The following is a 56,064-nucleotide window of genomic DNA, read 5'->3' on the forward strand; positions in this document are numbered from 1 at the left end:
GACGTTTCTCCGATATACCATTTTCGTCTAGGCTTATCTTTAACCTCAATGTGCTGGTCAGGCACAGGCTCCAATCTGAACGAATCTGTCTTCTTCTGAGGCAGCATCAGTTACTCCTCCTTTCCGGTTTTAAAGAACTTCATTTGCATGAGCGATAATGCAAGCGTAATGATTAACACGACAGTGGCAATCGCTGAGGCGTAGCCCATCATATCCTTTGTAAAGGCGCTTTTATATAAAAACGTGCTCAAGACTTCTGACGCGTTTCCCGGCCCGCCGCCTGTCAAAATGTACGGCTCATTAAAGACCGTAAAGGCCCCGGTCAGCGTCATGACCACCGCAACAAAAGACATCTCTTTCGTCTGGGAAACAGTAATATGAAAAAACTGCTGAATTTTACCCGCGCCGTCAAGCCGGGCCGCTTCATACAGTTCATCCGGTATTTTTTGAATCGACACGATGTACAGCATCGCAATATAACCGATAGATTGCCACTGGGACACAAAAATGACAGAAAGCATAGCTGTGCTGTCATCCCCGAGCCAGGCCCTCGTCAGCTGATCAAGACCGATGGCCTGAAGCAGCTGATTCAAAAGCCCTGTCTCCGGATTGTAAATAAAATCAAACAAAAGCGCGATCACCGTCATTGAGATGACAACCGGCAAAAAGAAAACGGTACGAAAAAACGGCGACCATTTTCTGACCAGCTTATCCTCAAGCACCGCCGCCAAAATCAAACCGCCAAATACCTGGCATACAATTGAGATCACTGCATAAAGCACATTATTGGTAAGTGCCTGATAGAAGACAGGATCATGAAATAATTCAACATAGTTTTTTAAGCCGATAAACGTTTTTTCCGGAGAAAATGAGCTCCACTGAAACAGGCTGAGGAATACATTCTCAAAAATCGGGATATAAACGAAAAGTAAAAAAACGAGAGCGGGCACCAAAAACAAATAGGGGATTATTTTATTCTGATTGACCAAGGGTATCTCATCTCCTTTATAAAAAGAAAAGGTGCGAAGCTTCACCTTTTCTTTGATTTATTCATCTGACGCCCTCACCTGCTTTGCTGCCTTTTGAACGGCTTTCATCACCTGCTGCGGTGTCATGTCGCCGCCAAGCATTTGCTGGACACCCGTTAGGTACGCATCTGCGACTTCAACATCGACATCCATATCAAACCATGGAACCATTGATTTGGCATCAACAATATGCTGAACGGCTTCACGCTGAATGGCTGTTGCATTTTCTTCAGTAGCCGTACCTTGCACTGCACTGTATTTCCCGACATCTTTCACGAGCTTTTCGCCCATTTTTTCCGACGTCAAGAACTGCAAAAATTCCATTGCTTCCTTCGGATGTTTTGTTCTTGAGGAAATCATGAATCCTTCCGGCGCTCCCGTTAACGCTTCTGAAGATCCTTTCTGCCCGCTGATTTCAGGAAATGGGAACATCCCGAGATTAACCGGTTCAACCAGCTTGATTTCCGCTGTTTCCGCATATATCATCGCTGACTTTCCGCTCTTAAATTGCTGTCTCACATATTCGTGGTCGACGGAGTTTACATGTTTATTAAAATAAGGCATCAGCTCCTGAAGCTTTTCAAGGGCTTTTACATAGCCTTCATCAGTAAATTCACCCGTTTTGGCGTTATAGTCCTTGTCTCGCGTTTTTTCATCGACCATCCGCTGATTAAGCGTGCCGATATAGTGCGAGATTGTCCAAGTCGCCTTTGTTCCGAAGCTGATCGGTGTGTAGCCATGTTCTTTCAGCTTTTTTGACACATCGATTAATTCATCCCACGTCTTCGGGGGATCAAGATTCAGCTTTTGGAAAATGTCTTTATTATAGAAGAATGATTTAGCGTCCATTTGCCACGGCACGCCATATTGCTTGTTTTCATAAGTAAATGGTGTAATTTGCGATTGAACGAGCTGTGATGACCAATCGGTGTCATTTTTGTAGTAGGACGAGAGATCAAGTGCTTTATTGCCTCTGATAAATTTAAAAGCAAACTCATCGCTCCAAGAGAAGTAAATGTCAGGAGGGCTGGTGGTTCCCAGCATGACCTTAATTTTATCTTTATAGGAGTCATTTAAAACGGCTTCAATTTGTATATCGATATCTGGGTGTTCTTTTTCAAATTCCTTAACAACCTCTTCAAAATAACTTTTTTCCGGCTCCTTCGGCCATCTGTGGAAAAATTTCAATGTCACCTTTCCGTCCGCTGAACTGCTTTGGCTCGAACAGCCTGCAATGGTGAACATACTGATAGCTGCAATGATCAAGAACAACAACATTTTCTTCAAAGGGTTGGCCTCCTCTGGACATTAGACTATAATGTTATATAACATTATAGTCTAATGCATAATGGTTCCTCATTTTCAGATCAATACTCAACTTTCCACATGTATCTTCTATGAGATAAAGGATGATTTCTCGCCTCTGCCAGCTCGTCTGCATAGCTTCTCAGCACACGATTGAGAACGAGCGGAGCAAGATAGCCTTTAACTGAATCGTCAATTGCAGTGAAGTCGTAAGATGCAGCATCAAGCACAGTGAGCTTTTTGCCATACTTTTTCGAGAAGGTAAGCGCCCGCTCTTCAAGAGGTCTTGTTTCATCTAAACCGAGCAGGATGATAAACGGCACGGATTCATCAATAATTTCAAACGGTCCGTGAAAATATTCTCCGGCATGAATGGCGTGGGAATGAATCCATTGCATTTCCATGAGAATGCAGATGCTGTAGGAGTAAGCGACACCGTAGTTTGCACCGCTTGCCATGGTATAAATAATGCTTTCTTTTTCATGGGCTTTTGCAAATTGCTTGGCGTTGTCAGCTTCCTGCTTAAGGGCTTTTTCATATACAGCCTGCAATTGATCTAAGCCTTCAATTGCTTGTTGGAATTTCGTATTGTTTTCTAATACTTGCAGGGTTCCAAAAACGATTTGATACAAAACGCCATAGTTTGTATTGATCGCAAGCGCCTCATCACCCCAATCGTACTGGGCAACATATTGCGCTTCCTGCGCTAAAGGAGACTCCGGTTTAAACGTCATCGCAATCGTAAGTGCGCCCTTGCCCCTTGCAAACGCAGCAGCTTTGACTGTCTCCGGGGTATTTCCCGAATGCGAGCACAAAATAACAAGAGACTTTTCACCAAGCTGAACAGGGTTGCGCTGAATAAATTCGTTGGCGCTGTAGAGGTCGGAGTTTATTGATTTTGACTCTCTGTCAAACACATACTTACTCGGATACATAATGGCAGAAGACCCTCCGCATGCGACAAAGAATACATGATCAATGGTTTTCCCTTTCAAATCCTGCAAGAAAGCTTGAACCTCACGATTTACTTTTGCTGTGGCCTGACTCAAATCCTTCACTCCCCGTTTTTATTATATAACGTTATATAACATTATATATTGTTATATTAAAGTCCGCGGGTAGGATTGTCAATATTATTTTCTGAAATTTCTCAATAATTTATTCGAATGACAGACAAAGGGTCTATATGCGAAAAAATGCCCAAATCAAAAGCCAGAACTTGACTTAAGCTCTGGCTTCGCTGTTCAATCCGCAGACTGACGTCTTATTTAAAAAATACCTTGTCTATATTGTACTTCGAGTGCTGTGTATTGATGATATATGTTTCGTAAATCTCTCTTTCCATTGGATCATCAACTACACATACCTCAATTTTATAAACTTCATCTCTGTGATGTTTGATCGGTGAAACAGTGTCTTCGAAATGCTTCTTAATTCTCTGTCTTAACTTTCTAGCTTTACCGACAAACAGCAGCTCGTCATGAATGTTGTAAAACATAAAAATGCCGCCTTTGTCCCTTGGGATCTGGTGAAAGTCGATGAATCCGTGAATCGGTTTTATCTTCGGCTCGTTATCATTAGCTGACTGCTGTCGTTCAGTGATGGTGACATTCGGTGCGGGTATATCAATTTTTATCAAAATCAGTTCACGTCCTCTTTTTCATTAAAGATAAATGCTAACACATACAGAAAAGAAAAGCCAGAACAGCTTTATACTATTTGTTTGTTAAGCCTTTATTTATTATGCAAGCGCTCCGGCTGGATCATACGGGCCAAGGTCGATTTCAGTCTGCTTTCCGAGAACGAGCTTTGCGAGCTCTGCACCCAAGAACGGCCCCATCGTCAGTCCAGAAGCACCCAAACCGTTTGCAGCATATAAGCCTTGAACATTCGGCACGGCCCCTACGACCGGCAGAAATCTCGGTGTAAACGGCCTGAAGCCCACTCTTGTTTCAACAGCAGCCGCATCAGCAAGACCCGGTGCAACGGCTAACGCTTTGCTCAATACTTCGTGCTGGCCTCCGGCTGTCACACGAAGATCATCAAGACCGGCATCGTTTTCGTGTGTGGCGCCAGCTACAATTCTGCCGTTATCAAACGAAAGAATGTACTGATCACTCGGCGGCATTACAACCGGCCACGATCCTGTATCTGCATCTGTCATTTCAAAATGCATAATCTGCGCTTTTTGAAATGACACTTGAAAATGAATGCCAAGAGGCTTCAATATCTCATTGGCCCATGCTCCCGCCGTCACAATGACCGCGTCAGCCGCAATCTGCTTTGTATCTGTTTGCACGCCGGTGACTGTTCCGTTTTCAAAAAGCAAAGATGCATTTCCTTTGATGACTGTTGCGCCGCGTTTCTCTGCAGCGCTTAAAAGCGACCGGCACAGCGCTCTTCCGTTCACACGGGCGGCACCGCTGATATGAACCGATTCATAGCCGTCAGCTAAAATCGGAAACAGCTTTTTCGTTTCACTGGCAGACAAGCGGGTAATGTCGCCGATCTCCGGCGCATCCTCCCGTCTCTTATACGCCCGCTCCTCCATCTTATCAAGCTTTGACGCATCAGTATGAATGCTGATCGCACCAACACGTTTATATCCTGTATCCGTTTCTCCGTCCTCTTCCAACTGATTGATTAAATCCGCATAGTATCGCGCCCCGCCCTTAGCAAGCTGATACCAATCCTGATTGCGGCGCTGAGAGAGCCAAGGACAGACGATCCCCGCCGCCGCATCAGTCGCTTGTCCCGGCTCTTTCCGATCAATGACAGTAACGCGAGCGCCTGATTTTGCGAGATGATAAGCCGTCGACGCGCCCAGAATCCCTGCGCCGACGATGATGTACGATTTCATATGCAAACACCTTTTCTATTATAATGTCTATTCATTTTACCAAATAGAATGCTTTCCTTCGACCTTTTGCCCTAATGTGGAAAAACCGCGAAGTTCGTCCAATCTCTTTACTCTCCTAACGAATATCCTGTCACTATCAATAGAGAAAGGATGATACCATGAGCGAAAATCGTCATGAAAATGAAGAAAACAGACGCGATGCGGCAGTCGCAAAAGTCCAAAACAGCGGTAATGCAAAAGTCGTGGTCAACGTGAATACAGATCAGGATCAGGCACAGGCGCAGTCACAAGACGGAGAAGACTAATGAACGAAAACATCATTCCTCTCAACAGACATACTCAAGAGATACCCACTACTGAATCTGTTATCAAAAACAGCGGCAACTCAGAGGTCCATATCGACATTCACATTGATACAATGCCAATTGCTTTTGCTATATTATGCTCTGCATTAGCCGCAAAGCAGATGACAAAAGAGGAATTCGATATGGCTTATACTCAATTGCGAGAGATGAACAGAGAAAATAACAGCAGATCATCTGTAAAGCAAATTATCAATCAGGAGACAGAAGAAGAGTAAAAAACCGCGGCCCCTCGGCCAGCGGTTTTTCTTCTGCATACAAAAAGGACGCGACTGAATCGGTTACTTCTGTACAATTTGAATAAGGTTACCGCATGTATCATCGAAGACAGCAATTGTGACTTCGCCCATTTTTGTCGGTTCCATCGTAAACGTCACGCCTTTTTCCTTTAATCGGTTGTACTCTTTTTGAATATCTGCAACGCCAAACATTGTGGCCGGGAAGCCTTCGGAGAATATCTTCTTTTGATACTCCTTGGCGGCAGGATGTTCATTCGGTTCGAGTAAAAGCTCGGTTCCGTCTTGATCATCTGGAGAAACAAGCGTTATCCACCTGAATTTCCCCATGGGAACATCCTCCTTTTTTACAAACCCCAGTTTTTCTGTATAGAACTTCAGTGCCTTGTCTTGATCTTGCACGAATATACTAGTCACAATGATTTTCATATTGTTGTTTCCTCCTTTGATATTTATGGTGTATGGTACTGTGCAAACAATCCGGCTTCAAGCAAAACAAACCAACATTTTACAGAAAGTCAGTACTGGTTTTATAAAATTACTCTATCCATCCTTTCAGCAAATTTTTAAGCGGTTCGTTGTTGAATATAAGTACTCGATATTTTCCCTTTCGTTTTGATGTTACGAGTCCTGCATCCTCCAGTACAGAAAGGTGTTTAGCTATCGCCTGTCGCGTAATAGAAAGGTCGTACTTTGTAATAAGACGTATCGTAAGTTCATACAACGTCAGCTCGTTGCGTTCAGATAATTCGTCTAATATAAGCCGCCGAGTCGAATCGCCGAGTGCTTTGAATATAGCGTCTTTGTTCCCATTCATATATTGAGTATAAGCAACTGTATGGTTGCGTGATATAGGAACTGAACCTATCCGGCGCAGGTCTGAAATGTTCTAATCGATAAGGACTTAAAACCATTAAAATAACAGTGGATATGTCTCTGAAAAATAAAAGAAGACGAACTTCAAAAGTTCGTCTTCTACAATCAAATTCGGCACGCCGGCCATTTTAAAAACTATCTCTAAACCCCTTGATAAACAAAGGAGTTTTCATCATTAACCGATAGAACCTTCCATTTCGAACTTAATCAAACGGTTCATTTCAACTGCGTATTCCATTGGAAGCTCTTTTGTGAATGGCTCGATGAAGCCCATTACGATCATTTCAGTTGCTTCTTCTTCAGAAATACCGCGGCTCATCAAGTAGAAGAGCTGCTCTTCAGATACTTTAGACACTTTCGCTTCGTGCTCCAATGAAATGTTATCATTTAAGATTTCATTGTAAGGAATTGTGTCTGAAGTTGATTTGTTATCCATAATGAGCGTATCGCACTCGATGTTAGAGCGGGCGCCTTCCGCTTTGCGTCCGAAGTGGACGATTCCGCGGTACGTTACTTTTCCGCCCTGTTTTGAAATCGATTTTGATACGATTGTAGATGATGTGTTTGGTGCAAGGTGAATCATTTTCGCACCTGCATCCTGATGCTGGCCTTTACCCGCAAGAGCGATAGAAAGCGTCATACCGCGCGCGCCTTCGCCTTTTAGGATACAAGCCGGATATTTCATTGTCAGCTTAGAACCGATGTTGCCGTCGATCCATTCCATTGTTGCGTTTTCTTCACAGACTGTACGCTTTGTTACAAGGTTGTAAACGTTGTTCGCCCAGTTTTGGATCGTTGTATAACGGCAGTAGCCGCCTTTTTTCACGATGATCTCAACGACCGCACTGTGAAGTGAGTTTGTTGTGTAAACAGGCGCAGTACAGCCTTCAACATAATGAACGCTTGCTTCTTCGTCAACAATGATCAGTGTACGTTCGAACTGACCCATGTTCTCAGAGTTGATACGGAAGTAAGCTTGAAGCGGTGTTTCAACCTTCACGCCTTTAGGCACGTAGATGAAAGATCCGCCGGACCAAACAGCTGAGTTAAGCGCCGCAAACTTGTTATCAGTCGGCGGGATTACTTTTGCCCAGTGCTCACGGAAAATATCTTCATTCTCTTTCAGCGCGCTGTCAGTGTCTTTAAAGACGATGCCTTGCGCTTCAAGATCTTCTTTCATGTTGTGGTATACAACCTCAGATTCGTACTGAGCAGAAACACCCGCAAGGTATTTTTGTTCAGCTTCAGGAATACCGAGCTTGTCGAATGTTTGCTTAATTTCTTCAGGAACTTCATCCCAAGAACGCTCTGAACGCTCAGACGGTTTTACGTAGTACGTAATTTCGTCAAAGTTCAGTGAGTTTAAATCTCCGCCCCATTGAGGCATCGGCATGTTGTAGAAATGCTCAAGAGATTTCAAGCGGAAGTCAAGCATCCATTGAGGCTCTTCTTTCATGCGAGAAATTTCTTCTACGATTTCTTTTGTCAATCCGCGCTCTGAACGGAAAATGGAAACGTCCTTGTCGTGAAAACCATACTTGTATTCACCAATATCAGGCATTTTTTTAGCCATCCATTTTCACTCCAATCCTTTTAATTGCCGCCTTCTTCTTTCGCGACTCCTTTTTCAAGTGCTTTCCATGACAGGGTTGCACATTTGATACGGGCCGGGAATTTTGAAACGCCTTGAAGGGCTTCAATATCCCCGAGATCTATAGAATCATCATACTCTTTCCCTTGCATCATATCCGAGAAAATCTTAGACATGGAAAGGGCAGTTTCAATATCTTTCCCTTTAATCGCCTGAGTCATCATCGAAGCGGATGCCATTGAAATGGAACAGCCTTCCCCTTCAAATTTCGCATCTTCCACGATGTCTCCGTCAAGCTTCATTGTCAGTCTGATGCGGTCGCCGCATGTCGGATTGTTCATATCCACGACGATGCTGTCATTCAAAACCCCTTTATTTCGCGGGTTTTTGTAATGATCCATAATCACCTGTCTGTACAATGTATCTAAGTTTGCATTAAAAGACATTTGTAAAATACTCCTTTGTCTTTTGAAGAGCTTCCACAAGCTTATCAATCTCTTCCTCTGTATTATACAGATAAAAGCTTGCTCTTGCAGTAGCAGTTACATCCAGCCATTTCATCAGCGGCTGCGCGCAATGGTGGCCGGCTCTGACTGCGATTCCCTCCGCATCAAGCACAGTCGCCACATCGTGCGGATGAACATCATCAAGGTTAAATGTAACAAGCCCGGCACGCTCTTCCGGCCCGTAAACCGTTACGCCGTCAAGCTGGCGGAAGCGTTCAAGCGCATAAGCTGCAAGCTTGTGCTCATGGCGGGAAATCTCATCAAGACCGATTTCTTCGAGAAAATCAATGGCGGCACCGAGGCCGATTGCTCCTGCAATAATCGGCGTACCCGCTTCGAATTTCCACGGAAGCTCTTTCCAAGTTGATTCATAAAGCCCGACAAAGTCGATCATTTCACCGCCGAATTCGGCAGGCTCCATGTTTTCCAGCAGGGCTTTCTTTCCGTACAGCACACCAACACCGGTAGGTCCGCACATTTTATGGGAAGAAAGCGCAAAGAAGTCGCAATCGAGATCCTGCACGTCAATTTTCATGTGAGGCGTGCTTTGTGCACCGTCCACCACAATGACAGCCCCATTGTCATGAGCGATTTTCGCCATTTCTTTAATCGGGTTGACCGTGCCGAGGACATTAGATACATGAGACACCGCAACAATTTTTGTGTTGCTTGTGACCGTTTCTCTGACGTCTTCTAAAGAAATCGTTCCGTCTTCCTGCAGCGGAATATATTTTAATGTGGCGCCAGTTGCTTTTACAGCCTGCTGCCACGGAATGATATTCGCATGATGCTCCATGTAGGTGATGACCACTTCATCACCAGGTTCCAGGTTGGCGCGTGCATAGCTTAACGCCACCATATTCAGTGATGTGGTCGTGCCTTTTGTGAAAATAATCTCAGCCATTGACTTCGCGTTAATAAACTTGCGGACTTTTTCACGCGCTCCTTCATAACCATCTGTCGCTCTGGTTCCAAGTGTATGGACGCCCCGGTGAACATTGGAATTGTATTGGTTATAATACTTATCCAGTGTTTCAATGACAGCACGCGGCTTCTGGGAAGTCGCCGCGCTGTCGAGATAAACGAGATCATGTCCGTTCACTTGCTGATGAAGGATCGGGAACTGTTCACGAATATCTGTGATATTCATTACTTCACTTTCCTTTCGATAACAGAAACTAATTGTTTCTTAACGCCTTCAATCGGAAGTTCATTTACTACCGGTGCAAGGAATCCGTAAATGACTAAGCGTTCTGCTTCTTCTTTCGGAATTCCGCGGCTCATCAGGTAGTAAAGCTGAATAGGGTCCACACGGCCGACAGATGCCGCATGTCCTGCAGTTACATCGTCTTCGTCAATTAAAAGAATAGGGTTTGCGTCTCCGCGTGCTTTTTCGCTAAGCATCAGCACGCGTGATTCTTGCTCCGCATTCGCTTTAGAAGCGCCATGTTCGATTTTGCCGATTCCGTTAAAGATAGAAGAAGCGGAATCCTTCATCACACCGTGCTTCAAGATATAGCCTTCAGAAGCTTTACCGAAATGGATGATTTGTGTTGTGAAGTTTTCTGTTTGCTCTCCTCTTCCGACAACAACCGTTTTCGTATCGCCGTATGTGCCGTCACCGTAAAGGTTTGTTGTATTTTCGGAAATCGTGTCGCCGTCGTTCATCAGGCCGAGAGCCCACTCGATTTTGCTGTCGCGTCCGCGCGCAGCACCGCGGCGGTTCACATAAGTTGTCACACCGCTTGACAGATTATCCACCGCACCGTATGTCACGCTGGCATTATCACCTGTGATGACCTCACTGATAATATTGAAGACAGCGTCTTTCGGGTTTACAGTGCTGATGTAGTTTTCTACATATGTTACAGAGCTGTGGTCTTCAGCCACAATCAGCACGTGGTTGAATAGAGCTGTATCATTGCTTTCGTGGACATAAACAGCCTGAACCGGCGTCTCCACCTGAACATTTTTCGGAACATAAAGGAATGCTCCTCCGTTAACAAGAGCCGCGTGAAGTGCAGTTAACTTATGTTCGTCAACCTTCACGCCGTCCTTCATAAAGTATTTCTCCACCAAGTCGCTGTGCTCGCGTGCAGCAGTCATAATATCAGTGAAGATGACGCCTTTGTCTTTCAATTCTTGAGAAAGAGAAAGATATGCCGGCGTCTGGTCACGCTGTACGTATAATGTTTTATCTTCGTTTTCAACGTCGATCAGCGCTTTTACTTCATCAGTCAAATCTTCTAATGAAGAAAGCGGTTCGTTATCCACTGTATGCTTCGCGAAATTCGTGAAGTTCCAGTTTGTGATTTTTGTTTTGTCAGGTTTCGGCATCGGCAGATCCTCAGCTTGTTCAAGAGCCTGTAAGCGCAGGTTCTTCAGCCAGGCAGGTTCTTGGTGCTTTTCGGAAAAGCTTTTGAGATACTCCTGATCTACGGATAGTTTTGTACCTAGTGTCATATTAATCCCCCTAACGCTTACGCTTCTTGGCCAACAGTTTCGTCTTCAATGCCAAGTTCTTGTTTGATCCAGTCATAACCTTCTGCTTCAAGACGCTGTGCAAGCTCTGCACCGCCGGATTTTACAACGCGGCCTTGCATCATAACGTGAACAACATCCGGAGTGATGTAGTTTAACAGGCGCTGATAGTGAGTGATCATCAAGCAGCCGAAGTTTTCGCTGCGCATTTTGTTGATTCCTTTAGATACAACTTTCAAAGCGTCAATATCAAGACCTGAGTCGATTTCATCAAGGATGGCGATTTTCGGTTCAATCATCATTAATTGAAGGATTTCGTTGCGTTTTTTCTCCCCGCCTGAGAATCCTTCGTTAAGGTAGCGCTGAGCCATTTCAGGGTCCATTTCAAGGAACTCCATGTTTTCGTCCATTTTGCGGATGAATTTCATAAGAGAAATTTCATCGCCTTCTTCTCTGCGCGCGTTGATTGCTGAGCGAAGGAAGTCGGCATTTGTCACACCGCTGATTTCACTTGGGTACTGCATCGCAAGGAATAAGCCTGCCTGCGCACGCTCGTCCACTTCCATCTCCAGTACATCTTTGCCGTCAAGCGTGATGCTGCCTTTTGTTACTTCATATTTAGGATGCCCCATAATAGCAGCTGATAAAGTGGATTTACCAGTTCCGTTCGGGCCCATTACTGCGTGGAATTCTCCACCTTTTATTTCAAGGTTTACACCCTTTAAGATCTCTTTCCCTTCGATTTCAACGTGAAGATCTTTGATCGTTAATGTTGAAGCAGCCATATCTATACCTCCAAAAATATATAATCATTATTCTCATTTTATTCTCATTCTAATTTTATAACAAATGAAAAGTAAATACAACTTTTTATCGTGCCTTGCACATTCCTCAAGTTTAACAAAGATCAGCACTTTATTAAAGCGATTGAAAAAGAAAAAGAGTGGATTCCCACCCTTTTTTAAAAGATTGATTTTCTCAATAAGCTCCCGCAGAAATCCGCTTGCTTTTTTCGTAATCAAGCTCTCTCTGCCGCTCTACTTTCATTCTTGTTTCCAGCCGGCGTCCATATTCCTCGTATCCAATTCCGTGTGACAGCTGCATCGCTTTTTCCATTTCTGACGTATAATCGAGGTTCAGTCTGTCCTGGCTGCTGCAAATAATGAATCAATCCCTTCATATATTTGCTTTTTATTGTACCAGTGCTGCGTTGGATGCCGCAAAAACGATTTGGCGTGAAATAGCGGCAGATGAGACGAAAGCATCCTTTCAGAACAAATGAGAATGGTTTTTCGGAATATTCCTTCTCTTAATGCGTGGTGTTTCCGAATTCCTCAATGCACTGTTGAACGACTGTCACGCCTTGGCTGAAAGCCGCGCCGCCTCCAAATGCCGCTGCCACACTGACGGCTTCGAGAATGTTTTCTTCTGTCGCTCCCTGATCGAGACAGCCTTTTGTATGATAGATCATGCAATATTCGTCCTGAGCATTGATGGCAATTCCGAGGGCGATCAGCTGTTTTTCTCTTTCAGTCAGAGAATTCCCGGCAAAGCACTGTTCAGTAAATTCGTTAAATTTTCTTCCCATCAGCGGCATCTTTTGTTCAAATGTGCCTAAACCATGTTTATATTGTTTTAACGCGTCCTGCATGCTTCCTCTGTCTTGATTCAAAGAAAATCCCTCCATCTGTTTAACATTCTTTTTTATTATGAACAGCTTTTAGGAAAATACGCGAAAAAAACCCCGGATTTCTCATCCGGGGTTTCAGTCTTATTCAGATACAGGAAGCACAGCTCCGTCGTATTTTTTCTCGATGAAGTCTTTGATCTTTTTAGAGTGAAGAACTTCCATCAGCGCTTTGATTTTTGCAGAATCTTCTTCGCCTTTTCTTACTGCGATGATGTTAGCGTATGGGTTGTTTTTCGTTGATTCTACTTCAATTGCATCTTTTTTAGGATTTAATTTATTTTGGATCGCATAGTTTACATTGATGAAGGCCGCGTCTCCTTCTTTGTTTTCATATGCTTTTGCCGTTAATTCAGGCGCTACTTTTTTGAATTCAAGGTTTTTCGGGTTTTTCTTAATGTCTTTCAATGTTGCGTCAACTGTTTCCACCTTAGAATCAAGAGTGATTAATCCAGCGTTTTCAAGCATTGCAAGCATACGGCCTTGTTCAGCAACGTTGTTTGTCAGAATGATTGTCGCACCGTCTGGAAGGTCTTTCAGTGATTTGTATGTTTTAGAGTAAATACCGAATGGCTCTAAGTGAACAGCGCCGGCATTCACAAGTTTGTAATCTGTGTTTTCTTTCATTTCTTGCTCAAGGTAAGGAATGTGCTGGAAGTAGTTCGCGTCCACTTCTTTATCAGCTAAAGCTTTATTGTACATTTTGTAATCACTAAGCACTTTCACTTTCAGCGTATAGCCTTTTTCTTTCAGCAATGGTTCAGCTTCTTTTAAAATTTCCGCATGCGGTGTTTTTGTTGCCGCAACGACAATTTCTTTCTTGCCGGATTCAGCGCCGTTATTCGAACCGCAGGCAGCCATAACTCCTGCAAATACAAGCAGTAATGCACCCAAAAATAGCTTTTTCAATGTAAATCCTCCCTTATCGTTTGTCTATAATATTTGTTATTAGATCACCGATGATTTGAATAATAAACACGATGATTAAAATAAACACAGTAGCAACGAAGGTAACATCAGCGTTATTAGACTGATATCCTTCTACGTACGCAAGGTTTCCAAGGCCTCCTGAACCAATGGCTCCGGCAATTGCCGTTGAGCCGATCAAAGCGATGGCAGTAACCGTAATGCCAGAAATAAGAGCAGGCATTGATTCCGGAATCAGCACTTTGAAAATAATCGTAGACGTTTTCGCGCCCATTGATTTAGCGGCTTCAATCACACCTTTATCCACCTCACGCAGCGCGATTTCAACAAGGCGCGCGTAAAATGGTGCCGAGCCGATTACCAGCGCCGGCAATGCGGCGTTTGGCCCTAAGATCGTGCCGACTAAAAATTTCGTAAAACCTAATAGTAAAATAATTAAAATAAGGAACGGAATCGATCTGAATATGTTAACAACGGCCGCAATCACAGAGTTGACCGCTTTATTCTGCCAGAGGCTTCCTTTGCTCGTCAGAAAGAGCAGCAAGCCGAGGATGACCCCGATGACAAAAGCAAACAGTAAAGAAATCAGCGTCATATAAAGTGTTTCATATGTCGCGTTCCATAATTCAGTTAAATCAACGTTCGGGAAGTATTTTTCAAACATTCGTGATCACCTCTGCTTTCACCTGTTTGTCATTAATGAAACGGATCACGTTTTGCACTTCTTCCTCGTCCCCGTCAATGTGGATGAACAGTGAACCGTAAGCCCCATCCTTCGTCTGCGAAATTTTCCCTTGCAGAATATTGACGCTGACATTGAAGTTTCTGATCATCTCTGTAATCAGAGGCTGTTCAGCTGACTCACCGACAAATGTGAGCTGAACCATTTTTCCTGATGCTGTATCATCAAGAAGGTGCTGAAGCGTCTCTTTCGTTTCTTCCGGCTCTGTCACCTGCTGAACAAATCGTTTTGTCATTTGTTCCTTTGGATTTTTGAAGACATCGAGAACCTCGCCTTCTTCGACCACCTTGCCGTTTTCCATGACGGCGACTCTGTTGCAGATTTTGCGTATGACATGCATTTCGTGCGTAATCAGCACAATCGTCAAACCGAGTCTTTCATTAATATCGGACAATAGATCCAGAATTGAATCTGTCGTTTGCGGATCTAATGCTGATGTCGCTTCGTCACAAAGGAGAACCTTCGGATTGTTTGCAAGCGCTCTGGCAATTCCCACACGCTGCTTCTGCCCGCCGCTCAGCTGAGACGGATAAGATTTTTCTTTTCCTTCTAAACCTACCAGTTTAATCAGTTCATTGGCGCGCTTGATCCGCTCGCTCTTTTTCACTCCGGCAATTTCTAAAGGAAACATGATATTATCTCTGACAGTCCGTGACCAAAGCAAATTGAAATGCTGGAAAATCATACTGATCTCATGGCGTGCTTTTCTTAAACCGCGTCCATTTACTTCATTAATCTTGGTTCCCGCCACTTCCACGGTTCCTGAGGTTGGTTTCTCAAGGCCGTTCAGCAGACGGATTAAGGAACTCTTACCAGCTCCGCTATATCCTATAATTCCAAAAATCTCACCTTTTTTAATGGAAAGCGAGACGTTTTGGACAGCATTGACATCTCCATGTTTCGACTTGTAAACTTTTGAAACATCCTGAAGATTGATCAAAGCAATCACCTGCCTTAACACTATTCTAAGAAATCTTCCGGTTTTTTCTGCAAAAGAAAAGCCTTTCTGCACACTTGAGCAGAAAGGCTTATATAAAATGCCTTTCTCTCATCTTTCAAAGCTGAACGCTTCGTGTGAATTGGCACCATTTCAACAGCGTTGATGGTTGCCGGGCTTCATAGGGCACTTCCCTCCACCTCTCTTGATAAGAGAAATATATAGTCTTTTTCGTCCGGAAATTCTTAATGTAGAATAGCACGGCGAATGATTAAATGTCAATAAAATAAATGATGTCAACTTTTACTATTATAATAATTTATTATTTTTTAATTTTTTAAAATCCTCTGAAAAAATCCATTTGTCAGCCAGAGAATGGCTTCCAGTTTTAACAGGGCCCTGAATGATCCCTTTACTTTGAGGCTTCCGCTCTGAATCAGGTGCTGAAGGGAAATGTCTCCGTGCAATAAATCAATAATTTCCGTTTGGTTTCCGTAAAAGGTCAGGTTGGACGTTTGGGGCGGGGAAACTTTTTTCATTTCTCCCTGTTCGTTTATTGAGACGGTTAAGGCTTCTGCTTCTCCTTGGAAGGTAATGAGCAATGTTGAGGCATTCAAAAGGGGTTTTAAAAACAGATGCTGATACTCATCTTCTAAAACTTCCGCTTTCTCCATATGTACAACCTCCTATTTGTTGGTCATACATACACATTTCTCTCTTTGTCGCAAGAACCCCTTTATAAAACGAACGACAATTTCATTGGATATGCTGAGAAATATGTCATAAATGGGATGCGGAAGATGATTTTTGTTTGATCAGCTCATATAAATAAGAAACGGAATGAAATGCATATCCTCTTTCGACCATCTTTCCGCCTTTAAACAGCAGAAAACAAGGGACGCTTTCAATTTGATACGCTTTTGCGAATGTCGGAGAGTAATTGACATTGTTTTGATAGAAGGCGACATCAGGGAGCATTTCTTTCACCACTGTCAGCATTTTGCTTGCAAGCTGGCAGGTGCCGCAAAACGGAGTATATAAATATAGAAGGTACACATCATCTTCAATGTGATCAAGTTCGTGTTCTTGGAGTTCTTTCATGCTATACACCTCGGGACTTTCTTTCAAGAAAAATAGTATGGACATTCAGATTCGCACGCAGCAATACAGAGGCGACATGGTGCCTGGGCGCAGCCGCTACTTCCTTATAGGCTCTGTCGATATGGAGATGGCAGGCTTCATTAAATTCACGCTTCAGCTGTTTTCTCAATTTCTCACCTGATTCATCAGCATCAACTAATATATAGACGTCTTTATCATAAAGCTCGTCAGCCAATTCCTCAAGCCTCAGCTGGCTGATTGTTCCGTTTGTGCAGATAATGCGCACCGGCTCATTCAGGACGCTTTCGATTTTCTCTTTATCTGATTTCCCCTCGACAATCATAACCTTTTCCAGCTCATCCATCTTCATCTTGTTCACCTGCCGCGTCAAATTTGAAACGTTCAGATTGTAAAAGAAGGCAGTGAAATTCACCGCCAACATTAACACCAGCCGTTTTCGTAGTCACAATCTACATATTTTGCGTCGTCTCCAGAGACCACATCGGCTGTCTTATAAAATTTCTCATTTTCAAAGGAATAACCGGACTTAAGCTCATATTCATTCATGCTTGTCATTTGGCCGATCATCTCATTATCATGATATAACGAGAGCCGGCCATTTTGAAAGCGGCCTGTCACGTCATTGGTGACATCGAGCTTTTGTTTGTCGAAAGCCATATTGGACACCTCCCATAACGTTAGCGTGTCCAATTGCTTTTACGGCTATCCTGTTTTAGTCTTCTTGTGTCATCTCTTCGTATTGCTCTGCTGTCATCAGTTTTTCAATTTCAGAAGCGTCAGATGGCTCAACGACGATCATCCATGCTTTTTCGTACGGAGATTCGTTTACGAATTCCGGACTGTCATCAAGATCTTCGTTTACTTCCACAACCGTTCCGTTAATCGGTGCATAAAGCTCAGATACCGTTTTAACGGATTCAACACTGCCGAATGGCTCGTCCGCTTTGATTTCAGCGCCCACTTCAGGAAGTTCGACAAACACGATGTCGCCTAGTTCGGACTGGGCAAAATGCGTAATTCCGATTCTGGCTTTTTCTCCTTCAACTTTTACCCACTCGTGTTCTCCTGAGTAACGCAAATCTTTTGGTATGCTCAATTGAATCCCTCCATTTTTTACAGCACTACAATAAGAAGATACCACACTTTTCAAAAAAAATTTACATTAAGCCCAGTTTTCTTCAAATTGGTCTTCTTTAAATCCGACAGTTACTTTTTCGCCGTCTGTTGTAAGCGGGCGTTTGATCAGCATACCATCTGAAGCCAACAGCTCGAGCTGTTCGTCCTCTGACATGTGATACAGCTTTTCCTTGAGATTGAGCTCGCGGTATTTCATGCCGCTCGTGTTGAAAAATTTCTTGAGATCCAGCCCGCTTTTTTCATAAAGCGCTTTTAATTCTTCTTTGCTTGGCGGCTGCTCAGCAATATGTATTTCGTTTATTTCTTTCCCATGCTCTTCAAGCCACTTCTTTGCTTTGCGGCACGTTCCGCATTTAGGGTACCAGTAAAAAGTTAACGACATCTTCTTCCCCCTCAATAAAATAATCGAGGTTATTTTAACACAGTTTGTTTTAAAAACCTAAAACAGTGCTTCTTAAAAAAAGCTCCGCGCATGCGGAGCTCATGGCCAATCAGACAATATATTTCTCAGCCTCAAAAATGCCTGCCGCCGCCTCGCGTTTTTTCTGAATCACGTTTTTAGGCGTTACGCGTGTCAGCTTGCGCAGAGCGGAAAGCATCATGCGGAGTGAATCTCCTTCTTCCATTGCGATAAGGGATTCCTTCGCATGCGCTTCAATTTCGTTAAAGGCCTCTTGAACGAAAATTTCTGTGTACAGCACCTTTTGCGCTGCTTTTTCAGCGCCTTGTGCGGCAATGGCCTTTTCCGTTCTGAGCACGGCTGATTCCATTGCGTATACATTGCTGACGATATCCGCTACGTTTACGAGAATTTCTTGCTCTCGATCGATCGCTTTTCCGTATTTTTGCGCGGCTAGGCCGGCAGCAAACAACGCAATTTTTTTGGCTTGCTTGACGATATATTTCTCCTGCTCTAAGACGCCGCTTCCAGGCTCTTCAGGCATAAGCATCATGAGTTCTTCCTGCAGCGACTGCGCTTTTTCGAATAAAGGCAGCTCGCCTTTAAGCGCTTTTTTCAGGAAGGTGCTTGGCACGATTAACCGGTTGATTTCGTTTGTGCCTTCAAAAATCCGATTGATCCTTGAATCCCTATAGGCCCTTTCTACTTCGTACTCCTGCATAAAACCGTAGCCTCCATGAATCTGCACGCCTTCATCAACGATATAATCAAGCGTTTCAGAGCCGAATACCTTATTCAGAGAGCATTCGATGGCGTATTCCGCAATCGATTTGGCGATTTGCCGGCCGTCCTTGAGATCTTCGGCCGTGAACTGGCTCATATTGTCTTCAAACAGCCCGACGGTTCTGTATACAGAGCTTTCCATCGCATACAGCCTTGAGGCCATTGTCCCGATTTTTTCCTGTGTCAATGAAAAACCAGCAATCGGCGTTTTAAATTGGCGGCGCTGATTTGCGTATGCCGCAGACAGCTCGATGACGCGTTTAGATGCGCCGATTGTGCCAACCGCCAGTTTGTAACGGCCGATGTTTAAAATATTAAAGGCGATGACATGCCCTTTGCCGATTTCTCCGAGCAGGTTTTCCTTTGGCACTTCAGCTTGATCCAGAATGAGGGTTCTTGTCGATGATCCCTTGATTCCCATTTTCTTTTCTTCCGGTCCCGTGGAGACACCCGGGAACTCTTTTTCTACAATAAAGGCTGAAAACTTGTCGCCGTCTACCTTGGCGTAAACCACAAATACATCGGCAAAAGCAGAGTTGGTAATCCACTGTTTTTCCCCTGTTAATACATAATGGGTTCCTGCTTCATTCAGCACAGCTGTTGTTTTTGCTCCAAGTGCATCAGACCCAGAGCCAGGCTCAGTCAGAGCATAAGCGGCGATCTTTTCGCCTGAAGCGAGTCCAGGCAAATATTTTTTCTTTTGTTCTTCTGATCCGAAAAAGACGATCGGCAAGGAACCGATACCGACATGCGCGCCATAAGAAAGAGAAAAGCTTCCCGCACGCGAAAATTTCTCAGTGATGAGTGCCGAGCTGATTTTATCTAGGCCGAGCCCTCCGTATTCTTCCGGCACATCGGCGCCAAGCAGCCCTAGTTCGCCCGCTTTCTTCAACAATCTGACAGAATGCTCGAATTGATGGTTTTCGATATCATCTATATGAGGGAGAACATCTTGCTCGATGTAATCCTCTGTTGTTTTCGCAATCATTTTATGCTCGTCAGTGAAATCCTCCGGTGTATACATTTGATCGTATGTGACATCCTCGATTAAAAATCCGCCGCCTTTTTGTACTTCAGCCGCTTTTTTTGCCATTTGTTTTTCCCCCTTTAGCATAATTCAAATACACCGGCCGCTCCCATCCCGCCGCCGATACACATGGTCACGACTCCAAATTGCTCGTTTCTCCGTTTCATTTCATGGATGAGTGAGAGTGTAAGCTTTGTGCCCGTACAGCCAAGCGGGTGTCCAAGCGCGATTGCGCCCCCGTTGACATTCACTTTTTCTTCATCAATTCCCAATTCCCTGATTACTTGAATGGCCTGTGAGGCAAAAGCTTCATTCAGTTCAAACAAGCCGATGTCCTGCAGCTGAAGTCCGGCAAGCTTCAAAGCGCGCGGAATCGCTTCCACCGGTCCGATTCCCATCACTTCCGGCGGCACGCCGCCTACCGCAAAGGAGCGGAATTTCACAAGCGGCGCCAGGCCAAGAGCATCGGCTTTTTCCCGGTCCATCAGCATGACAGCCGCCGCTCCGTCACTCGTCTGCGAGGAATTGCCCGCAGTCACCGTCCCGTCAACGGAAAAGGCCGGGCGCAATGTCGATAAGATGTCTGCAGTCGTTTGCGGGCGAACACCTTCATCCTGAGAAAATACAAATTGTTTTTCTTGAGGCTTATGGTTTTCTCCAATTTCTGTAACCGTCACTTCGACAGGTACAATTTCATCTTTAAATTTTCCTTCTGCAAGGGCTTTAGCAGCGTTTTGGTGGCTGCGAACAGCAAACGCGTCTTGATCCTCACGGGAGACGCCGTATTTTTTCGCGACTTGCTCGGCTGTGTGCCCCATACTCATATAATATTCCGGTGCCTTTTCTGCCAAAGCAAGGTTCGGACGGGTAACATGCCCCATCATCGGAACTTGCGACATGGATTCCGCTCCGCCGGCGATCGCTGTATCGTAGGCGCCCAGCATAATTTTTTCTGCTGCATATGCAATAGACTGAAGGCCTGAAGAGCAATAACGGTTAACTGTAATCGCCGGAACCGTGTACGGCAGGCCCGCGAGCGCACCGATATTTCTCGCCATATTAAGCCCCTGCTCCGCTTCAGGCGTTGCACAGCCAATAATCAAATCGTCAATATTGCCTTCGTAACCGCCTGCACGTTTCAGTGTCTCTTTTACACAAATCGCTCCCAAATCATCCGGGCGAACGGTGGCCAACGATCCTTTTTTTGCTTTTCCAACCGGTGTTCTTGCACCTGACACAATGACTGCCTCTTTCATAAGCTCCCTCCTAATTCCGTAAAGGTTTACCTTTCACAAGCATATGCTGCATTCTCGCTTGAGATTTTGCCTCTCCTGCTAAACTCAAAAACGCTTCTCTTTCGATCTCCAATAAATACTCTTCATCAACCTCTGTACCAAACGGCACTTTTCCGCCCGCAATGACATAAGCGAGTTTTTTCGCGATCTTGAAATCATGCTCAGATATATAACCGGACAGCTTCATCTGCTCAGCACCAAGCAAGAGTGCCGCATAACCGGTTTCTCCCGGCACCTTGACCTTTTCTTTTACAGGCGGCCGCCAGCCGGTATCGTATAAAGATGCGGCCAGCTGCTTCGCATCGTACAGCAGGTGGTCTTGATTCACGCTGATGTGATCCGTTTCTTTTAAGATGTTCATCTCACGAGCCTCTTGAGCGGAAGCGGACACTTTCGCCATCGCAATCGTTTCAAATGTTTTTATTGCCGCATTCATCGGATCAAGGCCGCGGCGAAGATGATTGATGTACAGCTCTTTGTTTCCCCCTCCACCAGGGATGAGGCCGACACCTGATTCTACAAGGCCCATATAGGCTTCGCTTGCCGCTTGAGTACGCGCCGCAGGCAGGCATACTTCCGTTCCTCCGCCGAGCGTCATGCCAAATGGCGCGGCGACGACCGGTTTCGCACTGTATTTGATCTTCATCATCGTCTCCTGAAAACGGCGGATCACAAAATCAACTTCCAAAAAGTTGTCATCTTGGACTTCCATTAAAATCATGGCGAGATTCGCGCCGACGCAGAAATTTTTCCCTTGATTGCCGATGACAAGGCCCTTGTAATTCCGCTCTGTTTCCTCTAATCCTTTGTTGATCATTTGAATGATATCGAGGCCGATCGCATTGCTTTTCGAATGAAATTCAAGAAGGGCCACATCATCTCCAAGGTCAATCAGGCTTGCTCCGCTGTTTTTCGCAATCACGCCTTTTGTTTCTTTAAGTGCTTGTAAATGAATTCGTTTTTTATTTTCTTTCACGGCTCTGTATTCGCCGCGGTCATAATAAAATACCGTTCCGTTCTCTTTGATGTAGAAGGTTTCATTTCCTTTGTCCAGCATCTCTTTTATCCAGTCAGGCATATCTGCTCCAAGCTGCTCGAGCTTTTCTGCTGACTGCTTGAGGCCGATGGCGTCCCACATCTCAAAAGGTCCCAGTTCCCAGCCGAATCCCCACTTCATGGCTTGGTCAATCGCATGAATATCATCGGCAATCTCACCAAGCAGCTCGGCTGAGTAAAGCAGGGTTTGAGAAGTGATATTCCACAGCAAACGGCCGGCCCTGTCATCCGAATAAATAAGCGCTTTCATTTTGGCTTTTGTCCCTTTTGCCTGTTTTGCCGCTTCAAGTGCCGGTGTTTTCATTTTTGTCCGCTCGCCGTAAGTAAGCGTCACTGGGTCAAGCTCATAAATCGTTTTTCCTTCTTTTTTATAAAAGCCTTGGCCGGCCTTACTTCCGATCCACCCTTTTTCCAGCATATCGTTCATGAAGCTTGGAAGGCGAAACACTTCTTTTTCATCGCCATCCGCTTTGTCATACACATTTCGGGCAACATGGGCGAATGTATCGAGGCCGACCACATCAAGCGTTCTAAAGGTGGCGCTTTTCGGCCTGCCGATCAGCGGTCCTGTGATCGAGTCAACCTCCCCGACCTGATAACCGCCTTTCAGCATTTCTTGGACTGTCACGAGAAGCCCGTAAGTCCCGATTCGGTTTGCGATAAAGTTCGGTGTGTCCTTTGCTGTAACAACGCCTTTCCCGAGGACATTTTCTCCGAAAGCTGTCATAAACTTTAAAATATCAGGATCCGTTTCCTTAATCGGAATGATCTCCAGCAGCTTTAAATAGCGTGCGGGATTAAAAAAATGCGTTCCGAGAAAATGGGCTTTAAAATCATCCGACCGGCCTTCAGCCATTTCCTGTACTGATATGCCGGAGGTGTTGCTTGAGACGATGCTTCCAGTCTTTCGATGTTCATCCACAAGAGCGAAAATTTTCTTTTTGACTTCAAGGTTTTCGACAACGACCTCAATAATCCAATCTGCTTCTTTCAGTTTTTCTGCATCATCCTCCAAATTGCCCGGTGTAATATAGGAGGTATTTTTCGCTGATGTGAGGGGAGCGGGCTTTTGTTTCAGCAGTTTTTTCACTGCCTGCCGGCTAAGCCTGCTGCGCACCTCCGGACTGTCCTTCGTCAGCCCCCTTTTTTCCTCTTCCTTTGTCAAATCGTTCGGCACAATATCTAGCAGCAGGACAGGAATTCCGATGTTAGCCAAATGCGCCGCAATCCCGGAACCCATTACCCCCGATCCTAAAACGGCTGCCTTCCGAATGTGTTTGTGCATGAGATATCCCCCTTGAACATTGAATGAATAGTCATTCATTTTTTGACCAAAAAAAATGAAACCCGTTTCTTCTTTCATCTTAAAAGATTTCCGGTTAGACTTCAATAGCTAATTTGTTATTTTTTTGTATGAAGCCTATAAAAGTCGGGCAACTTAAGCCCGGAGGTGAAGGGAATGGTACGAGAGAAAAAAAATCCGTCTTCAGCGGCAGTCAGCGCGGCGAGCGTAAAAGGAGATGCCGGTCCGACTCAGCATTACGGCGGCGGAAAACGGACAAGTCAAAATCAGCAGTATAAAAAACATAACATGGAACAATCATAATGCAGCTGCTTCCCGCGGCTGCTTTCACTTTTTCAAAATTCCTTTTAACACAAACGCTGCATTGGCAGGCCGTTCGGCAATTCTTCTCATAAAGTAGCTGAACCAGTCCGTTCCATATGGGACATACACACGCATTCTGTAGCCTTCCTTGGCGAGTTCCTTCTGACGCTCCGGCCTGATGCCGTATAGCATTTGAAACTCAAATTGCGACGCGGGGATTTGATGTTCGGCGACGAGCTGTTTCGTAAATGCAATGATGTCATCGTCATGTGTGGCGACAGCCGTGTAGTTCCCGCTTAACAACTGCAGCTTTATTAAGCTCTGAAAATGAAGGTCCGTTCCTCTTTTGTCGGGAAACGCTACAGCCGCAGATTCTTTATAAGCGCCTTTTACAAGTCTGAGATTCGGCTTTAAGTCCCGCATCTTTCTGATATCTTCTGCCGCCCGGTACAGATACGCCTGAATGACCGTGCCGAGCTTCTCAAATTCCTGTTTGCATTTCCTGTAAATAGAAAGTGTCTGTTCATAATGGGAATAGTCTTCCATATCAATGGTCACAGCAACATCATATTGCTTCGCAACGGAAATAATGGCGCGCAAATGAGTAAGAGCAAGTTCTTCTGAAAGATCGAGCCCGATTGAGGTCAGCTTAAGTGAAAGCTCTGAATCCAATTGATGTTCAGCAATGGCTTGAATGGCTTTCTTGCATTCCTCTGCGACTTGGTTTGCTTCTTTTTCCGAAGCTGCATACTCGCCTAAATAATCAATTGTTGCACACAAACCGGATCTGTTTAGCCTTTTGACGGTCTTAACCGCTGATTCAATCGTATCCCCTGCGACAAACCTTCGTGCTCCAAGCCGCTTTCCGTATGCTTTTGCGAACTTGGTAAGTGTTTTATTTTGAGATAAGAATAAAAACACATGTCTCAACATCCGACTCCCTCCCGCCGTCATCTTCAAAACACCTGTATATAACTCCCAGTCTGAAGGAAACTATAAAATGAACAGAAACCAAAGGAGGATCACAATGGATAATCAGCAGCAATCTCAAATGCCGCCTTCCGTTATTTCGACAAAGGATCATTTGTATCTCAATGACATGCTGAACTGGAATTTGCTCGCGATGAAAAAAGCGCATTTCATGGCGCAGCAGTGCCAGGATCAAACGTTAAAGCAAGAACTCGACCGCGTCGGACACATGCATCATGATCACTATCAAAGAATATTAAAGCACCTGCAGCCAGGCCAGCAGCAGTCCGGCTACATCCAATAAGGAGGCGCCAGAATGAATCAGCAAAATCAAAAAATCAGCAATCCGCAGACACCTGTACCGACAACATCGGAAATGAATGACAGAGATTTCGTCAACGAATTGCTGACAACCGAAAAATACATGACAACAGCTTATTGCACTGCCTTGCACGAATTCAGCCACGAGTCTCTTTATCAGGATATTCAATCCATTTTTGATGAGTCACAAAAAGCGCAAAGAAAACTATATGACCTCATGTTCCAATATGGATGGTATTCTGTTGAAGCGGAGGATGCACAAAAGCTGCAGCAGTCCTATCAAAAATTCCAGCAGACCATTCAGCAGCAGTCTCCTTATCAGCAATAACAACATTAGTAAAAAGGATACGATGTTCTTTCGGGCATCTATCCTTTTTTTGTGTAAAATCAGTTGACTTTTCATTTACGCTTATTTATATTTAATAAGCATTAACTATTTTGTCATTAAAATATATATACAGTGTATGTAACAGAGGGGAAATGAATATGAAGAGTGCGGATCAGTTAATGTCCGATATTCAATTATCGCTTCAGGCGCTCTTTCAAAAGATACAGCCTGAAATGCTGGAAAGCATGGAGAAACAAGGTGTCACCCCAGCGCAGCTGTTTGTGCTGGCCAGCCTAAAGAAACACGGCAGCCTCAAAATTTCTGAAATTGCCGAGCGTATGGAGGTGAAGCCAAGCGCGGTGACGCTGATGGCAGATCGCCTTGAACAAAAAAATCTTATCGCCAGAACACACAACACAAAAGACAGGCGAGTAATTGATCTCAGTCTTACTGACGAAGGAGACAGAAAGTTCGAGGAGATTTTGGCAGGCAGAAAGGCCATTATGGCGCGCTATCTTTCCTTTTTGACGGAGGAGGAGATGCTGCAGGCGGCGCATATTACAGCAAAGCTCGCACAAGCAGCAGAAACGGATGAAAAGCAAAACATGAAAAGAGGAAACGGATGAAAATGAGTAAAGAAGGCAAACAATCAAAACGAACGTTATTAATAACAGGCTTAATTATTGCCATGTTTTTTTCAGCCCTTGACGGTACCATTGTCGGAACGGCCATGCCGAAAATTGTCGGTGATCTGGGCGGTTTGAGCATGATGACCTGGCTGACAACTGCATATTTGTTAACATCAACAACCATTGTTCCAATTGCCGGTAAACTGGCTGATTTATTGGGACGCCGCATTGTCTATGTATCAGGTTTGATTATTTTCATGGCCGCTTCTGCTTTGTGCGGAATGGCCAACAACATGACAGAATTGATTATCTTCCGTGGACTGCAGGGAATCGGCGGAGGCATCATGATGCCGATGGCGATGATTGTTATCGGTGACTTATTCACAGGAAAACAGCGTGCTAAATTCCAAGGTGTCTTTGGCGCAATTTACGGGCTGGCTTCAGTGATTGGGCCGCAAATCGGCGGCTGGATTGTAGACTCGTTAAACTGGAAATGGGTTTTCTATATTAACCTGCCAGTCGGAATTATTGCGGTTATTTTTATTGCCAGAGGATTACAGGGACGCCAGCAGACTGGTCCGATCAACTTCGATATCGCTGGTATTTTCACAATGATTGTCGGTGTGGTCAGCCTCCTGCTCGCCTTAAGCTTTGGCGGAAAAGATTATGCATGGGATTCATGGCAGATTCTTGGGTTGTTCGCTCTCGCACTGATCGGCATTGTCAGCTTTATCATCGTAGAATCAAAAGCAAAAGAGCCAATCCTGCCAATGTATTTATTTAAAAACAGAACATTTACATTTCTAAACTTGATCGGCTTCTTTATGAGTATCGGTATGTTTGGCGCCATTACGTTTGTTCCTTTCTTTATGCAGGGAATTGTCGGTGTAAGTGCGTCTGAATCGGGTACAATTATGACACCGATGATGATTTCTATGATTATTACAAGTATCATCGGCGGACAGCTTGTTTATAAAATCGGGATTAAACCGCAAATCATTGCAGGCATGCTGGTTATGGCCGGCGGATTCCTGCTGTTAACGACATTGGATCTCGACACGAGCAAGCTTGTCGCTACATCTTTTATGGCGATTATTGGTCTGGGAATGGGTCTTGTTATGCCGATTCTGACATTGGCTTTACAGGAAAGCTTTTCGAAGGAGGAGCTTGGAGTTGTCACTTCATCCAGCCAATTCTTCCGTTCTATCGGCGGAACATTCGGCATTACCATGCTGGGAGCCGTAATGAATGCGAGATCAGGAAATCTATTAACAGATAAATTGGTTCCATATTTAGACTCTCTTCCGGCACAGGCAAGCTCGTTTGCCGCCCAGCTAAAGGGTATGATTGATACAAATCCGCAAGGGCTGCTGCAATCACTGTTCAGTCCGGACGCAGTCAAACAAATCCCTGCGGCTTTCTCATCCCATATTGTGCCGATTTTAAAAACATCGTTGATGGATTCGCTCCACAGCGTGTTTTATACAGGCCTGATCTTTATCGCAGTCGGAGCCGTATTCACCTTGTTCTTAAAACCTATCAAGCTATCAAATAAGAAAACGGAAGACCAACAAGAAAAAGAGAAAGCGGCAAAAGCCGTTGAATCACCTTCCCATTAATAGAGCACCCCGCGGGTATCAATCCGCGGGGTTTTTTATTCAATCATCTGGGCTCTTCCATTTCCGAAAGACCAATCCTCATCCTGATTTCCGGCCAGCATGATAAACACATCTTCTTTTCTTACACCAAGCTCGGAATGAATCCGGCTCGCGATTGAGCGGTAAAGTGCTTTTTTCTGTTCAGTTGTTCTTGACTGTTTCAGTGTAAAATGAATGTATATCAGTTCATCAGTACGCTCGACTTGTAGATAAAATGGATCATAAAAAAATTCGCTTTTTTCATATTGTCTGATGACTTGGAAATAATCATCTTCCGGCACATTGATTTCTTCAATCATCGATTGGTGGATAGTCCTGCTCAGTTTTTGAAGCCACGCTTCGCTTCTTCCCGACCGTAAATGAATCTGTACAAATGGCATCTCCCTGCATCCCTTTCTTTACAGCGTCTGTCCGCTGTCAATTGTGATAATTTGGCCTGTGAGTGATTCCTGTTCAATTAGTGAACAAATCAATTTGGCAACATCATCTGGTTCAGCAATACACTGCAGCGGCAAAGAGCCGATCATGCTTTTCATTTTTTCTTCCCGTCCGGCCCACCATCTCGTTGCCACAGCTCCTGGTGCTACACCGCTCACTCTGATTTCAGGCGCTAAGGCGTGGGCCAATGATTTCGTTAAACCGTGCACCGCTGATTTTGATACTGCGTAAGGCATAGATGAGCCGGCACCAGTTATCCCTGCGATGCTGCCGACGTTTACGATCGCCCCGGCCTTGCTTTTCTTCATGAACGGAACCACTGCCCGCGCGCAGAAAAACATCCCTTTCACATTGACGGCATACAGCTCATCCCAGACGTCTTCTGTCGCAGCCTCAAGATCATCCATTGGAATATGCCGTGTAATGCTGGCATTGTTGACTAAAACATCAATCGGGCCGTATGTTTTCACGATTGTTTGAACCATATCCTGCACGTCGCTGTTTTTGGATACATCTGCTTGGATGGCGAAGGCTTGCCCGCCAGCTTTTCGAATCTTTTCCACTGTTTCCTCCGCTTCTGATTGCGAGCGTGAATAATTCACCGCCACAATCGCCCCGCGCTTTGCCAATTCCATACTGGCTGCTTTTCCGATTCCTGTGCCGCCCCCCGTTACGAGAGCTATTTTGTTCAAGACATTCATTGCCGCCACTCCTTGCTGTTGACTAAAGTATATTTCTGATTCCATTGTAATCCAGCTTTGATGTTACGTATAATGATTGTTAAAGATACTAGATATCACTTAGATTGATAGCAAACGAACGGAGGAGTTCAAAATGGAAAGCGGAGATTTACGTGTGTTTCAAATGGTAGCTCGTGAAGGAACCATTACGAAAGCAGCCCTGCAGCTTGGCTATGTACAATCGAATGTCACGGCCAGAATTCAGCAATTGGAAGCTGAGCTGGGTACCACACTGTTTTTGCGCCATAATCGGGGCATGACACTTTCTGCAAGCGGAAAATTGCTGCTGGACTACGCAAATAAAATTATCGGCCTGCTTGATGAAGCGTCTAAAGCGCTCTCATCCTCCGCAGAACCAAGCGGGCCGCTTATGATCGGCTCTACTCAGACAACAGCCGCGGTAAGGCTTCCAAAGCTCCTGGCATCTTATTATGAAGAACATCCAAACGTCCAGTTGTCTTTAACAACAGGACATACGCAATTTCTCCTTGATAAAGTTCTTCGTTATGAATTGGATGGCGCGTTTATCGGATGCGAATGCCATCATCCTGAGCTCGAATCCTATCCTGCGTTTGAGGAAGAACCAGTAGTTGTTTCGGCTGCCTCCGTGCCCGATATTGAGGAAGCCATCACAAAGCCGATTCTCGTTTACAGCACAGGCTGTTCGTATCGAGAAACACTTGAAAAATGGCTGCGTTCCGTCGGTGTCACACAGCCAGTCATTATGGAATTTGGGACGCTTGAAGCAATCATCGGCGGGGTTACAGCAGGTCTTGGCATCTCGTTGCTGCCAAGAACGGTTGTGCAGAAACATGAAGCAGAAGGATCAATTCGATTGTACCCGCTGCCTGAAGCTCTCAGCCAGATGAAAACAGAATTTATTGTTCGAAAAGATTCGTTTATCAGCAGCGCACTGAGAACCTTTATGGATTCCTTTGCGCCAGATAAAACGGCTGAATCACAAAAAAGCAGTCTGCTATAATGTACAGACTGCTTTTTGGCTATTGTTTGTTTCGATGCGCTTCATTTAATTCCTTAATATGCTGAATGATCTCTTTAATGCCCTGCTTTGCGTCGGGGTATGTCGCATTCCAATGCTTAGCGAGCGGAGGCATGCTCTTGGCTATATGCGTGTACAAAATCCATTGCTTCACTTCTTCTTTTAGCTCATCGTTTGTCTCACCAAGCAGAAGCTCAGTATACTTCTCCAGCAATCCATCCAGCTGCTCCTGAAGTTTTTGTTCCATTTGCCATCTTCCTTTCGAAAAAACAGCAAGGAGCTTTCTCAATTGAAAGCTCCTTCGCTGCGTTATTTATCCATGTGATGTGAAAGCCGCTTCCTGGACAATGCATCTGCCCCTGCCATGAGGAATGCAAAGAGGCGTTCCGAAGAGCGGGTCCTGTGTAACCTGACAGTTCATAGAAAACACATTTTGCACAAGATCACAAGTGATGACCTCTTCCGGACGGCCTTCTGCATAAATCCGTTTATCTTTTATGGCCACAAGATGATGCGCATAGCGGCACGCCAAGTTTAAGTCATGGAGAACCATAACAATCGTCCGGTCTTCCTTTTCATTCAGCTCAAACAGCAAATCAAGAATTTCAATTTGATGCGTCATGTCTAAATACGTCGTCGGCTCGTCAAGAAGGATGATATCCGTTTCCTGGGCAAGCGTCATCGCAATCCAAGCCCGCTGGCGCTGTCCGCCTGACAAAGAATCAACGGCACGATCAGCCATGTCCTCAAGCTTTGTTGCTTTAAGCGCTCTTTCAACTGCTTCCTCATCCTCTTTTGACCACTGCTTCAGCCAGTTTTGGTAAGGATATCTTCCTTGCTTCACCAGCTGATGCACCGTCAGCCCCTCTGGAGCCGAAGGACCTTGGGGCAGGATTGCGAGCTCTTTTGCGACTTCCTTCGTCGGAAGCTTGGCAATCGCTCTTCCTTCCAGAAGCACTGAACCGCCTCTCGGCTTCATCAGGCGCGCTAATGAACGTAAAAGTGTCGATTTTCCGCAGCCATTGCTGCCAATAAATACGGTAATTTCACCTTTGGGAATTGTTAAATTCAACTCATCAATAATAACGGCATCCCCGTATCCTAAGCTCAGCGTTTCTGTAGAAATTGCACTCATACCCATAACCGCTCCTTTTTGCTGGCTTTTTAGCAGCACTATGTATTGCACGTTTTCTATATACATGCTTTTAAGTCAATTGTCATCAATGCAAGTGATTCTGATATTCAGCCATTTGATATGGTCATATATCCCTCATTGTAGCAGAAAACACTGACTTTGAAAATCATTTTCAATTAGTTTTATGGACATAATTGACGTTTATGGCTTTTTTATCACAAGATTACTTCTTGATTTCTCTGATGGAGCCGTCCTTCAGCTTCAATTTTAAATCGATATGATCATAATGACTGTCCAGATTAAATGCTGCCAGCACACTGTGTATCACTTCTGTTTCAGCCATTTGGTCTGTTACGGAAAGCTCGCTCAAAATCATTTTCATCTCATCCAATGCTTCTTCTCCCTCCTGATTGACACCGGAGAGCTTATCCTGTATTTCCGCTTTTTCCTGAGTCCCGTTCTTTGTATAGATTCCTTCATAACGGTTATGCTCACCATCCCCGTAGCTCACACGAAGCGAAAAATTGCTGTAGGGAACGGACTTCAGCTGGGTGACGGCTGTATTTTCTCCTTCTGCCTGCTGCTGGTCTTCATTGAAACGGCAGCCCGCAATCAGAACCACTGCGAGACATACAGCCCCGGCTGCTCTGATCAAATGCATATGTTTCCCCCCTGTAGGATTCCATTTATTTTAGGTATATCCAGAGAATGAAATCCTCATTCAGAGAAGAATTGAAAAAGCCGGGGCATTTAACGCCACGGCTTTTTCTTTAAGATTCGGTCATTTGTAAAAAGGTTTCGGCGTCACGCACAGCCAGTTTGATGGCATTCTCCCAGAAATCGCGCTTCGTGATGTCAGCGCCTAAATGCTTCATGGCCAAATCCTCCACGGTCATAGAAGCCGTATCGCGCAATAACGCCATATACTTCTCTTCGAATGTTTCTTTTTCTTCAAGCGCCAGCGCGTAAATGCCAAGAGAAAACAGGTAGCCGAATGTATAAGGGAAATTGTAAAACGGCACCCTCGTGATGTGAAAGTGAAGCTTTGATGCCCAAAAAAGCGGATGATACTCTCCTAACGCATTACAGTATGCCTCTCTTTGCGCCTCTTCCATCAGTTCATTCAAGCGGCTGGCCGGTACCACTCCCCGCTTTCGTTCCTCGTAGAATCTCGTTTCGAATAGAAATCTCGCGTGAATGTTCATGAAGAACGCAACACTTCTTTGCACTTTATCCTCCAGAAGAACAAGCTTTTCTTCCTTTGTCTCGGCCTGCTGGACAGTCGCGTCCGCCACTATCATCTCTGCAAACGTTGAAGCCGTTTCCGCAACGTTCATAGCGTAGGAACGGTTTAACGGCCTGACGCCGAGCATTGCTTCCTGATGGAACGCGTGCCCGAGTTCATGCGCAAGAGTAGAGACATTTGAGGCGCTGCCCGAAAATGTCATGAAAATCCGGGATTCCCCGCTGTCAGGAAAACTGGTGCAAAAGCCGCCGACTCTTTTTCCACTCCTGTCTTCCGCCTCAATCCAGCCGTCCCGAAACGCTTTTTCAGTGAATGAGGACAGCTTTTTGCCAAACGTTGAAAACTGGCTGGTAATGATATTTGCGGCTTCATCATAGGAATAGACCTTTCCGTCAGAACCGATCGGTGCCTCGACATCGTACCAGCTGAGTTTTTCAAGGCCGAGCATGGATGCTTTCCGGTTCAAAAACTGAACGAACGGCTTCTTGTTTTCAGTGATGACCTTCCACATCGTATCAAGTGTTTCTTTTTTCATCCTGTTAATTTGCAGCGGTTCCTTCAGGACATTCTCCCAGCCGCGCGCTTTATAGGTTTCAAGCCGGAATCCCGCCAAATGATTCAGCGTGCTGCTGAAAATATCTTGCTTGCTCTCCCAAGCTTGGCGGAAACGTTCATATACTGTTTTTCTGACAGTACGGTCTTGATGGTCCATCATATTCTCCGCCTGACCGACAGACAATTGCTTGTTTTCACCGTTTTCGTCATAGGGGATCGTCATTTTCCCGACAACCATATTGTATAGGTCACTCCAAGCGTGATATCCGTCCACCGCAAGGTTCCCGATCAGTTTTTCTTTACCGGGGCTAAGCTTTTCGGCAACCCTCTGTCTTCTTTCATTTAATATGTAAGATACATCGCGCAATCCCGGTTTTGTTAACAATTCATTCCACACGTCTTGATCAATGTCCACAAGTTTATGATCTAATGTAACGAGCGACGATTGAAAATCTGCGGAAAGCCGGTTCATGAGCGCCTGATGCTCTATAGCCTTTTGATCATTGATATTCTGGGCCTGAAGGCAAGCAACAAAAGCGCCGGCCTGCTGAAGCTTGACGGATGTCTGTTCGAATAAATCAAGCAACGCGGTCAGCCCTTCAGCCTCTTCAGGCGATTCAGGCACCTGAAACGCATCAGTCCTGTCTTGAAATGCACGCAGACTTTGTGACAGCTTCTCAATATATCCTTTGAATTCTTCTGATTGGCTCCCGCCCTTAAAAAATGAATCAAGATCCCATCTTTGGCCTACCCCTTGCAGCGCCATATCACAAAACCCCTTTCCTTCTTTCGTTCTATTATAGAACAATTCTGAATTGTTGTATAAAAATTTCTTTTACAGGCGTCATTTCCCGTTCAGGATAGTACAATAGCTGTAGCAGTTTAATAGGAGGGTTAGGATGAATAAAAAAATAGCAATCGTAACGGGAGCGTCCAGCGGCTTCGGTCTGCTGGCAGCTGTAAAGCTTGCCCGATCATTTTTCGTGATAGCCACATCAAGACAGCCTGAAAAAGCGGAACAACTTCGAGAATTGGCTGCAGCACACAATGTGTCTGATTCCATCCACATTACAGCTCTCGATGTCACCGATGAACAATCTATAGTCTCATTCGGAAAAGCCGTTAGTGCTTACGCCCCGATCGACTTACTCGTTAACAACGCCGGAACGGCTTATGGAGGTTTTGTCGAGGATGTGCCGATGGAACATTTCAGACAACAATTTGAAACGAATGTCTTCGGAGTGATCCATGTGACAAAAACCGTTCTCCCTTACATAAGAAAGCATGGCGGCGCAAAGATTATAAACGTGAGCAGCATCAGCGGACTGACCGGATTCCCAGCGCTGTCGCCATATGTTTCTTCCAAGCATGCATTGGAAGGTTTTTCTGAAAGCCTGCGTATCGAGCTGCTTCCGTTCGGTATCGAAACCGCTTTGATCGAGCCGGGCTCATACAAGACATCAATCTGGTCAACGTCATTATCAAATTTTATGTCGGTGCCTGCTGACGATTCAGCCTATCATCAATACTATAAAAAGATCCTTTCCTACGTTCAAAAAAACGGAGAAGAAAGCGGAGATCCCCAAGAGGTTGCCGACCTCATTTATCAATTGGCAACAAAACAGCACATAAAGAAATTGCGATACCCGATCGGAAAGGGCATCAAGCTCACCCTGCTATTCCGATCGCTTTTTCCTTGGTCTGCATGGGAGTCTATCCTGAAGAAAAAGCTATTCAGTTAATCTAAATTATAATTATTATAATTTAGTATTGATTTTTATTTAGTATATGATATAATTAAGTCAACAGATCACAAGGAGGACGTTATCTTATGAAAACTGAAAATGCAAAAACAAATCAAACATTAGTTGAGAATTCAATGAACACACAATTATCAAACTGGTTTCTTTTATACTCTAAGCTCCACCGTTTCCATTGGTATGTGAAAGGGCCTCATTTCTTTACATTGCATGAGAAATTTGAAGAACTTTATGACCATGCGGCTGAAACAGTGGATACCATCGCTGAGCGCCTGCTGGCGATTGGCGGACAGCCTGTTGCCACAGTGAAAGAATACACTGAGCATGCATCTATCACAGACGGCGGAAACGAAACATCAGCTTCAGAAATGGTACAAGCATTGGTAAACGACTACAAACAAATCAGCAGCGAATCTAAATTCGTGATCGGCCTGGCTGAAGAAAATCAAGACAATGCGACAGCGGACTTGTTTGTCGGATTAATTGAAGAAGTTGAAAAACAAGTGTGGATGCTTTCCTCTTACTTAGGATAAAAAAAGCTGAACCCTATTTGGGTTCAGCTTTTTGTTTTTTCTTAGCTTGAACTGCTTTCTGTCTGCTTGGTCAGTATCGCGTTCAACGTTTTCGTTTTTCCCTTTCGCAGCACTTGGATTGTTGTTTTATCTCCGACTTTTAAGTCTTTGTAAAGGATCTGACGGATATCCGCACTGCTTTCCACGTCTTTACCGTTTAGTTTGACAATGACATCCTCAGATTTAATACCTGCTTTTTCTGCCGGCGAATTTGCTTGAACTTCTTTTACATAAACACCTTTGCCCAATTGATCTCCAAACAGGCCGAGCGTATTTTCCTGATAGGTTTCAGGAACTTGTGACATGTCAATCATCTGCACGCCTAAAAACGGACGGTCCACCTTCCCGTTTTGCAGCAGCTGGTCAACAATCGGCTCGACATCATTGCTTGGGATCGCAAATCCAAGTGATTCCACGCCGCTTTCGCTCACCTTCAAGCTGTTGATGCCGATGACCTGGCCGCTTGCATTGATTAATGGGCCTCCGCTGTTCCCCGGATTGATCGCTGCATCAGTTTGCAGCACGTTCATTTCCACCGTCCCTTGTGTTGTATCCACATCAATTGTCCGGTTCAGTCCGCTAATGATGCCTTGTGTCACCGTACCGGAAAACTGCTGTCCGAGCGGGTTACCGATAGCGATTACCTTTTCGCCCGTGCGCAGCTGTGAAGAATCACCAAAGCTCGCCACTTTTTTGACGTTCTTGCTGCTGATTTCCAAAACTGCCAAATCAGTAATGGTATCGCTGCCGACAAGCTTGGCAGTTTCCGTTTCTCCGTTGTATAGCGTAACAGTCAGCTTGTTCGCGCCTTCAACGACATGGTTGTTTGTAATGATATACGCTTTATCGCTGTCTTTTTTGAAAATAACACCTGACCCGGTTCCGCTTTCACTTTCTGAGCTGGAGCCTCCTCCCGTGCCGAATGTGTTATTTTGAGAGGTTTGGATATTTGAGATTCCGACAATCGTAGGCTCTAAATCCTCTACCATATCAGCGATGTTTGATGCGTTCGTTATCGGCGCCGTTGTAAAATTATCAGACTGCACCTGTTTATTTGCGGAAGCGGTCTCGGTCGCCTGATTTTGGTCTGACGGCAGATAAGGCGCGATGCCAAGCATGAGGCCCCCGCCGATAATACCGCCTAAAATCGGGCTCAGCCATGCGGCTCTCCGTTTCTTTTCTTTTTTCACAGCCGTTTCTTGCTTTTCCATTTCTAAAGCAGAAGCCGTTTCCTGCCGTCCTGCTTCATACGACACAGGCGCGTCAAGCAATTCTTGTTCAGAATGTCCAATCAGCTTCTGGTTTTCTGTATTCTGCTGTTCTGTATGTGAAGGTTCAGTTTGATGTTGATCGTTTTGGCCATCACGTCGATAATCCATGTTCTTACACTCCTTTAACGGTTATTCATTTATCGTTACATATTCATCGCATGTACAAGTTCAATTGTCCCAATAATGAGGAGAAAAGCAAAGCACCAAAATAGAATATGTTTAATCATCCTACATCTTCCTCGCTCTTTTTCTCTTCCTTTCTTCCCTTAACCATATCATAAACAAACATTGTGGGATAAAAATGAAAAGAATATGTGAAATTATGAAAATTGCCTGCCGTATGTTAAAACTAGTTTATAATGACGTTGAAAGGATGTGAAGTGCCTTGTCATACACCATTTATCTAGTTGAAGATGAGGATAACCTGAATGAACTGCTGACGAAGTATTTAGAGAATGAGGGCTGGAACATTACATCTTTTACGAAAGGTGAAGACGCCAGAAAGAAAATGACACCGTCTCCCCACCTATGGATTCTCGATATCATGCTGCCGGATACCGACGGCTATACATTAATAAAAGAAATCAAGGCGAAAGATCCTGACGTGCCGGTCATTTTTATTTCCGCCCGAGATGCGGATATTGACAGAGTGCTTGGCTTAGAGCTTGGCAGCAATGACTACATTTCAAAGCCGTTTCTGCCGCGGGAGCTGATTATCCGTGTGCAAAAGCTGCTGCAGCTCGTATATAAGGAAGCTCCTCCTGTCCAAAAAAATGAAATTGCCGTCTCCTCGTATCGGGTCGCTGAAGACGCCCGCGAGGTCTATGACGAAAACGGGAATATCATCAATTTGACGTCAAAGGAATTTGATCTGCTGCTATTATTTATCCATCATAAAGGGCATCCGTACTCTCGTGAGGATATCCTCCTAAAAGTGTGGGGACATGACTACTTCGGAACAGACCGGGTCGTTGATGATCTCGTCCGGAGACTGCGCAGAAAGATGCCTAAATTGAAGGTGGAGACGATTTACGGTTTCGGCTACAGGATGATGTCATCATGAAAAACAAGCCGCTCGCGTTTCAGATATGGGTTGTCATATCCGGCATCCTGTTAGCGATATCGATTTTACTGCTTGTGTTATTTTCAAACACGCTGCGAGATTTTTTCACTAATGAAACGTATACGACGATTGAAAATGAGCAGCATGTTCTGACAGAGTACCGCCTGCCAGGTTCGATTGAAAGGCGCTATTACAGCGAAGAAGCGACGGCGCCGACAACTGTCCGCTCCGTACAGCACGTGCTCCTTCCTGAAAATGAAGAGGCTTCTTCAGACAAGGATTTAAGCATTCTGTCATCTTCATTTATCCACAAGGTGTACAAGCTGGCTGATAAGCAGGAAGCTAAAAAGAAACGTTACAGCGCCGACGTCAATGGAGAGAAAGTGTTTTTTGTCATTAAAAAGGGACTTTCAGTCAATGGACAATCAGCGATGATGCTCTCTTACGCGCTTGATTCTTATCGGGACGATTTGGCCTATACCTTGTTCAAACAGCTTCTGTTTATTATAGCTGTCGTCATTTTATTAAGCTGGATTCCGGCTATTTGGCTTGCAAAGTATTTATCAAGGCCTCTTGTATCATTTGAAAAACACGTCAAACGGATTTCTGAACAGGATTGGGATGACCCAGTAAAAGTGGACCGGAAAGATGAAATCGGCAAATTGGGCCATACCATCGAAGAGATGCGCCAAAAGCTTGTGCAAAAGGATGAAACAGAAAGAACCCTATTGCAAAATATCTCCCATGATTTAAAAACGCCGGTCATGGTCATCAGAGGCTATACACAATCAATTAAAGACGGGATTTTTCCTAAAGGAGACCTTGAAAACACTGTAGATGTTATTGAATGCGAAGCTCTTAAGCTGGAGAAAAAAATAAAGGATTTATTATATTTAACGAAGCTGGATTATTTAGCGAAGCAAAAAGTGCAGCACGACATGTTCAGTATTGTGGAAGTGACAGAAGAAGTCATTGAACGATTGAAGTGGGCGCGGAAAGAACTATCGTGGGAAATTGATGTAGAAGAGGATATTTTGATGCCGGGCGATCCGGAGCAATGGAACAAACTCCTTGAAAACATTTTGGAAAATCAAATCCGCTATGCTGAGACAAAAATAGAAATCAGCATGAAACAAGATGATCGAAATATCGTGATCACCATTAAAAATGACGGTCCGCATATTGAAGATGAGATGCTCTCCAGCCTCTATGAGCCTTTTAATAAAGGGAAGAAAGGCGAATTCGGCATTGGTCTAAGCATCGTAAAACGAATTTTAACTCTTCATAAGGCATCTATCTCAATTGAAAATGACAAAACGGGTGTAACATACCGCATAGCAGTGCCAAAATAGACTGTAGATGTTTTGCAGTCTATTTTTTTATGTGAAAGAATAGCCGTTAAAATCTCTGTAATTTGTTTTGAGCGGCTGTTTGCATTGATGAACCCATTTTTTCTCTGACAAGGTCTGCTTCGGATATTTGACTTTCTCCACTTTGATTCCTCTGTTTCGCAAGCGGCTGATCATTTCGTCCAATTCTCTCATTCTAGATTCACCCTTTCGCTTGAGCTTTGACCATTCGGTCATCTCAATTTATAATATAAATAATACATGATAAAAAAACAAGTTACAATAAGGTTAATTTTATAACAGACGGTGTGACTATATGGTCATATCCTAGCAGGCCTCCGGGCTCCGAAAGGGTGGAACCATTGAAGGAAAAAGAAAAACTGATTATTGAAACAGCCTTAAAACTATTTGCCCAAAAAGGATACAACTCAACATCAGTCCAGGAAATCGCAAAAGAATGCAAAATATCTAAAGGCGCTTTTTATATTTATTTTCCTTCGAAAGAAGCGCTTCTTCTCTCTATGCTGAACTACTATTATGATAAAACGTTTACCCGAATTTTAAATATTAAAACGAAGGGCGACAGCCCCAGAACGGCTTACCGTAAACAGCTGACCGTCCTCTATGAAAACATTCTTGAACACAAAGATTTTATCAGCATGCAGTTGAAGGAGGGTTCTCTGCCTTACACAGAAGAAGTGGAGCAATGCGCAAAAAAAATCCGCCAGTCCTCACTTCAATTTCATATTGACAGCCTGCTGAACATCTATGGAAAAAAAGCGGAACCGTACACTGCTGAGCTTTGTTTTTTAATAGAGGGCATCAGCCAGATTTACCTGGAATGCATGATTTTGCTCGGGTACACTGTGAAGCCGTCTCAATTAGCTGATATCATTATGAATCGAATTGATGATATGGTAAAAGGCATGTCTGAACGAAACGATAAGCCTTTCATCACATTGGAAGAGGCGAGCTCTTTATTCGGCCCTCTTACGCACGGACGGCCTGACCCGCTGACTGAATCGATTGTGAAAAGCCTACGTGACAAAATTAACAGCTTAAACACAAACTCCTCTCTTGAATTATCGGAGAGCTTGGACATACTTGAAGCAGAAATGAAGAAAAAAACACCGAAGCTGGCGATCATAAAAGGAATGATTCATAATCTGACGGAGTCTGAAGCTCTCGCCAAAGATGCGGAACAGCTTAAATATTTATTAAAACAGCAACATATTTAGAAGAACGGCTGCTTAAAAAGCAGCCGTTCTTTCTTACTATTACGCCTTTGGTTTTACCATGTCTTCCGGCTTAACCATTTCGTTAAATTGCTCCTCTGTCAGCAATTCAAGCTTCAAAGCTGCTTCTTTGAGCGTCAATCCCTCTTTATGGGCAAGCTTGGCGATTTTCGCCGCGTTTTCATAACCGATATGCGGGTTCAGCGCCGTAACAAGCATTAATGAATTTGACAGGTTTTCCTGAATGGTTTCTTTATTAGGCTCAATACCGACAGCACATTTATCATGGAATGAATTCATGCCGTCACTGAGCAGCTGCACAGATTGCAGGAAGTTGTATATAATAACAGGCTTAAACACGTTCAGTTCAAAGTTTCCCTGACTCGCAGCAAAGCCGATTGTCGCATCGTTCCCCATGATTTGCGCTGCGATCATTGTTAACGCTTCGCTTTGTGTCGGGTTGACTTTACCAGGCATAATGGAGCTTCCCGGCTCATTTTCAGGAATGACGATCTCCCCGATGCCGCAGCGAGGTCCGCTTGCGAGCCATCTGACATCGTTCGCGATTTTCATTAAGTCAGCCGCAAGCGCTTTTAATGCGCCATGCGCATAAGTGATTTCGTCATGGCTTGTCAGCGCGTGGAATTTATTCGGTGAACTGCTAAACGTTTGGCCGGTCAGCTTAGTGATCTCTTCTGAGACAAGCTCTCCAAACTCTGGGTGGGCGTTGATACCCGTTCCAACAGCCGTTCCACCAATTGCAAGCGCACGCATTTTATCTGTCGCTTCCAAAATCATTTCCTTCGAACGGTCCAGCATGTGAACCCATCCGCTGATTTCCTGTCCGAGGGTCAGTGGCGTAGCATCCTGAAGATGCGTGCGTCCGATTTTGACAATATCATTGTATGCTTTTGCTTTTTCATCCAGTGTATTGCGAAGCTGATCAAGCGCCGGCACAAGCTGCTCGTAAACAGCCAAAACAGCGGCAACATGCATCGCAGTCGGGAATGTGTCGTTTGAGCTTTGGCTTCGGTTCACGTCATCATTTGGATGAATCGTTTGATCAGAGTTCTTCTCTTTTAATAAAGCAGTCGCACGGTTGGCTACCACTTCGTTCATGTTCATATTGCTTTGTGTGCCGCTTCCGGTCTGCCATACGACAAGCGGGAAGTTGTCATCGTACTTGCCTTTGAGCACATCATCACAAACCGCTGCAATCGCTTCTGCTTTTTCAGCATCCAGATTGCCGAGGCGTTTATTAGCTAGAGCAGTGCTTCGTTTTAAAATTGCAAACGCCTTCACAACACGCATCGGCATTTTTTCAGAACCGATCTTAAAGTTCTCCTTGCTTCGCTGTGTTTGGGCGCCCCAAAATTTATCAGCAGGAACTTTTACTTCTCCCATGGTGTCTCGTTCAATTCTGTATTCCATTTATGTATCCCTCCATAACGGTTGCTTCAATAGATCATAATTCGCCAATGACACAAAAAATCCTTTTTATTTTTCGATCTTGGCAGATTTTAATTTTAATTCAAGATATACGCGGGAATCCTTTGAATATTTGTATTTTGGATTCGTCCTTCCGTACTCCTTTGATGTATAAGAGACTTCATAATGCTTTTCAAATGATCTAATGAGCTGTTCAATTTCTTCTTGTTTTCCAGCTAGCCTTACCTGTGCCACTTCGTATCCTCCGCTTTCATAAAAAAACTTACTCCATGAAATACTCTAACACAGTATATCATTTTTTTAACAGGAAAAGATAACCTCTACTAAGGTTTTGGATAAGAGGTGACCTCATTGGAACAAACAGAGTTTAAGGAATATATACACGATAATTTAGCATTGGTGCTGCCAAAATTAAAAGAAAACGATGATCTGATGAAAAACAAAAAAATGCTTGCGAACGGACTGGTTTTTTACTATCTCTATTTCAGTGAACTGACTGATGAGAATAAGGTGTCAGAAGCCATTAAAACTTTGATTAAAGATGAGGAGACCTTAACGCTTGACCAGGTCAAAAAACGCCTTGACCAGCTTGACGCAAGACCTGTTGAAACCGCAAAAAAAACGATTGAATCGATTCTCAACGGCAATTGCGCTGTGTTTATCAACGGATTGGATAAAGCCTATATTCTGACCACAGGAAAGAAAAAAACAAGAAGCCTGACAGAGCCGACAACTGAAAAAGTGGTTCGCGGCCCAAAAGTAGCGTTTGTAGAGGATATTGATACAAATCTCGCTCTGATCAGACAAAGAACCTCTCATCCGAAATTGATCACCAAAAAAATCATGATCGGCGAAAACAAGCTGAAGCCTGCAGCCATTATGTACATTGAAGGCAAAGCAAAAAAGTCCGTCATAAAAGAAGTGAAAGCGCGGCTTAAAAATATCCAGCTGGAAGATATCCAGGACAGCGGAACGCTCGAGGAACTCATTGAAGATAATAAATATTCACCATTTCCGCAGATTCAAAATACGGAAAGACCTGACAAAGTATCTTCAGCCCTGTTTAACGGCCGTGTGGCCATTTTGGTCGACAGTTCACCATTTGTGCTGCTGGTGCCGGTTTCTCTCGGCATCCTGATGCAGTCCCCGGATGACTACTATGAACGCTGGATTTCAGCATCTCTTATCCGGTCGCTGCGCTTTGCTTCTATCTTTATCACCTTGTTTTTGTCATCAATTTATATTGCACTCGTTTCCTTCCATCAGGGTCTGCTGCCGACCGCACTCGCCGTCACAATTTCGGCGAACAGGGAAAACGTGCCGTTCCCTCCGATATTTGAAGCCTTGCTGATGGAAGTAACCATCGAGCTGCTTAGGGAAGCCGGACTGCGTCTCCCCAATCCGCTCGGACAGACGATCGGCCTCGTCGGGGGCGTAGTCATCGGACAGGCGGCTGTAGAAGCGAATCTCGTCAGTTCGATTATGGTTATTGTCGTCAGTGTCATTGCCCTGGCATCCTTTACCGTTCCTCAATACGGAATGGGTCTGTCTTTCCGGGTGCTGCGTTTTATTTCGATGTTTTCCGCCGCTATTTTAGGGCTGTACGGGATTATTTTATTTATGCTTGTCGTTTATACGCACTTAACGAGACAAACGAGCTTTGGGTCTCCGTATTTTTCGCCGAATGGATTCTTCAGCCTGAAAAATACGGATGACTCCATTATCCGTCTCCCAATTAAAAACAAACCAAAAGAGGCGAATAATCCAAATGAGCCAAAAACAGACTCCACTGAAACTTAATACCTTTCAAGGTATTTCTATTGTTGCAAATACAATGCTTGGGGCCGGACTTTTAACATTGCCGCGAGCGCTGACCACTAAGGCTAATACGCCTGACGGCTGGATCACGCTGATATTAGAAGGTTTCATTTTTATTTTCTTTATTTATTTAAACACGCTCATTCAGAAAAAACATCAATACCCTTCACTCTTTGAGTATTTGCAGGAAGGGCTTGGAAAATGGATCGGCAGCATCATCGGCCTTTTGATCTGCGGCTATTTCCTCGGCGTAGCCAGCTTCGAGACCCGGGCGATGGCTGAAATGGTGAAGTTTTTCCTGCTGGAGAGAACGCCAATTCAAGTCATTATTTTAACGTTTATTTGCTGCGGTATTTATTTAATGGTTGGGGGCTTAAGCGATGTGTCGCGGCTGTTTCCCTTTTATTTAACGGTAACCATTATTATTTTGCTGGTTGTGTTTGGGATCAGTTTTAAAATTTTTGATATCGATAATTTGCGTCCTGTTTTAGGCCAAGGCCTTGGCCCCATTGCAAACTCCCTTACTGTTGTTTCCATCTCTTTTTTAGGAATGGAAGTAATGCTGTTTCTCCCTGAACATATGAAGAAAAAGAAATACACGTTCAGATATGCATCAATAGGATTTTTGATTCCGATTATTTTATATATCCTGACGTATATTCTCGTTGTCGGAGCTTTGACCGCTCCCGAAGTGAAAACGCTGATTTGGCCGACCATTTCTCTCTTTCAGTCCTTTGAGCTTAAAGGCATATTCATTGAACGATTTGAATCCTTTTTACTGGTCGTCTGGATTATCCAGTTTTTCACGACTTTTGTCATTTACGGATATTTTGCCGCTAACGGACTAAAGAAGACGTTTGGGTTATCGACTAAAACAAGCATGGTGATTATCGGCATAACGGTCTTTTATTTTTCTCTCTGGCCGGATGACGCCAATCAAGTCATGATGTACAGCGATTATCTCGGGTACATTTTCGTCTGCCTGTTTCTGCTTCCCTTCATTCTCTTTTTCATTGTAGCTCTCAAGAGGAGGATTACAGCAAAATGAAAATCCGGATTTTATGTATATTTATATGCACCCTATTGCTGTCCGGATGCTGGGACAGTGAGAATATCGAGGAATTAAGCTTAGTGATCGGAGTAGGGCTAGACAAGCCTGACGATGAAAATTTAGAGCTGACACAGCAAATTCTCGTGCCGAAAAAAATCAGCGCCAAGGAGGGCTCTTCATCTGATCCGACACAGCTTTCTATCACAAAGGGTGAAACTGTCCATCAAATGATGAGAACCTCTGCATTAAAGCATAATCCTACGTTTTCACAGCATTTGCGTCTCATTCTGCTTTCCAAAAGCGTGATCGCTGATCAAATTGGAATGGACGCGATCATTAACCAGTTTGTCAGAGACAACGGAACAAGGAGGAGTTCCTACGTCTTTATCACCAACGGCCGAACTAAGGATATATTTAACATGAATGATGAAGGCGAGCCCGCATCCAACGTGATATATGATCTGACAGAGAATAATAAGGTGACGATCAGAATGATGGAGCCAGTTACATTGGGGGAGATCTCAGAACACTTAACCTCTGACGATTCATTCCTCATCCCACATGTCGGTAAGGAAAACGGCAAGCTCGCGATAAACGGAGCCTCTATCATAAAAAATAAATTATGGCACCGGGATCTCACCCCGATTGAGGTTCAAAATATCAACTTATTTTCAGGCACTGTCGAGGGAGGCGTCATTGACTTGAAGCGTGATGGCCATCTCTTTTCTTATGAAGTATATTCAAGCAATCGGAAGATCAAGACGGCCTATAAGGACGGAAAGTTCAAATTCACCGTCACCCGCACTATTGAAGGTCGTCTATCTGAGGACTGGAATCCCAGTGAAGATTCGTTTAAGGATTCATATATTAAAAGCATTGAAAAGACAGTCGAAAAACGGGTACACGAAACAGTAACGTCATTTATTACAGAGAAGCTGCAGAAAGAGATCAAAGCGGATGTGACCGGATTGGGAAACCAAGTCAGAATTCATTATCCTCAAAAGTGGAATAAGATCGCAAGAAAATGGGATGATGATTATTTCAGCAATGCGGAAATAGACTACCGGGTCAATGTGATTGTCAGAGACTTCGGAACGAAAGGCGCAAACAAATAGCAGACGCCTAATTCACGAGATGATTTCGGTGTGCGTACACCGCCGCCTGCGTCCGGTCACTGACATCCAGCTTTGATAAAATATTGGTAATATGTGTTTTGACTGTTTTAATCGTAATAAACAGTTCCTCGCCTATTTCTTTGTTTGTCTTTCCTTCTGCGATCAGGCAGAGTATTTCGAGCTCCCGTTTCGTAAGCGATTCATGCGGGAGCGCGTTTTCACCTGAGTGGCGCAGCCTAGATAATACTTTTCCCGCCACTTTTGACTCCAGCTTCGGCTCTCCCTTGCTTGCGGCGCGGATGGCATCGGCGATTTCTGCCGCTTTTGAGGTTTTCAACAGATAACTGAGCGCGCCAGCTTCAATAACCGGGTACACTTTGTCATCATCAATGAAGCTAGTGAGCACAATAATTTTCGGGTCAGAAAGCTCGCGGCAGATTTGCTTTGTAGCTTCAATGCCATCCATGCCCTCCATGACAAGGTCCATTAAAATGACATCAGGCGACAGTTCCACAGCAAGCCGAACACCTTCGCTGCCGTCCGATGCTTCGCCGATGACTTCAATATCGGGCTGCGCCTCCAAAAAAGCCGCGAGCCCCATTCTGACCATTTCATGATCATCAATCAATAATACTCGAATCACGTTCGTTCTCTCCTTTTTCTTCCGGGAAAATCGGGACCTTCACTTCAATTTGGGTACCTTTTCCTTCTACTGAAATCACTTCGGCGACCCCGCCGATTTCACTTGCACGTTCCTTCATAGAATTCAAGCCGTATGAGGATGCTTTCACCTGGTCCATTTTAAAGCCTTTTCCATTATCAATCACCTTCAGACGGAGCTGGCTGTTCTTTATGCCCAGAATCACGGTTACTTTTGACGCTTTTGAATGTCTAAATACGTTTGAAAGGGCCTCCTGCACGATTCTGAACAAGTGGTCTTCAACACCCTTGGATATCGCTGTGTCCTGTATATCCCACTCAATATCAATCGGCTGCTTTTTTCGGAACTCGTCCAAAAGCTCCGTAAGGCCCTCCTTCAGCCCTTTTCCTTCAAGAGTAACAGGCCGTAAATGGAGCAGCAGCGCCCTCATCTCATTTTGGGCTTCGCCTGCCATATGCTCGACCATCTTGATCCGCTTGACTGTTTTATCATCAGCATCCTTGACATGTTCCAGCACGGCTGATGTCATCATCGATATGGCAAAGAGCTGCTGGCTGACCGCGTCATGAAGATCTCTGGCTAATCGCTGGCGTTCTTCTGAGATAACCGACTTCTTCATTTGCGCCTGCCATTCCGCACGTTCATTGGAAAGTTTCTGCAGGGATGCGACTTGAAGCTCCACGCGCTTCGCCATTTCGTTCAGCTGATCGGCGGCCAGGCCGATTTCATCATCACCGAGCGGCGGTATCCGATAAGCGAAATTGCCGTTTTCAAAGGTTAAAATGGATTCAATTAATGTATCAATCCTTGTCTTCAACCGGTTGCCGTACATATACCCTGAGGCGAAACCGACGGTCACGCTGATCAGAAGCAAAATCAGGATAAACGGAATTCCGAACCAGCTTGATGACAGCAAAACAAGCGGATCGAGCCGATAGTAAAACATCATAAAGGAAATCAGGCAAACAAAAAGGAGCAGGCTGATTCCCGTTGTCATGCGGATGGCGCGCCATTGGAGGCTGGCAAGCATTTTTTTTCTCATACGTACTTCACATCCACATCACCGATAAATAAGGAAACGGACACTTTGACACGGCGCTTTGACTCGCTGAAATCGGTTGACGCGGCATATACCTTCGTGCTTAATCCGCTTTTCTTCGAGCCGATCAGATTGATGTCACCTATAAAAACAGCTGAGCTGACAGCCACTTCAAGGTCCGATGGTACATAAATATCAACGTTTCCAATGACTCCGCTAATGACGATTGTACTTTCTCCCTCAGGAATCATCGCTTTAGATAAATCGATTTTGATATCACCGATAAAACCAGAGACATTTAAATCATTCAGGTCAAACGGCTGCTTCATCATTTGCAGCTCACCGATAAAAAAGCTGCGCATGTCGGGATGTTTTACATCTTTTGGCGGATCATGATGTTCTTTTTTATTGAGGTTGACCTGTTTCTCATTCGGTTCGAATATCGGCTTCCCTTTGACAAGCCTGTAGCCGGCGTAAATCAGAAATGCGGCAAACGCATAGCCGAATAAATTAAAGGTGATGCTGAAGAGGTTTTTCAAAAATAGAAACGCGGCAAAGATATACATGACGGAGCCAAGCCAATCACGGGAATATTTTTTAAGGAAATAGCCGGCAATCAGAAAAAAGAGCGGCCAAAACAGCAGATCGCCTATTCCGATAATTTGCAAAAACATACTGATGCCGAATAAAGCAATGATCAATCCGAGAAGCTGTTTTTTTGTCATTCCTGGTGTCCGCCTCCTTTCTTCTGCCTGGTGCTACCGTATCGCTAGATCCCCGCTGTCCGTTTTGATGTCGATTGGATGCCGGCCGCTTCCTTGCGTGCCTGTGATGTGATGCTGTTCTTTATGTGCTTTGTCAGCAAATGAATACGGCGAACTGACGTCACCGCTTGCTGATAAAGCATTGACTGCAAAGCTGCCGTTTTGGGGAAGGCTTAAATTAGCATCACCGCTTGTCAGCGTGACAGATACGGGACCGGTTACCTTTTTCAATACAGCATTAAAATCTCCTGAAGTCATTTTCACATCAAGAGAGCCTGATACATGAACCAGATTTGCGTCCCCTGAAGCTAAATCAATGCCGGCTGTTTTAGAGACGGTATTTGAAATGGAAACATCCCCCGATGATGCCTTCACTTTCAGGTCTTGAATGCGGACGTCCGTCACGCTCGTATTTCCGCTCGCAGATACTGCGTTCAGCCCGGAAAGCGCAAGATGGTCATTCCCGGCCACAGACACGTCACCGCTTGAGGTTCGTACTGCCAGATCACCTTTATAATCATACGGAAGCCTGACGATAAGAGTTGAACGGTTAAACCCATTCAAAAATTGAAATTCTTTTTCCTTTACGGTCAACTCCAGTTTTCTTTTGTTTTCAGTAACAAATAACTTTCCTGAGTCTCCTGAAATGCCTGCCGATATGTCACTTCGTTCTTCCGCTATAATCCGGACATCCTTGCTATCCGACTCAATGACCATGCTGTCAATGTCCCGCGGCGACGCGCTGGCTGAATCGGCTTCTGTGCCATTTATGAAACCTAGGCCTGCAGCAAACACATCTTTTACGACGACGGCGAAAAAAACCAGAATACCGGCAGTGATCAACAGTTTGCCAAGCATTTTTTTCATTCGGTTTCATCCTTCTCATTCATTCTATTATAAAGGAAAAGCTTGCGAATTGATACGTGCGGAAGGGAAGGACTTGACCGCAAATCCTTCCCCGTTCCGCTTATTCATTTGCCGCTTGTGTCTGGTCTGATTTTTGCAGTGAAAGTGTCCGCATTTTTTCAATCTCCGCTTCTACATCGTCTGCGAATTCTTTACGTGTAAGTTCTGTGCCGGCTTCCGCTGACTTTGAATAATTCGCGCGGATTTCCATTTCTTCAATACGATTTTCAATACGCAAAAATTCACGATACGCGCTTTCACTGTCAATTTTGTCAAATGTCGTATTCATATGCTCTTTAGCTTTCGCCGCATTTGCCCGCGCAATCAGCGCCTGTTTTTTATCCTTTACGTCCTGAAGCTTTGTTTCAAGTGCAGCCAGCTGCTCTTTCAGATCAGCCAGCTGACTGTTTGCCTGTTCATAGGAAGCTTTATGCTCAGCCGCCTTTCCTTCTAAATACTTCATTTCAGTCAGCGCCTTTTTCGCCAGTTCTTCTTCACCTGCGTCAAATGCGAGCTGTGCCTGATTTTTCCGTTTGCCAGCCACTTCAGCGGCTTCTTCATATTTTCTCTTAAATTGATAGGCAATCGTGTGCTGTTTCACAATTGTTTGCTTTGCTTTTGCGATGTCGCTTTCCATATCGCGTACATATTGATTCAGCATCACCTTTGGATTCTCCATTTTATCAAGTCCTTCATGAACTGACGCAACAAACATGTCTCTGATTCTTTTTAATACCATACCTAATTCCTCCTAATATATTGATATTATTTTTTCTTCAAAAATTCTTCCCATTCGTCATCAAAGTGAGATTGGTAGGCAGCAGAAGCCGGTTCAGGATCAAAAGATGATACACCGCTATCAGCTGATCCGTTTTTCATCAGCTTCCAGCCGTAATACACCATAGCGGCCGCCAATGCGATTCCGACGACAAACGGAAGTGAGCAGATGAGCATAATGGCCCCGATACCGCCCACGATGATTCCCGTAATGGTTTTTCCCGCGGCAAACCTTTTGACTCCTGCGTATGTCATGAAGCTCCCGATGGCGAGCGGGATGATAAAGCCGAAGCTTCCTCCTCCAAAAAAGACAGAGATCCCAAATACAATTAATAAGAATCCGCCTATTGTTTTCTTGTTGATCTTCATGCAGATCCTCCTTTCGTTTTCCTTGTCTTCATCTTATACAAGTTGGAAGATATGCAAAACGAATCAGAGATTGATTTTTATATAAGACCGGAGTCGTATCTCGCACCGGACCCATCGGCACAAAAAAAGCCATGCACGAGGCATGGCGTTTTAAAACCCTTTACAGATGAACACTTGCTTCCCTTTCTTTAATCAGGTCGGACCTTTCTGCTTTGGCCAGTTTTGTAAACAGCAAAATTCCGATACCCGCAATAATTTCGACAATCCCGCCGGCAGCAATCACTGTTCCTGAGCCGAAAGCATTAGCGGCATACCCGCAAATGACAGCTCCGGCAGGGATCGAAATATTTGAGATCATATGTATAACGGCGTAAACCTGCGGCTGATCCTCACTATCCACAGACGTCTGGATAATCGTGTACTCAGGAACATTAACAGCACTGACTGCGGCACCAAAGGTAAAAGCAGCGAAAAAGACGAGCGGCAAAAAGGTATTCATCCCTGTAATAAAGAAAGCAAATCCTTCAATAATGCCGGCAGTGACGAATAACAAGCCGTACCTGTTTACCTTGACTTTCGCCAGCACAAACCCTAATAAAAACGCGCCCGCGGCGGTGGTGGCCTTTAAAAGCGAGTATACGATCGGCTGGCCGTTTAAATCTTCCGCAACGTATACGGCAGAGAGCGCTTCCCATGGGGCAGCCGCGAAATTCATAAAGATACAGTAAATGGCGAGCGGATATAAAATCTGGTGTTTTCTGACGAGCCTAAAGCCGCGTTTCAGTCTTCCGATATATGTGCCTCTCTGTGTAACAACCGCAGACTCTGATTGAGATTCAACCGCAGTGTACTTAATAAAAAGAACGAGAAAACCTGACACCAAATAGAGCACAAGTGCGATAAGCATGGTATAAGAAGGACTGATAAATGTAAGAAAAGCGCCGCATAATGTGACAGCCCCGAGCCTGACAATTTGAGCGGAGGATTGCAGCACAGCGTTTGCTTTTTGAATGCCCTGTTCATTGACGATTTGAGGAATCAAAGCGATAGAGGCGGGATTGTAGGCAGCTCCAGTAGCTGAATGCACAATCATAAGCGTCATGACAAACCACAGCGGAGAGAAGCCCGCAAAATGACATAGAGGGATAATCAAAACAATCGCCGCCCTTGTCAGATCTGAAAAGTACATCCAAAATTTCAGCGTGGTCTGTTTCATAAAAGGCCCCGTCACAGGCGCCAGAACGGCTTCCGGCAAAAACGTGACAGCAATCAATAAAGCAGTGCCGATCGCACCTTTGCCGTCATAAATTAAAAACCATAATATTGAATTAAATGCGAACATATCGCCGGATATCTTGACTATTCTTGAGAAAAACAGATAATTGAAATTTCTCTTCCAGATGCTATCACTTTCAATTAAATTCACCATCCATCAGAGCCCCCCGTTGCCTATTTTTTACATCTATTTATTACAATATCTCATTTTTCCATTTTTCAGTCAATAATTCATAAGGTTCATTTTTTGTCGTAAAATGGGAAATTGACAGAGTGAAAAACAAAAAAAGCCGGCATGTATTTGAACACGCCGGCTTTCGTTTTCACTTTTTATGATTCACTGCTGTCTCGGTCCCGAAACACAATGGCACTTCTTTCATATTCTACATCGCCAATACCGCTTCTTGCATTCACAACCCGTGCGGCGGCAAAGAAATAATCGGACAGACGATTGAGATAACGCAGCACTGTTTCATGAATCCCCTCCGATTTCATCAGCGCCACCACTCTTCGTTCTGCCCGCCTTGTAATGGTGCGTGCGATATGGAGAAGCGAAGCACACTTTGATCCGCCTGGAAGAATAAATTTCTTCAGTTCCGGCGCTTCTGCTGTATAGGCATCAATGCGCGTTTCTAAAAAGGAAACAGATTCTTCCGTTAGTTTGTAGTCTTTTCTTTCTGTGACGATTGCCAGATCGCCTCCGCAGTCAAACAGCTCATGCTGGATGGTCAGCAGCTCGGCTGTCAGATCTTCAAAGCCGGGCTGCCCGGAAAGCTCTGCCAAAGCAAGCCCGATAAAGCTGTTAAGCTCGTCAATCGTGCCGTAGCTTTCGACGCGTAGGCTGTCCTTGTCCGTTCTGCCCCCGACTAAGCCCGTTTGTCCCTTATCGCCTGTTTTTGTATATAGTTTCATACCCTGAATCTCCTTTACAGACTTATTCAAACAACTCAGCAGCCTCTTTTATACATTCAGCTGTCCCTTTCTTTATCAATTGATTCAGCCGATGTTCTATGTTTTCGGATTGCTGAGTTTGAGTCGCGGCGATGAGAATATCACCTGTGCCTCCTCCGTCTCCCAGCACTTTCGTCCGTTCTGCTTCGGCAGCCATAAGAGCTTTGATGAAGAATTGATCTGCCGCATAGCCGTTTATCAAAATCCAAATCGAAAAGCCGGTCTGAACGCATATGAAAACGGATAACTCTCTGTCTTCATACGTTCGATACACGAAACGGTCAAGTCTTTCTGAAGAAGCCATCGCACACGTCTCCTGCAGTTGAAAACCGCTTTCTGAAAGACAGGCCGTAAGTCCTTCTATCGGATCTGGCTGATCTGGCAGCCGTTTATGGATCAGCGTCCTGCTCCACGAAAACCCTGCACCGATAGGCGTCGAGGACAATGTTCGAAGCGGGATTTCCGTTTGCAGAAGAATGTTATCACGCCCCGCTTGGAGCAATGCTTCAAATGGGATAGACTGCCGCTTCGCGCTATCTTTTTCAGGCTGAATCACAATCATCGGTTTAGGTGAGCTTTGATGTACCAAGGCGGTGACATCGGTATCGTACACCGCCTTTATGCTTTGTTCTGTGACAGCATATTCCGGTTTTTGCTTAGGCCCGGCGGCACCGTTTTTCATAAACATGAGCCCATCACAGTACAGGCTTGCGGTGTTCAGATCATGAAAAACGCTGACAGCTGCCAATCCGCTTTCTCTCGTCAGGCGTTTGATCAGATCAAGCAGGTCTTTTTGATAAGCCAGATCGAGAAAATTAGTCGGCTCGTCCAAAAATAAAATACACGGCTGCTGCGCCAAAGCTTGTGCCAAATACACCCGCTGCTGTTCCCCTCCGCTTAGTTCGCGAATCGGCCTTTGCGCAAAATTGGCCACTCCTGTTTGCTCCATTGCTTCCTGTACAATGGCTTCATCCTTTTCAGTCTGCTGTCTGAACAGCCCCGTTTGGAATGGATATCTGCCAAAGGCTACAGTTTCTTCGACGGTAAAGGTGAAGGCTTGATCCGTTTTTTGCGGCAGGACAGCCATGATTTGCGCCAGTTCCTTCGGTTTATAGTCCGCCAGCAGTTTTCCGGCCAGATAAACCCTGCCTTCCTTGGCCGGCAGCGTACCTGTCAGCAAGTGCAAAAGCGTGGTTTTTCCGCTTCCATTAGGGCCAAGAATTCCGAGAAATTCTCCCTTCTCCACGGTTAAGCTGATATTGTTAATTAGGCGGCTGTCGCCGTATCCTCCCGACAGCCCTTCTGCCTTCATCATAAGCTTCTCCCCCCGCGGTGCTGCCGAATTAAAATAAGAGCGAACACAGGCGCTCCCGCCAAGGACGTAATGATCCCGATCGGCAGTTCAATCGGCTCAATGATGGTTCTGGAAAGCAGGTCGGCTAAAACGAGAAATCCTGCCCCGAGCAAGGCGGACAGCGGCAGTAAATGCCGATGGTCCGTTCCCCACAAAAGCCTTGTGATATGCGGAATCACAAGGCCGACAAAGCCAATCGTACCCGATACTGCCACAGCGCTTCCCGTCAAAAGAGATCCGGCTATTAGAATCATCATCTTCCTCTGCTGAACGCTGACTCCAAGAAGCTTTGCTTTATCTTCTCCATATGTCATCACGTTCAATTCCCTTCCGTTTATAATCAATAAAATGGTTCCCAAAAGAAAAAACGGGAGAAACAAAATAACATAGCTCCAGCCCCTCATTGAGACGCTGCCAAGCAGCCAATGCACAATCGGAAGCAGGTTGTCTCCTGTCAAGGCGATGATAAGAGAAATAAATGCGCCCAAAAAAGAGTTGGTGATGACACCGGTCAAAATGAGGGTGGAAACAGACATCGAAGCATGAACGAGGCGGCTGAAGAAAAGGACCGCCGCCATCGTGGCAAGTGCCGCGGCTACACTCACAACCGGGAGTGTAAACCCTCCGATGACAGGAAGGTGCAGACCTAAGAACAGAGTCACAACAGCTCCGACTGAAGCACCGGATGACACACCTAGCGTATAGGGATCAGCAAGTGGATTTTTCAACAATCCTTGAAAAGCGGCCCCTGCAATAGAAAGAGCCGCCCCCACAAGGGCGGCCAGCACAACTCTCGGCAGTCTGATATTCATCATAATATTAGTGTACATAGGATCATCAGAACCGATAGAGCCGCCGAAGCCTTGATGCCAAAAGACACGAAAAACAGCGGGAATAGGAATATGCAGGCTGCCGCAAGAAATTCCTAAGATGATGCTCACGGCTAAAAATGAGAAACCAATGATATATGCGGCATAACGATTATTCCTTAAACGTATCCGGGTAAATGCTTTCCGCAAGTTCTTCGACCCCTTCGATCAGACGGGGACCGGAACGTGTCACAAGATCAGGGTCCACATCATATACACGATGATGTTTCACAGCATTGATTTCGCTCCAGCCATCGCGTTTTTCCACAGCTTTCGCTTTCACATCGTCCGTTGTAACAATTGCATCAGGATTGAGTTTTACGATCGCCTCATCTGTCATTTGCACCCATCCTGTCTGATCCGCAGCTGCGTTTTTAGCATGGATGACATTCAGCATTTCATTCATAAACGTATCTTTTCCGGTTGTATAAATGTCAGGATCAGGAGAAACCTCGATAAATATGCTTTTCTCCTCGTCTTTTGAAATGGTTTTCGCTTTTTCTTGAATATCCTTTAGATCTGATTTCATGCTTTTCACGAGCTGATCGGCTTTTTTCTCCGCCCCGCCAGCTTCTCCGATCATTTCGATTGATTTGTACACCTCGGAGAATGATTGTGCATCATTGACAGTCAGCACTGTAATGCCCGCGTCCTTCAGCTGTTTGATGGCATCTGCTGATGCTGACATGGAAGACTCATGGGCCAGAACGAGATCTGGTTTTAGAGAAATGACTTTTTCAAAGTTTACATTCATATCTCCGACTTTCTCAACCTTTTTGACTTCCTTTGGATAGGTATCGTTTGTGGTGACACCGACCACTTTGTCACCAAGGCCGAGTGCGTATGTAATTTCTGTGTTGCTCGGCATTAATGAAACAATCTTTTTTGGCTCTTTTTTGATGGTTACATCTTGATTTGACGCATCATCAATGGTGACAGGAAACGCTTCTGTTTTTTGTTTTGCCTTTGAATCCTTCTGATCCGCAGGATTGCCGCAGCCTGCCAGCATAACAGCAGCCAGCAGGAGCGCAGTCCATATCCCGGCTCGTTTTTTCATAATCTTTTCCTCCTAAACGAACTAAAAAAGCATCTCTACGACGGTAAAGATGCTGTAAACAACACAAAAAAGCCTATTGTTTACACATCATCTGTCCTCGCAGAATTCGTGCTGATCAAACAGGCAGGTATCCTGGCTCTTGGCGCTTGGCCAATTACAGTGGCGGGACCGCACCGGCTTTTACCGGTTTCCCTTTTAAGCCGGCTGTTGTTCACGGACCGGCACCTATTTGACATTCGTATCCTTTTTTCGGAGTAATTATACTATATGACTGACAGGCTTGTATATGTGTCCTGAATGACTTTTCCCCGTATTGTGTATGGGAGCAAAATCCTCGTAAACACTAAATTTGATCTTGTATACTTAATACCATCAT

Annotated in this window: 65 protein-coding genes and 2 riboswitches (1 of these 67 only partly in view); of the genes, 16 read left to right on the forward strand and 49 right to left on the reverse strand. The window is 44.7% G+C overall.

Annotation, left to right across the window (positions count from 1 at the left end; translation table 11 throughout):
• The 6 genes from NYE56_RS16445 to NYE56_RS16470 all read right to left on the reverse strand — a co-directional run.
• Positions 1–107: the 5' portion of a carbohydrate ABC transporter permease gene (locus NYE56_RS16445; RefSeq protein ID WP_003228625.1), read on the reverse strand. Its footprint begins 796 nt before the window's first position; only the first 107 of its 903 coding nucleotides appear in the window; its start codon is at positions 105–107; its stop codon lies off the left edge, out of view.
• 3 nt (positions 108–110) lie between these two features.
• Positions 111–989 carry a carbohydrate ABC transporter permease gene (locus NYE56_RS16450; protein ID WP_341284122.1) on the reverse strand — a complete coding sequence of 293 codons (879 nt, stop codon included), beginning with the start codon at positions 987–989 and terminating at the stop codon, positions 111–113.
• Positions 990–1,046: 57 nt separating this feature from the next.
• Positions 1,047–2,315, reverse strand: coding sequence for an ABC transporter substrate-binding protein (locus NYE56_RS16455; protein ID WP_217020234.1), 1,269 nt, complete (start codon positions 2,313–2,315; stop codon positions 1,047–1,049).
• Between the two features lie 80 nt (positions 2,316–2,395).
• Positions 2,396–3,382 carry a fructosamine deglycase FrlB gene (frlB, locus tag NYE56_RS16460; RefSeq protein ID WP_015251278.1) on the reverse strand — a complete coding sequence of 329 codons (987 nt, stop codon included), beginning with the start codon at positions 3,380–3,382 and terminating at the stop codon, positions 2,396–2,398.
• A gap of 215 nt (positions 3,383–3,597) precedes the next feature.
• A complete protein-coding gene (locus tag NYE56_RS16465) occupies positions 3,598–3,972 on the reverse strand; it encodes a nucleotide excision repair endonuclease (RefSeq protein ID WP_003228617.1) in 375 nt (124 codons plus the stop codon).
• A gap of 102 nt (positions 3,973–4,074) precedes the next feature.
• Positions 4,075–5,193: an NAD(P)/FAD-dependent oxidoreductase gene (locus NYE56_RS16470; protein ID WP_341284123.1), complete on the reverse strand. Its 1,119-nt coding sequence runs from the start codon at positions 5,191–5,193 to the stop codon at positions 4,075–4,077.
• A 158-nt stretch (positions 5,194–5,351) separates the two neighbouring features.
• Between NYE56_RS16470 and sspG the strand changes: the two genes are divergently transcribed.
• Both sspG and NYE56_RS16480 read left to right on the forward strand, forming a co-directional pair.
• Positions 5,352–5,498, forward strand: a complete 147-nt coding sequence (gene sspG / locus NYE56_RS16475; protein ID WP_015384584.1) for an acid-soluble spore protein SspG — start codon at positions 5,352–5,354, stop codon at positions 5,496–5,498.
• Positions 5,498–5,773 carry a hypothetical protein gene (locus NYE56_RS16480; RefSeq protein WP_003243521.1) on the forward strand — a complete coding sequence of 92 codons (276 nt, stop codon included), beginning with the start codon at positions 5,498–5,500 and terminating at the stop codon, positions 5,771–5,773. Before sspG ends, NYE56_RS16480 begins: the two co-directional genes overlap by 1 nt.
• 63 nt (positions 5,774–5,836) lie before the next feature.
• Here NYE56_RS16480 and glxB read toward each other — a convergent pair whose 3' ends face one another.
• The 21 genes from glxB to NYE56_RS16585 form a co-directional block, all read right to left on the reverse strand.
• The gene (gene glxB, locus NYE56_RS16485; protein WP_003240869.1) at positions 5,837–6,220 is read right to left on the reverse strand and encodes a methylglyoxalase; all 384 of its coding nucleotides are present in this window, start codon (positions 6,218–6,220) and stop codon (positions 5,837–5,839) included.
• 109 nt (positions 6,221–6,329) lie between these two features.
• Positions 6,330–6,608: an ArsR/SmtB family transcription factor gene (locus NYE56_RS16490; RefSeq protein ID WP_009968126.1), complete on the reverse strand. Its 279-nt coding sequence runs from the start codon at positions 6,606–6,608 to the stop codon at positions 6,330–6,332.
• Between the two features lie 234 nt (positions 6,609–6,842).
• On the reverse strand, positions 6,843–8,240 hold the full coding sequence (sufB, locus tag NYE56_RS16495; RefSeq protein ID WP_003228608.1) for a Fe-S cluster assembly protein SufB: 1,398 nt from the start codon (positions 8,238–8,240) through the stop codon (positions 6,843–6,845).
• A gap of 20 nt (positions 8,241–8,260) precedes the next feature.
• Positions 8,261–8,704 carry a Fe-S cluster assembly sulfur transfer protein SufU gene (gene sufU, locus NYE56_RS16500; protein WP_003222809.1) on the reverse strand — a complete coding sequence of 148 codons (444 nt, stop codon included), beginning with the start codon at positions 8,702–8,704 and terminating at the stop codon, positions 8,261–8,263.
• On the reverse strand, positions 8,694–9,914 hold the full coding sequence (gene sufS / locus NYE56_RS16505; protein WP_015714668.1) for a cysteine desulfurase SufS: 1,221 nt from the start codon (positions 9,912–9,914) through the stop codon (positions 8,694–8,696). Before sufS ends, sufU begins: the two co-directional genes overlap by 11 nt.
• Positions 9,914–11,227: a Fe-S cluster assembly protein SufD gene (gene sufD, locus NYE56_RS16510; protein WP_268555071.1), complete on the reverse strand. Its 1,314-nt coding sequence runs from the start codon at positions 11,225–11,227 to the stop codon at positions 9,914–9,916. Before sufD ends, sufS begins: the two co-directional genes overlap by 1 nt.
• A 17-nt stretch (positions 11,228–11,244) precedes the next feature.
• Positions 11,245–12,030, reverse strand: coding sequence for a Fe-S cluster assembly ATPase SufC (gene sufC, locus NYE56_RS16515; protein WP_003151872.1), 786 nt, complete (start codon positions 12,028–12,030; stop codon positions 11,245–11,247).
• Positions 12,031–12,223: 193 nt separating this feature from the next.
• A complete protein-coding gene (locus tag NYE56_RS16520) occupies positions 12,224–12,361 on the reverse strand; it encodes a hypothetical protein (RefSeq protein ID WP_003228600.1) in 138 nt (45 codons plus the stop codon).
• 193 nt (positions 12,362–12,554) lie between these two features.
• Positions 12,555–12,932, reverse strand: a complete 378-nt coding sequence (locus NYE56_RS16525; protein WP_014477920.1) for a carboxymuconolactone decarboxylase family protein — start codon at positions 12,930–12,932, stop codon at positions 12,555–12,557.
• An 84-nt stretch (positions 12,933–13,016) separates the two neighbouring features.
• Positions 13,017–13,841, reverse strand: coding sequence for a methionine ABC transporter substrate-binding lipoprotein MetQ (metQ, locus tag NYE56_RS16530; RefSeq protein WP_032722486.1), 825 nt, complete (start codon positions 13,839–13,841; stop codon positions 13,017–13,019).
• Positions 13,842–13,854: 13 nt separating this feature from the next.
• Complete coding sequence (gene metP, locus NYE56_RS16535) at positions 13,855–14,523, reverse strand: methionine ABC transporter permease MetP (protein WP_003228593.1); 669 nt, start codon at positions 14,521–14,523, stop codon at positions 13,855–13,857.
• Positions 14,516–15,541, reverse strand: a complete 1,026-nt coding sequence (gene metN, locus NYE56_RS16540) for a methionine ABC transporter ATP-binding protein MetN (RefSeq protein ID WP_003242531.1) — start codon at positions 15,539–15,541, stop codon at positions 14,516–14,518. Before metN ends, metP begins: the two co-directional genes overlap by 8 nt.
• Before the next feature lie 105 nt (positions 15,542–15,646).
• A riboswitch (SAM riboswitch) is annotated at positions 15,647–15,753 on the reverse strand.
• A 114-nt stretch (positions 15,754–15,867) separates the two neighbouring features.
• Positions 15,868–16,212 carry an SCP2 sterol-binding domain-containing protein gene (locus NYE56_RS16545; RefSeq protein WP_003228587.1) on the reverse strand — a complete coding sequence of 115 codons (345 nt, stop codon included), beginning with the start codon at positions 16,210–16,212 and terminating at the stop codon, positions 15,868–15,870.
• A 106-nt stretch (positions 16,213–16,318) separates the two neighbouring features.
• On the reverse strand, positions 16,319–16,639 hold the full coding sequence (locus NYE56_RS16550) for a thioredoxin family protein (RefSeq protein WP_003228585.1): 321 nt from the start codon (positions 16,637–16,639) through the stop codon (positions 16,319–16,321).
• A 1-nt stretch (position 16,640) separates the two neighbouring features.
• On the reverse strand, positions 16,641–17,003 hold the full coding sequence (locus NYE56_RS16555) for a toprim domain-containing protein (protein ID WP_015483668.1): 363 nt from the start codon (positions 17,001–17,003) through the stop codon (positions 16,641–16,643).
• A 77-nt stretch (positions 17,004–17,080) separates the two neighbouring features.
• Positions 17,081–17,317, reverse strand: coding sequence for a YusG family protein (locus tag NYE56_RS16560; protein ID WP_003228581.1), 237 nt, complete (start codon positions 17,315–17,317; stop codon positions 17,081–17,083).
• 55 nt (positions 17,318–17,372) lie between these two features.
• Positions 17,373–17,756: a glycine cleavage system protein GcvH gene (gene gcvH, locus NYE56_RS16565; RefSeq protein ID WP_003222781.1), complete on the reverse strand. Its 384-nt coding sequence runs from the start codon at positions 17,754–17,756 to the stop codon at positions 17,373–17,375.
• A 66-nt stretch (positions 17,757–17,822) separates the two neighbouring features.
• On the reverse strand, positions 17,823–18,179 hold the full coding sequence (locus NYE56_RS16570; protein ID WP_003222779.1) for an arsenate reductase family protein: 357 nt from the start codon (positions 18,177–18,179) through the stop codon (positions 17,823–17,825).
• A 109-nt stretch (positions 18,180–18,288) separates the two neighbouring features.
• Positions 18,289–20,073, reverse strand: coding sequence for an acyl-CoA dehydrogenase FadE (fadE, locus tag NYE56_RS16575; protein ID WP_038429587.1), 1,785 nt, complete (start codon positions 20,071–20,073; stop codon positions 18,289–18,291).
• Between the two features lie 14 nt (positions 20,074–20,087).
• Positions 20,088–21,263: an acetyl-CoA C-acetyltransferase gene (locus NYE56_RS16580; RefSeq protein WP_029318441.1), complete on the reverse strand. Its 1,176-nt coding sequence runs from the start codon at positions 21,261–21,263 to the stop codon at positions 20,088–20,090.
• 10 nt (positions 21,264–21,273) lie between these two features.
• Positions 21,274–23,643, reverse strand: a complete 2,370-nt coding sequence (locus NYE56_RS16585) for a 3-hydroxyacyl-CoA dehydrogenase/enoyl-CoA hydratase family protein (RefSeq protein ID WP_341284124.1) — start codon at positions 23,641–23,643, stop codon at positions 21,274–21,276.
• Between the two features lie 174 nt (positions 23,644–23,817).
• Here NYE56_RS16585 and NYE56_RS16590 point away from each other — a divergent pair, with 174 nt between their 5' ends.
• On the forward strand, positions 23,818–23,964 hold the full coding sequence (locus NYE56_RS16590) for a YuzL family protein (protein ID WP_003240817.1): 147 nt from the start codon (positions 23,818–23,820) through the stop codon (positions 23,962–23,964).
• 24 nt (positions 23,965–23,988) lie between these two features.
• On the opposite strand, the gene NYE56_RS16595 is transcribed toward NYE56_RS16590, so the two are convergent.
• Positions 23,989–24,897 carry a proline dehydrogenase gene (locus NYE56_RS16595; RefSeq protein WP_341284125.1) on the reverse strand — a complete coding sequence of 303 codons (909 nt, stop codon included), beginning with the start codon at positions 24,895–24,897 and terminating at the stop codon, positions 23,989–23,991.
• Between the two features lie 94 nt (positions 24,898–24,991).
• Between NYE56_RS16595 and NYE56_RS16600 the strand changes: the two genes are divergently transcribed.
• From NYE56_RS16600 to mdtP, 4 genes are all read left to right on the forward strand, one after another.
• Positions 24,992–25,237 (forward strand): hypothetical protein, encoded by a 246-nt coding sequence (locus NYE56_RS16600; RefSeq protein WP_003228567.1) that lies wholly within the window; start codon positions 24,992–24,994, stop codon positions 25,235–25,237.
• A gap of 12 nt (positions 25,238–25,249) precedes the next feature.
• Positions 25,250–25,582 carry a spore coat protein gene (locus NYE56_RS16605; RefSeq protein WP_003222766.1) on the forward strand — a complete coding sequence of 111 codons (333 nt, stop codon included), beginning with the start codon at positions 25,250–25,252 and terminating at the stop codon, positions 25,580–25,582.
• Between the two features lie 158 nt (positions 25,583–25,740).
• Positions 25,741–26,208, forward strand: coding sequence for a MarR family transcriptional regulator MdtR (mdtR, locus tag NYE56_RS16610; protein WP_042974696.1), 468 nt, complete (start codon positions 25,741–25,743; stop codon positions 26,206–26,208).
• Entirely contained in the window at positions 26,205–27,830 is a 1,626-nt protein-coding gene (gene mdtP / locus NYE56_RS16615) for a multidrug efflux MFS transporter MdtP (protein WP_014480801.1), read from the forward strand. The genes mdtR and mdtP overlap by 4 nt, the downstream gene beginning before the upstream one ends.
• A gap of 35 nt (positions 27,831–27,865) precedes the next feature.
• Here mdtP and NYE56_RS16620 read toward each other — a convergent pair whose 3' ends face one another.
• Both NYE56_RS16620 and NYE56_RS16625 read right to left on the reverse strand, forming a co-directional pair.
• Positions 27,866–28,249: a tautomerase family protein gene (locus NYE56_RS16620; RefSeq protein ID WP_014477930.1), complete on the reverse strand. Its 384-nt coding sequence runs from the start codon at positions 28,247–28,249 to the stop codon at positions 27,866–27,868.
• A gap of 18 nt (positions 28,250–28,267) precedes the next feature.
• Positions 28,268–29,008, reverse strand: coding sequence for an SDR family NAD(P)-dependent oxidoreductase (locus NYE56_RS16625; protein WP_341284126.1), 741 nt, complete (start codon positions 29,006–29,008; stop codon positions 28,268–28,270).
• 133 nt (positions 29,009–29,141) lie between these two features.
• On the opposite strand from NYE56_RS16625, the gene NYE56_RS16630 reads away from it, so the two are divergent.
• A complete protein-coding gene (locus tag NYE56_RS16630; RefSeq protein ID WP_327828642.1) occupies positions 29,142–30,029 on the forward strand; it encodes a LysR family transcriptional regulator in 888 nt (295 codons plus the stop codon).
• Between the two features lie 19 nt (positions 30,030–30,048).
• Here NYE56_RS16630 and NYE56_RS16635 read toward each other — a convergent pair whose 3' ends face one another.
• The 4 genes from NYE56_RS16635 to NYE56_RS16650 form a co-directional block, all read right to left on the reverse strand.
• Entirely contained in the window at positions 30,049–30,336 is a 288-nt protein-coding gene (locus NYE56_RS16635; protein WP_021480568.1) for a YusU family protein, read from the reverse strand.
• Between the two features lie 24 nt (positions 30,337–30,360).
• Entirely contained in the window at positions 30,361–31,188 is an 828-nt protein-coding gene (locus NYE56_RS16640; RefSeq protein ID WP_010886609.1) for an ABC transporter ATP-binding protein, read from the reverse strand.
• A 217-nt stretch (positions 31,189–31,405) separates the two neighbouring features.
• Complete coding sequence (locus NYE56_RS16645; RefSeq protein ID WP_014477935.1) at positions 31,406–31,843, reverse strand: YusW family protein; 438 nt, start codon at positions 31,841–31,843, stop codon at positions 31,406–31,408.
• Positions 31,844–31,952: 109 nt separating this feature from the next.
• Positions 31,953–33,749 carry a M3 family oligoendopeptidase gene (locus tag NYE56_RS16650; RefSeq protein WP_341284127.1) on the reverse strand — a complete coding sequence of 599 codons (1,797 nt, stop codon included), beginning with the start codon at positions 33,747–33,749 and terminating at the stop codon, positions 31,953–31,955.
• Between the two features lie 133 nt (positions 33,750–33,882).
• Here NYE56_RS16650 and NYE56_RS16655 point away from each other — a divergent pair, with 133 nt between their 5' ends.
• On the forward strand, positions 33,883–34,725 hold the full coding sequence (locus NYE56_RS16655; protein WP_187954120.1) for an oxidoreductase: 843 nt from the start codon (positions 33,883–33,885) through the stop codon (positions 34,723–34,725).
• Between the two features lie 89 nt (positions 34,726–34,814).
• A complete protein-coding gene (gene mrgA, locus NYE56_RS16660) occupies positions 34,815–35,276 on the forward strand; it encodes a metalloregulation DNA-binding stress protein MgrA (protein ID WP_014477938.1) in 462 nt (153 codons plus the stop codon).
• Positions 35,277–35,317: 41 nt separating this feature from the next.
• On the opposite strand, the gene htrB is transcribed toward mrgA, so the two are convergent.
• Positions 35,318–36,694 (reverse strand): serine protease Do-like protein HtrB, encoded by a 1,377-nt coding sequence (gene htrB / locus NYE56_RS16665; RefSeq protein WP_341284128.1) that lies wholly within the window; start codon positions 36,692–36,694, stop codon positions 35,318–35,320.
• Positions 36,695–36,971: 277 nt separating this feature from the next.
• Between htrB and cssR the strand changes: the two genes are divergently transcribed.
• The gene (gene cssR / locus NYE56_RS16670; protein ID WP_341284129.1) at positions 36,972–37,649 is read left to right on the forward strand and encodes a secretion stress-responsive two-component system response regulator CssR; all 678 of its coding nucleotides are present in this window, start codon (positions 36,972–36,974) and stop codon (positions 37,647–37,649) included.
• Positions 37,646–39,001: a secretion stress-responsive two-component system sensor histidine kinase CssS gene (cssS, locus tag NYE56_RS16675; RefSeq protein WP_003228527.1), complete on the forward strand. Its 1,356-nt coding sequence runs from the start codon at positions 37,646–37,648 to the stop codon at positions 38,999–39,001. Before cssR ends, cssS begins: the two co-directional genes overlap by 4 nt.
• Positions 39,002–39,028: 27 nt before the next feature.
• Here the strand turns inward: cssS and spxO are convergent, their stop codons facing one another.
• Positions 39,029–39,193, reverse strand: coding sequence for an anti-adapter protein SpxO (gene spxO, locus NYE56_RS16680; RefSeq protein ID WP_003221681.1), 165 nt, complete (start codon positions 39,191–39,193; stop codon positions 39,029–39,031).
• Positions 39,194–39,360: 167 nt separating this feature from the next.
• Between spxO and NYE56_RS16685 the strand changes: the two genes are divergently transcribed.
• Positions 39,361–40,236, forward strand: coding sequence for a TetR/AcrR family transcriptional regulator (locus tag NYE56_RS16685; RefSeq protein ID WP_003243192.1), 876 nt, complete (start codon positions 39,361–39,363; stop codon positions 40,234–40,236).
• 39 nt (positions 40,237–40,275) lie between these two features.
• Here the strand turns inward: NYE56_RS16685 and fumC are convergent, their stop codons facing one another.
• Together fumC and NYE56_RS16695 are read right to left on the reverse strand one after the other, a co-directional pair.
• Positions 40,276–41,664 carry a class II fumarate hydratase gene (gene fumC, locus NYE56_RS16690; protein ID WP_003228523.1) on the reverse strand — a complete coding sequence of 463 codons (1,389 nt, stop codon included), beginning with the start codon at positions 41,662–41,664 and terminating at the stop codon, positions 40,276–40,278.
• A 66-nt stretch (positions 41,665–41,730) separates the two neighbouring features.
• Positions 41,731–41,916 (reverse strand): YvzF family protein, encoded by a 186-nt coding sequence (locus NYE56_RS16695; RefSeq protein WP_341284130.1) that lies wholly within the window; start codon positions 41,914–41,916, stop codon positions 41,731–41,733.
• Positions 41,917–42,033: 117 nt separating this feature from the next.
• Here NYE56_RS16695 and gerAA point away from each other — a divergent pair, with 117 nt between their 5' ends.
• The 3 genes from gerAA to gerAC are packed head-to-tail and all read left to right on the forward strand — an operon-like array spanning position 42,034 to position 45,666.
• Complete coding sequence (gene gerAA, locus NYE56_RS16700) at positions 42,034–43,482, forward strand: spore germination receptor protein GerAA (protein ID WP_335449519.1); 1,449 nt, start codon at positions 42,034–42,036, stop codon at positions 43,480–43,482.
• Positions 43,451–44,548, forward strand: a complete 1,098-nt coding sequence (gene gerAB, locus NYE56_RS16705) for a spore germination receptor protein GerAB (RefSeq protein WP_123373833.1) — start codon at positions 43,451–43,453, stop codon at positions 44,546–44,548. Before gerAA ends, gerAB begins: the two co-directional genes overlap by 32 nt.
• Positions 44,545–45,666 (forward strand): spore germination receptor protein GerAC, encoded by a 1,122-nt coding sequence (gene gerAC, locus NYE56_RS16710; protein WP_341284131.1) that lies wholly within the window; start codon positions 44,545–44,547, stop codon positions 45,664–45,666. Before gerAB ends, gerAC begins: the two co-directional genes overlap by 4 nt.
• A 7-nt stretch (positions 45,667–45,673) precedes the next feature.
• On the opposite strand, the gene liaR is transcribed toward gerAC, so the two are convergent.
• The 11 genes from liaR to NYE56_RS16765 all read right to left on the reverse strand — a co-directional run bounded on the left by liaR (position 45,674) and on the right by NYE56_RS16765 (position 55,688).
• Positions 45,674–46,309 carry a two-component system response regulator LiaR gene (gene liaR, locus NYE56_RS16715; protein WP_003243201.1) on the reverse strand — a complete coding sequence of 212 codons (636 nt, stop codon included), beginning with the start codon at positions 46,307–46,309 and terminating at the stop codon, positions 45,674–45,676.
• Positions 46,287–47,369: a two-component system sensor histidine kinase LiaS gene (gene liaS / locus NYE56_RS16720; RefSeq protein ID WP_014477944.1), complete on the reverse strand. Its 1,083-nt coding sequence runs from the start codon at positions 47,367–47,369 to the stop codon at positions 46,287–46,289. Before liaS ends, liaR begins: the two co-directional genes overlap by 23 nt.
• On the reverse strand, positions 47,366–48,091 hold the full coding sequence (gene liaF / locus NYE56_RS16725) for a LiaRS two-component regulatory system accessory protein LiaF (RefSeq protein ID WP_003228510.1): 726 nt from the start codon (positions 48,089–48,091) through the stop codon (positions 47,366–47,368). Before liaF ends, liaS begins: the two co-directional genes overlap by 4 nt.
• Before the next feature lie 33 nt (positions 48,092–48,124).
• The gene (gene liaG / locus NYE56_RS16730; RefSeq protein WP_123373829.1) at positions 48,125–48,997 is read right to left on the reverse strand and encodes a LiaG family protein; all 873 of its coding nucleotides are present in this window, start codon (positions 48,995–48,997) and stop codon (positions 48,125–48,127) included.
• Between the two features lie 100 nt (positions 48,998–49,097).
• Positions 49,098–49,775 (reverse strand): stress responsive protein LiaH, encoded by a 678-nt coding sequence (gene liaH / locus NYE56_RS16735; RefSeq protein WP_341284132.1) that lies wholly within the window; start codon positions 49,773–49,775, stop codon positions 49,098–49,100.
• Positions 49,776–49,801: 26 nt separating this feature from the next.
• Positions 49,802–50,182 (reverse strand): cell envelope stress-induced membrane anchor protein LiaI, encoded by a 381-nt coding sequence (liaI, locus tag NYE56_RS16740; protein WP_123373827.1) that lies wholly within the window; start codon positions 50,180–50,182, stop codon positions 49,802–49,804.
• Positions 50,183–50,342: 160 nt separating this feature from the next.
• Positions 50,343–51,611, reverse strand: coding sequence for an MFS transporter (locus NYE56_RS16745; protein ID WP_003228502.1), 1,269 nt, complete (start codon positions 51,609–51,611; stop codon positions 50,343–50,345).
• Positions 51,612–51,787: 176 nt separating this feature from the next.
• The gene (locus tag NYE56_RS16750; protein ID WP_341284133.1) at positions 51,788–52,369 is read right to left on the reverse strand and encodes a cob(I)yrinic acid a,c-diamide adenosyltransferase; all 582 of its coding nucleotides are present in this window, start codon (positions 52,367–52,369) and stop codon (positions 51,788–51,790) included.
• Between the two features lie 22 nt (positions 52,370–52,391).
• The gene (locus NYE56_RS16755; protein ID WP_341284403.1) at positions 52,392–53,720 is read right to left on the reverse strand and encodes an ABC transporter ATP-binding protein; all 1,329 of its coding nucleotides are present in this window, start codon (positions 53,718–53,720) and stop codon (positions 52,392–52,394) included.
• The gene (locus NYE56_RS16760) at positions 53,720–54,781 is read right to left on the reverse strand and encodes a FecCD family ABC transporter permease (protein ID WP_032726839.1); all 1,062 of its coding nucleotides are present in this window, start codon (positions 54,779–54,781) and stop codon (positions 53,720–53,722) included. Before NYE56_RS16760 ends, NYE56_RS16755 begins: the two co-directional genes overlap by 1 nt.
• Positions 54,744–55,688 (reverse strand): ABC transporter substrate-binding protein, encoded by a 945-nt coding sequence (locus NYE56_RS16765; RefSeq protein ID WP_341284134.1) that lies wholly within the window; start codon positions 55,686–55,688, stop codon positions 54,744–54,746. The genes NYE56_RS16760 and NYE56_RS16765 overlap by 38 nt, the downstream gene beginning before the upstream one ends.
• A gap of 105 nt (positions 55,689–55,793) precedes the next feature.
• Positions 55,794–55,932: riboswitch (cobalamin riboswitch) on the reverse strand.
• Between the last annotated feature and the right edge of the window lie 132 nt (positions 55,933–56,064).

Origin of the sequence: Bacillus sp. FSL R5-0603, from assembly GCF_038050295.1 — a bacterium.
GTDB lineage: Bacteria > Bacillota > Bacilli > Bacillales > Bacillaceae > Bacillus > Bacillus subtilis.

What these genes read in the sequence shown, in the direction of transcription:
- NYE56_RS16490 (WP_009968126.1), bottom strand. Translation starts at nt 6,608, where the DNA reads ATGAATGGGAACAAAGACGCTATATTCAAAGCACTCGGCGATTCGACT.
- mrgA (WP_014477938.1), top strand. Translation starts at nt 34,815, where the DNA reads ATGAAAACTGAAAATGCAAAAACAAATCAAACATTAGTTGAGAATTCA.
- NYE56_RS16600 (WP_003228567.1), top strand. Translation starts at nt 24,992, where the DNA reads ATGGATAATCAGCAGCAATCTCAAATGCCGCCTTCCGTTATTTCGACA.
- NYE56_RS16625 (WP_341284126.1), bottom strand. Translation starts at nt 29,008, where the DNA reads ATGAATGTCTTGAACAAAATAGCTCTCGTAACGGGGGGCGGCACAGGA.
- mdtR (WP_042974696.1), top strand. Translation starts at nt 25,741, where the DNA reads ATGAAGAGTGCGGATCAGTTAATGTCCGATATTCAATTATCGCTTCAG.
- NYE56_RS16650 (WP_341284127.1), bottom strand. Translation starts at nt 33,749, where the DNA reads ATGGCGCTGCAAGGGGTAGGCCAAAGATGGGATCTTGATTCATTTTTT.
- NYE56_RS16525 (WP_014477920.1), bottom strand. Translation starts at nt 12,932, where the DNA reads ATGGAGGGATTTTCTTTGAATCAAGACAGAGGAAGCATGCAGGACGCG.
- htrB (WP_341284128.1), bottom strand. Translation starts at nt 36,694, where the DNA reads ATGGATTATCGACGTGATGGCCAAAACGATCAACATCAAACTGAACCT.
- sufC (WP_003151872.1), bottom strand. Translation starts at nt 12,030, where the DNA reads ATGGCTGCTTCAACATTAACGATCAAAGATCTTCACGTTGAAATCGAA.
- NYE56_RS16590 (WP_003240817.1), top strand. Translation starts at nt 23,818, where the DNA reads ATGGTACGAGAGAAAAAAAATCCGTCTTCAGCGGCAGTCAGCGCGGCG.
- NYE56_RS16605 (WP_003222766.1), top strand. Translation starts at nt 25,250, where the DNA reads ATGAATCAGCAAAATCAAAAAATCAGCAATCCGCAGACACCTGTACCG.
- metP (WP_003228593.1), bottom strand. Translation starts at nt 14,523, where the DNA reads ATGTTTGAAAAATACTTCCCGAACGTTGATTTAACTGAATTATGGAAC.
- cssS (WP_003228527.1), top strand. Translation starts at nt 37,646, where the DNA reads ATGAAAAACAAGCCGCTCGCGTTTCAGATATGGGTTGTCATATCCGGC.
- NYE56_RS16555 (WP_015483668.1), bottom strand. Translation starts at nt 17,003, where the DNA reads ATGGATGAGCTGGAAAAGGTTATGATTGTCGAGGGGAAATCAGATAAA.
- NYE56_RS16745 (WP_003228502.1), bottom strand. Translation starts at nt 51,611, where the DNA reads ATGGTGAATTTAATTGAAAGTGATAGCATCTGGAAGAGAAATTTCAAT.
- NYE56_RS16550 (WP_003228585.1), bottom strand. Translation starts at nt 16,639, where the DNA reads ATGAAAGAACTCCAAGAACACGAACTTGATCACATTGAAGATGATGTG.
- NYE56_RS16630 (WP_327828642.1), top strand. Translation starts at nt 29,142, where the DNA reads ATGGAAAGCGGAGATTTACGTGTGTTTCAAATGGTAGCTCGTGAAGGA.
- fadE (WP_038429587.1), bottom strand. Translation starts at nt 20,073, where the DNA reads ATGGCAAAAAAAGCGGCTGAAGTACAAAAAGGCGGCGGATTTTTAATC.
- liaS (WP_014477944.1), bottom strand. Translation starts at nt 47,369, where the DNA reads ATGAGAAAAAAAATGCTTGCCAGCCTCCAATGGCGCGCCATCCGCATG.
- NYE56_RS16640 (WP_010886609.1), bottom strand. Translation starts at nt 31,188, where the DNA reads ATGGGTATGAGTGCAATTTCTACAGAAACGCTGAGCTTAGGATACGGG.
- NYE56_RS16595 (WP_341284125.1), bottom strand. Translation starts at nt 24,897, where the DNA reads ATGTTGAGACATGTGTTTTTATTCTTATCTCAAAATAAAACACTTACC.
- sufB (WP_003228608.1), bottom strand. Translation starts at nt 8,240, where the DNA reads ATGGCTAAAAAAATGCCTGATATTGGTGAATACAAGTATGGTTTTCAC.
- NYE56_RS16755 (WP_341284403.1), bottom strand. Translation starts at nt 53,720, where the DNA reads ATGAAGGCAGAAGGGCTGTCGGGAGGATACGGCGACAGCCGCCTAATT.
- sufU (WP_003222809.1), bottom strand. Translation starts at nt 8,704, where the DNA reads ATGTCTTTTAATGCAAACTTAGATACATTGTACAGACAGGTGATTATG.
- gerAC (WP_341284131.1), top strand. Translation starts at nt 44,545, where the DNA reads ATGAAAATCCGGATTTTATGTATATTTATATGCACCCTATTGCTGTCC.
- NYE56_RS16580 (WP_029318441.1), bottom strand. Translation starts at nt 21,263, where the DNA reads ATGAAAGAGGCAGTCATTGTGTCAGGTGCAAGAACACCGGTTGGAAAA.
- NYE56_RS16585 (WP_341284124.1), bottom strand. Translation starts at nt 23,643, where the DNA reads ATGCACAAACACATTCGGAAGGCAGCCGTTTTAGGATCGGGGGTAATG.
- liaG (WP_123373829.1), bottom strand. Translation starts at nt 48,997, where the DNA reads ATGAAAAAAATGCTTGGCAAACTGTTGATCACTGCCGGTATTCTGGTT.
- sufD (WP_268555071.1), bottom strand. Translation starts at nt 11,227, where the DNA reads ATGACACTAGGTACAAAACTATCCGTAGATCAGGAGTATCTCAAAAGC.
- NYE56_RS16655 (WP_187954120.1), top strand. Translation starts at nt 33,883, where the DNA reads ATGAATAAAAAAATAGCAATCGTAACGGGAGCGTCCAGCGGCTTCGGT.
- NYE56_RS16560 (WP_003228581.1), bottom strand. Translation starts at nt 17,317, where the DNA reads ATGGCTTTCGACAAACAAAAGCTCGATGTCACCAATGACGTGACAGGC.
- NYE56_RS16470 (WP_341284123.1), bottom strand. Translation starts at nt 5,193, where the DNA reads ATGAAATCGTACATCATCGTCGGCGCAGGGATTCTGGGCGCGTCGACG.
- NYE56_RS16645 (WP_014477935.1), bottom strand. Translation starts at nt 31,843, where the DNA reads ATGCATTTGATCAGAGCAGCCGGGGCTGTATGTCTCGCAGTGGTTCTG.
- liaI (WP_123373827.1), bottom strand. Translation starts at nt 50,182, where the DNA reads ATGAAGATCAACAAGAAAACAATAGGCGGATTCTTATTAATTGTATTT.
- NYE56_RS16480 (WP_003243521.1), top strand. Translation starts at nt 5,498, where the DNA reads ATGAACGAAAACATCATTCCTCTCAACAGACATACTCAAGAGATACCC.
- fumC (WP_003228523.1), bottom strand. Translation starts at nt 41,664, where the DNA reads ATGGAATACAGAATTGAACGAGACACCATGGGAGAAGTAAAAGTTCCT.
- mdtP (WP_014480801.1), top strand. Translation starts at nt 26,205, where the DNA reads ATGAAAATGAGTAAAGAAGGCAAACAATCAAAACGAACGTTATTAATA.
- NYE56_RS16520 (WP_003228600.1), bottom strand. Translation starts at nt 12,361, where the DNA reads ATGGAAAAAGCGATGCAGCTGTCACACGGAATTGGATACGAGGAATAT.
- sspG (WP_015384584.1), top strand. Translation starts at nt 5,352, where the DNA reads ATGAGCGAAAATCGTCATGAAAATGAAGAAAACAGACGCGATGCGGCA.
- NYE56_RS16545 (WP_003228587.1), bottom strand. Translation starts at nt 16,212, where the DNA reads ATGGAGAAAGCGGAAGTTTTAGAAGATGAGTATCAGCATCTGTTTTTA.
- spxO (WP_003221681.1), bottom strand. Translation starts at nt 39,193, where the DNA reads ATGAGAGAATTGGACGAAATGATCAGCCGCTTGCGAAACAGAGGAATC.
- NYE56_RS16620 (WP_014477930.1), bottom strand. Translation starts at nt 28,249, where the DNA reads ATGCCATTTGTACAGATTCATTTACGGTCGGGAAGAAGCGAAGCGTGG.
- gerAB (WP_123373833.1), top strand. Translation starts at nt 43,451, where the DNA reads ATGAGCCAAAAACAGACTCCACTGAAACTTAATACCTTTCAAGGTATT.
- NYE56_RS16570 (WP_003222779.1), bottom strand. Translation starts at nt 18,179, where the DNA reads ATGTCGTTAACTTTTTACTGGTACCCTAAATGCGGAACGTGCCGCAAA.
- liaF (WP_003228510.1), bottom strand. Translation starts at nt 48,091, where the DNA reads ATGACAAAAAAACAGCTTCTCGGATTGATCATTGCTTTATTCGGCATC.
- NYE56_RS16750 (WP_341284133.1), bottom strand. Translation starts at nt 52,369, where the DNA reads ATGAAACTATATACAAAAACAGGCGATAAGGGACAAACGGGCTTAGTC.
- liaH (WP_341284132.1), bottom strand. Translation starts at nt 49,775, where the DNA reads ATGGTATTAAAAAGAATCAGAGACATGTTTGTTGCGTCAGTTCATGAA.
- sufS (WP_015714668.1), bottom strand. Translation starts at nt 9,914, where the DNA reads ATGAATATCACAGATATTCGTGAACAGTTCCCGATCCTTCATCAGCAA.
- glxB (WP_003240869.1), bottom strand. Translation starts at nt 6,220, where the DNA reads ATGAAAATCATTGTGACTAGTATATTCGTGCAAGATCAAGACAAGGCA.
- NYE56_RS16765 (WP_341284134.1), bottom strand. Translation starts at nt 55,688, where the DNA reads ATGAAAAAACGAGCCGGGATATGGACTGCGCTCCTGCTGGCTGCTGTT.